This window comes from Microtetraspora niveoalba (assembly GCF_001570405.1).
Classification (GTDB): Bacteria; Actinomycetota; Actinomycetes; order Streptosporangiales; family Streptosporangiaceae; genus Microtetraspora; species Microtetraspora niveoalba.
The window spans coordinates 1-55166 of record NZ_BBYM01000024.1 but is presented as its reverse complement, the minus strand read 5'-3'; the positions used below and the strand labels follow the sequence as shown (position 1 = coordinate 55166).

59 protein-coding genes and 2 pseudogenes (1 of these 61 running past the window's edge) are annotated in these 55166 nt (G+C 70.0%); 25 read left to right on the top strand and 36 right to left on the bottom strand.

Annotated features, from left to right (window positions below; all coding sequences use genetic code 11):
- From AWQ70_RS23755 to AWQ70_RS23725, 7 genes are all read right to left on the bottom strand, one after another.
- Positions 1–119, bottom strand: the 5' portion of a protein-coding gene (locus tag AWQ70_RS23755) for a hypothetical protein (protein WP_067179815.1). It extends 340 nt beyond the left edge of the window; the window shows 119 of its 459 coding nt (coding positions 1–119); its start codon is at positions 117–119; its stop codon lies off the left edge, out of view.
- Between the two features lie 132 nt (positions 120–251).
- Positions 252–1952, bottom strand: coding sequence for a hypothetical protein (locus AWQ70_RS23750; RefSeq protein ID WP_067179813.1), 1701 nt, complete (start codon positions 1950–1952; stop codon positions 252–254).
- Positions 1949–3076: an ATP-binding cassette domain-containing protein gene (locus AWQ70_RS23745; protein WP_084517714.1), complete on the bottom strand. Its 1128-nt coding sequence runs from the start codon at positions 3074–3076 to the stop codon at positions 1949–1951. Before AWQ70_RS23745 ends, AWQ70_RS23750 begins: the two co-directional genes overlap by 4 nt.
- 194 nt (positions 3077–3270) lie before the next feature.
- The gene (locus AWQ70_RS23740) at positions 3271–3675 is read right to left on the bottom strand and encodes a hypothetical protein (RefSeq protein WP_218004631.1); all 405 of its coding nucleotides are present in this window, start codon (positions 3673–3675) and stop codon (positions 3271–3273) included.
- Between the two features lie 261 nt (positions 3676–3936).
- The gene (locus AWQ70_RS23735; RefSeq protein WP_218004630.1) at positions 3937–5304 is read right to left on the bottom strand and encodes a sensor histidine kinase; all 1368 of its coding nucleotides are present in this window, start codon (positions 5302–5304) and stop codon (positions 3937–3939) included.
- A 45-nt stretch (positions 5305–5349) separates the two neighbouring features.
- Positions 5350–6003: a response regulator gene (locus AWQ70_RS23730; RefSeq protein ID WP_067180016.1), complete on the bottom strand. Its 654-nt coding sequence runs from the start codon at positions 6001–6003 to the stop codon at positions 5350–5352.
- Positions 6004–6147: 144 nt separating this feature from the next.
- Entirely contained in the window at positions 6148–6828 is a 681-nt protein-coding gene (locus tag AWQ70_RS23725; protein WP_067180013.1) for an NAD(P)-dependent oxidoreductase, read from the bottom strand.
- Between the two features lie 104 nt (positions 6829–6932).
- Here AWQ70_RS23725 and AWQ70_RS23720 point away from each other — a divergent pair, with 104 nt between their 5' ends.
- The 3 genes from AWQ70_RS23720 to AWQ70_RS23710 all read left to right on the top strand — a co-directional run bounded on the left by AWQ70_RS23720 (position 6933) and on the right by AWQ70_RS23710 (position 9185).
- Positions 6933–7304: a winged helix-turn-helix transcriptional regulator gene (locus AWQ70_RS23720; protein WP_084517712.1), complete on the top strand. Its 372-nt coding sequence runs from the start codon at positions 6933–6935 to the stop codon at positions 7302–7304.
- Positions 7305–7500: 196 nt separating this feature from the next.
- Positions 7501–8028 (top strand): DUF6609 family protein, encoded by a 528-nt coding sequence (locus AWQ70_RS23715; RefSeq protein WP_067179806.1) that lies wholly within the window; start codon positions 7501–7503, stop codon positions 8026–8028.
- A gap of 212 nt (positions 8029–8240) precedes the next feature.
- Positions 8241–9185, top strand: coding sequence for a GNAT family N-acetyltransferase (locus AWQ70_RS23710; protein WP_067179803.1), 945 nt, complete (start codon positions 8241–8243; stop codon positions 9183–9185).
- Positions 9186–9236: 51 nt separating this feature from the next.
- Here AWQ70_RS23710 and AWQ70_RS23705 read toward each other — a convergent pair whose 3' ends face one another.
- Together AWQ70_RS23705 and AWQ70_RS23700 are read right to left on the bottom strand one after the other, a co-directional pair.
- Positions 9237–10496, bottom strand: coding sequence for a hypothetical protein (locus AWQ70_RS23705; protein WP_157530307.1), 1260 nt, complete (start codon positions 10494–10496; stop codon positions 9237–9239).
- 131 nt (positions 10497–10627) lie between these two features.
- Complete coding sequence (locus AWQ70_RS23700; protein ID WP_245647120.1) at positions 10628–11197, bottom strand: PadR family transcriptional regulator; 570 nt, start codon at positions 11195–11197, stop codon at positions 10628–10630.
- 54 nt (positions 11198–11251) lie between these two features.
- On the opposite strand from AWQ70_RS23700, the gene AWQ70_RS23695 reads away from it, so the two are divergent.
- Positions 11252–12430, top strand: a complete 1179-nt coding sequence (locus tag AWQ70_RS23695; protein WP_067179795.1) for an FAD-dependent oxidoreductase — start codon at positions 11252–11254, stop codon at positions 12428–12430.
- A gap of 128 nt (positions 12431–12558) precedes the next feature.
- Here the strand turns inward: AWQ70_RS23695 and AWQ70_RS23690 are convergent, their stop codons facing one another.
- Positions 12559–13869, bottom strand: coding sequence for an RNA polymerase sigma factor (locus tag AWQ70_RS23690; RefSeq protein ID WP_245647119.1), 1311 nt, complete (start codon positions 13867–13869; stop codon positions 12559–12561).
- 88 nt (positions 13870–13957) lie between these two features.
- Positions 13958–14938 carry an alpha/beta hydrolase family protein gene (locus AWQ70_RS23685; RefSeq protein WP_157530305.1) on the bottom strand — a complete coding sequence of 327 codons (981 nt, stop codon included), beginning with the start codon at positions 14936–14938 and terminating at the stop codon, positions 13958–13960.
- A 233-nt stretch (positions 14939–15171) separates the two neighbouring features.
- Here AWQ70_RS23685 and AWQ70_RS23680 point away from each other — a divergent pair, with 233 nt between their 5' ends.
- On the top strand, positions 15172–15429 hold the full coding sequence (locus AWQ70_RS23680; RefSeq protein ID WP_067179784.1) for a hypothetical protein: 258 nt from the start codon (positions 15172–15174) through the stop codon (positions 15427–15429).
- Positions 15430–15552: 123 nt separating this feature from the next.
- Here the strand turns inward: AWQ70_RS23680 and AWQ70_RS23675 are convergent, their stop codons facing one another.
- From AWQ70_RS23675 to AWQ70_RS23665, 3 genes are all read right to left on the bottom strand, one after another.
- Entirely contained in the window at positions 15553–15927 is a 375-nt protein-coding gene (locus AWQ70_RS23675) for a YciI family protein (protein WP_067179780.1), read from the bottom strand.
- A gap of 210 nt (positions 15928–16137) precedes the next feature.
- Entirely contained in the window at positions 16138–17349 is a 1212-nt protein-coding gene (locus AWQ70_RS23670) for an FAD-dependent monooxygenase (protein ID WP_245647118.1), read from the bottom strand.
- A gap of 100 nt (positions 17350–17449) precedes the next feature.
- Complete coding sequence (locus tag AWQ70_RS23665; RefSeq protein ID WP_067179777.1) at positions 17450–20515, bottom strand: ATP-binding protein; 3066 nt, start codon at positions 20513–20515, stop codon at positions 17450–17452.
- A 149-nt stretch (positions 20516–20664) separates the two neighbouring features.
- Between AWQ70_RS23665 and AWQ70_RS23660 the strand changes: the two genes are divergently transcribed.
- Both AWQ70_RS23660 and AWQ70_RS23655 read left to right on the top strand, forming a co-directional pair.
- Entirely contained in the window at positions 20665–21096 is a 432-nt protein-coding gene (locus tag AWQ70_RS23660) for a protein-tyrosine phosphatase family protein (protein WP_067179774.1), read from the top strand.
- Between the two features lie 83 nt (positions 21097–21179).
- Complete coding sequence (locus tag AWQ70_RS23655; RefSeq protein WP_067179770.1) at positions 21180–21728, top strand: NUDIX hydrolase; 549 nt, start codon at positions 21180–21182, stop codon at positions 21726–21728.
- A gap of 121 nt (positions 21729–21849) precedes the next feature.
- Here AWQ70_RS23655 and AWQ70_RS40200 read toward each other — a convergent pair whose 3' ends face one another.
- The 6 genes from AWQ70_RS40200 to AWQ70_RS23625 form a co-directional block, all read right to left on the bottom strand.
- Complete coding sequence (locus AWQ70_RS40200; protein WP_245647117.1) at positions 21850–22704, bottom strand: hypothetical protein; 855 nt, start codon at positions 22702–22704, stop codon at positions 21850–21852.
- 104 nt (positions 22705–22808) lie between these two features.
- Entirely contained in the window at positions 22809–23285 is a 477-nt protein-coding gene (locus AWQ70_RS23645; protein WP_067179766.1) for an iron chaperone, read from the bottom strand.
- A 222-nt stretch (positions 23286–23507) separates the two neighbouring features.
- Entirely contained in the window at positions 23508–23924 is a 417-nt protein-coding gene (locus tag AWQ70_RS23640; RefSeq protein WP_067179762.1) for a PIN domain-containing protein, read from the bottom strand.
- Complete coding sequence (locus tag AWQ70_RS23635; RefSeq protein WP_067179759.1) at positions 23900–24211, bottom strand: hypothetical protein; 312 nt, start codon at positions 24209–24211, stop codon at positions 23900–23902. The genes AWQ70_RS23640 and AWQ70_RS23635 overlap by 25 nt, the downstream gene beginning before the upstream one ends.
- Positions 24212–24470: 259 nt before the next feature.
- On the bottom strand, positions 24471–25085 hold the full coding sequence (locus AWQ70_RS23630; RefSeq protein WP_067179756.1) for a histidine phosphatase family protein: 615 nt from the start codon (positions 25083–25085) through the stop codon (positions 24471–24473).
- A 228-nt stretch (positions 25086–25313) separates the two neighbouring features.
- Entirely contained in the window at positions 25314–26561 is a 1248-nt protein-coding gene (locus AWQ70_RS23625; RefSeq protein WP_067179752.1) for a PEP/pyruvate-binding domain-containing protein, read from the bottom strand.
- Positions 26562–26619: 58 nt separating this feature from the next.
- On the opposite strand from AWQ70_RS23625, the gene AWQ70_RS23620 reads away from it, so the two are divergent.
- Both AWQ70_RS23620 and AWQ70_RS23615 read left to right on the top strand, forming a co-directional pair.
- Positions 26620–27015 (top strand): DNA-binding protein, encoded by a 396-nt coding sequence (locus tag AWQ70_RS23620; protein ID WP_067179749.1) that lies wholly within the window; start codon positions 26620–26622, stop codon positions 27013–27015.
- Positions 27012–27647, top strand: a complete 636-nt coding sequence (locus tag AWQ70_RS23615) for a transcriptional regulator (RefSeq protein WP_067179746.1) — start codon at positions 27012–27014, stop codon at positions 27645–27647. The genes AWQ70_RS23620 and AWQ70_RS23615 overlap by 4 nt, the downstream gene beginning before the upstream one ends.
- 157 nt (positions 27648–27804) lie before the next feature.
- Here the strand turns inward: AWQ70_RS23615 and AWQ70_RS23610 are convergent, their stop codons facing one another.
- Positions 27805–29016, bottom strand: a complete 1212-nt coding sequence (locus AWQ70_RS23610) for a hypothetical protein (protein WP_157530303.1) — start codon at positions 29014–29016, stop codon at positions 27805–27807.
- Between the two features lie 382 nt (positions 29017–29398).
- Positions 29399–29629: a hypothetical protein gene (locus AWQ70_RS23605; protein WP_067179739.1), complete on the bottom strand. Its 231-nt coding sequence runs from the start codon at positions 29627–29629 to the stop codon at positions 29399–29401.
- A gap of 134 nt (positions 29630–29763) precedes the next feature.
- Here AWQ70_RS23605 and AWQ70_RS23600 point away from each other — a divergent pair, with 134 nt between their 5' ends.
- The gene (locus AWQ70_RS23600) at positions 29764–31026 is read left to right on the top strand and encodes a hypothetical protein (protein ID WP_157530301.1); all 1263 of its coding nucleotides are present in this window, start codon (positions 29764–29766) and stop codon (positions 31024–31026) included.
- 13 nt (positions 31027–31039) lie between these two features.
- Positions 31040–31159 (top strand): aromatic-ring hydroxylase C-terminal domain-containing protein, encoded by a 120-nt coding sequence (locus tag AWQ70_RS42425; RefSeq protein ID WP_373282368.1) that lies wholly within the window; start codon positions 31040–31042, stop codon positions 31157–31159.
- Positions 31160–31178: 19 nt separating this feature from the next.
- Here the strand turns inward: AWQ70_RS42425 and AWQ70_RS23595 are convergent, their stop codons facing one another.
- The 3 genes from AWQ70_RS23595 to AWQ70_RS23585 all read right to left on the bottom strand — a co-directional run bounded on the left by AWQ70_RS23595 (position 31179) and on the right by AWQ70_RS23585 (position 33138).
- Positions 31179–31550 (bottom strand): hypothetical protein, encoded by a 372-nt coding sequence (locus AWQ70_RS23595; RefSeq protein ID WP_157530299.1) that lies wholly within the window; start codon positions 31548–31550, stop codon positions 31179–31181.
- A gap of 362 nt (positions 31551–31912) precedes the next feature.
- Positions 31913–32908, bottom strand: a complete 996-nt coding sequence (locus tag AWQ70_RS23590) for an SDR family NAD(P)-dependent oxidoreductase (RefSeq protein ID WP_067179730.1) — start codon at positions 32906–32908, stop codon at positions 31913–31915.
- Entirely contained in the window at positions 32905–33138 is a 234-nt protein-coding gene (locus AWQ70_RS23585) for a putative antibiotic biosynthesis monooxygenase (protein WP_157530297.1), read from the bottom strand. The genes AWQ70_RS23590 and AWQ70_RS23585 overlap by 4 nt, the downstream gene beginning before the upstream one ends.
- A gap of 158 nt (positions 33139–33296) precedes the next feature.
- On the opposite strand from AWQ70_RS23585, the gene AWQ70_RS23580 reads away from it, so the two are divergent.
- Positions 33297–34151 (top strand): helix-turn-helix domain-containing protein, encoded by an 855-nt coding sequence (locus AWQ70_RS23580; protein WP_218004629.1) that lies wholly within the window; start codon positions 33297–33299, stop codon positions 34149–34151.
- A gap of 144 nt (positions 34152–34295) precedes the next feature.
- On the opposite strand, the gene AWQ70_RS23575 is transcribed toward AWQ70_RS23580, so the two are convergent.
- A complete protein-coding gene (locus AWQ70_RS23575; RefSeq protein WP_157530295.1) occupies positions 34296–34613 on the bottom strand; it encodes a hypothetical protein in 318 nt (105 codons plus the stop codon).
- 360 nt (positions 34614–34973) lie between these two features.
- A complete protein-coding gene (locus tag AWQ70_RS23570; protein WP_067179718.1) occupies positions 34974–35444 on the bottom strand; it encodes a MarR family winged helix-turn-helix transcriptional regulator in 471 nt (156 codons plus the stop codon).
- 87 nt (positions 35445–35531) lie between these two features.
- On the opposite strand from AWQ70_RS23570, the gene AWQ70_RS23565 reads away from it, so the two are divergent.
- From AWQ70_RS23565 to AWQ70_RS23555, 3 genes are all read left to right on the top strand, one after another.
- The gene (locus tag AWQ70_RS23565; RefSeq protein ID WP_067179715.1) at positions 35532–36398 is read left to right on the top strand and encodes an alpha/beta fold hydrolase; all 867 of its coding nucleotides are present in this window, start codon (positions 35532–35534) and stop codon (positions 36396–36398) included.
- Between the two features lie 370 nt (positions 36399–36768).
- A complete protein-coding gene (locus AWQ70_RS23560; RefSeq protein WP_067180004.1) occupies positions 36769–37419 on the top strand; it encodes a maleylpyruvate isomerase N-terminal domain-containing protein in 651 nt (216 codons plus the stop codon).
- An 89-nt stretch (positions 37420–37508) separates the two neighbouring features.
- A complete protein-coding gene (locus AWQ70_RS23555; protein WP_218004628.1) occupies positions 37509–37664 on the top strand; it encodes a hypothetical protein in 156 nt (51 codons plus the stop codon).
- Between the two features lie 213 nt (positions 37665–37877).
- Here AWQ70_RS23555 and AWQ70_RS23550 read toward each other — a convergent pair whose 3' ends face one another.
- Positions 37878–38267 carry a hypothetical protein gene (locus AWQ70_RS23550; RefSeq protein WP_157530293.1) on the bottom strand — a complete coding sequence of 130 codons (390 nt, stop codon included), beginning with the start codon at positions 38265–38267 and terminating at the stop codon, positions 37878–37880.
- 233 nt (positions 38268–38500) lie between these two features.
- Here AWQ70_RS23550 and AWQ70_RS23545 point away from each other — a divergent pair, with 233 nt between their 5' ends.
- Complete coding sequence (locus tag AWQ70_RS23545; RefSeq protein ID WP_157530291.1) at positions 38501–39559, top strand: sensor histidine kinase; 1059 nt, start codon at positions 38501–38503, stop codon at positions 39557–39559.
- The gene (locus tag AWQ70_RS23540; RefSeq protein ID WP_067179708.1) at positions 39556–40227 is read left to right on the top strand and encodes a response regulator; all 672 of its coding nucleotides are present in this window, start codon (positions 39556–39558) and stop codon (positions 40225–40227) included. Before AWQ70_RS23545 ends, AWQ70_RS23540 begins: the two co-directional genes overlap by 4 nt.
- Here AWQ70_RS23540 and AWQ70_RS23535 read toward each other — a convergent pair.
- The 4 genes from AWQ70_RS23535 to AWQ70_RS23520 all read right to left on the bottom strand — a co-directional run bounded on the left by AWQ70_RS23535 (position 40190) and on the right by AWQ70_RS23520 (position 44510).
- Positions 40190–41512, bottom strand: coding sequence for a nitrilase-related carbon-nitrogen hydrolase (locus AWQ70_RS23535; protein ID WP_067179706.1), 1323 nt, complete (start codon positions 41510–41512; stop codon positions 40190–40192). The two genes, AWQ70_RS23540 and AWQ70_RS23535, sit on opposite strands and share 38 nt — an antisense overlap.
- Positions 41513–41548: 36 nt before the next feature.
- The gene (locus AWQ70_RS23530) at positions 41549–42235 is read right to left on the bottom strand and encodes a response regulator (RefSeq protein WP_067179702.1); all 687 of its coding nucleotides are present in this window, start codon (positions 42233–42235) and stop codon (positions 41549–41551) included.
- A gap of 5 nt (positions 42236–42240) precedes the next feature.
- A complete protein-coding gene (locus AWQ70_RS23525; RefSeq protein WP_067179698.1) occupies positions 42241–43356 on the bottom strand; it encodes a sensor histidine kinase in 1116 nt (371 codons plus the stop codon).
- 65 nt (positions 43357–43421) lie between these two features.
- Complete coding sequence (locus AWQ70_RS23520; RefSeq protein WP_067179695.1) at positions 43422–44510, bottom strand: hypothetical protein; 1089 nt, start codon at positions 44508–44510, stop codon at positions 43422–43424.
- Between the two features lie 309 nt (positions 44511–44819).
- On the opposite strand from AWQ70_RS23520, the gene AWQ70_RS23515 reads away from it, so the two are divergent.
- Together AWQ70_RS23515 and AWQ70_RS23510 are read left to right on the top strand one after the other, a co-directional pair.
- The gene (locus tag AWQ70_RS23515; RefSeq protein WP_169808727.1) at positions 44820–46031 is read left to right on the top strand and encodes a sensor histidine kinase; all 1212 of its coding nucleotides are present in this window, start codon (positions 44820–44822) and stop codon (positions 46029–46031) included.
- Positions 46028–46693, top strand: a complete 666-nt coding sequence (locus tag AWQ70_RS23510) for a response regulator (protein WP_067179690.1) — start codon at positions 46028–46030, stop codon at positions 46691–46693. The genes AWQ70_RS23515 and AWQ70_RS23510 overlap by 4 nt, the downstream gene beginning before the upstream one ends.
- A 224-nt stretch (positions 46694–46917) precedes the next feature.
- On the opposite strand, the pseudogene AWQ70_RS42625 reads toward AWQ70_RS23510, so the two are convergent.
- The 3 genes and pseudogenes from AWQ70_RS42625 to AWQ70_RS23500 form a co-directional block, all read right to left on the bottom strand.
- Positions 46918–47004 (bottom strand): annotated as a pseudogene (locus AWQ70_RS42625) (peptide-methionine (S)-S-oxide reductase MsrA); the annotation flags it as partial.
- A gap of 389 nt (positions 47005–47393) precedes the next feature.
- Positions 47394–47864, bottom strand: a complete 471-nt coding sequence (locus tag AWQ70_RS23505; protein ID WP_067179687.1) for a hypothetical protein — start codon at positions 47862–47864, stop codon at positions 47394–47396.
- A gap of 248 nt (positions 47865–48112) precedes the next feature.
- Complete coding sequence (locus AWQ70_RS23500; protein ID WP_067179684.1) at positions 48113–48775, bottom strand: hypothetical protein; 663 nt, start codon at positions 48773–48775, stop codon at positions 48113–48115.
- 62 nt (positions 48776–48837) lie between these two features.
- Here AWQ70_RS23500 and AWQ70_RS23495 point away from each other — a divergent pair, with 62 nt between their 5' ends.
- The 4 genes from AWQ70_RS23495 to AWQ70_RS42620 all read left to right on the top strand — a co-directional run bounded on the left by AWQ70_RS23495 (position 48838) and on the right by AWQ70_RS42620 (position 51805).
- The gene (locus AWQ70_RS23495) at positions 48838–49563 is read left to right on the top strand and encodes a MerR family transcriptional regulator (RefSeq protein WP_067179680.1); all 726 of its coding nucleotides are present in this window, start codon (positions 48838–48840) and stop codon (positions 49561–49563) included.
- Between the two features lie 602 nt (positions 49564–50165).
- The gene (locus tag AWQ70_RS37910) at positions 50166–51260 is read left to right on the top strand and encodes a helix-turn-helix domain-containing protein (protein ID WP_245647116.1); all 1095 of its coding nucleotides are present in this window, start codon (positions 50166–50168) and stop codon (positions 51258–51260) included.
- Entirely contained in the window at positions 51257–51511 is a 255-nt protein-coding gene (locus AWQ70_RS23490; RefSeq protein WP_067179676.1) for a hypothetical protein, read from the top strand. Before AWQ70_RS37910 ends, AWQ70_RS23490 begins: the two co-directional genes overlap by 4 nt.
- Before the next feature lie 6 nt (positions 51512–51517).
- Complete coding sequence (locus AWQ70_RS42620; protein WP_505795653.1) at positions 51518–51805, top strand: PIN domain-containing protein; 288 nt, start codon at positions 51518–51520, stop codon at positions 51803–51805.
- Positions 51806–51873: 68 nt separating this feature from the next.
- Here AWQ70_RS42620 and AWQ70_RS42615 read toward each other — a convergent pair.
- Positions 51874–51975, bottom strand: a pseudogene (locus AWQ70_RS42615) (peptide-methionine (S)-S-oxide reductase MsrA); the annotation flags it as partial.
- Between the two features lie 37 nt (positions 51976–52012).
- Here AWQ70_RS42615 and AWQ70_RS23485 point away from each other — a divergent pair.
- Complete coding sequence (locus AWQ70_RS23485) at positions 52013–53548, top strand: recombinase family protein (protein WP_067179673.1); 1536 nt, start codon at positions 52013–52015, stop codon at positions 53546–53548.
- Positions 53549–53635: 87 nt separating this feature from the next.
- Positions 53636–55012, top strand: a complete 1377-nt coding sequence (locus tag AWQ70_RS23480; RefSeq protein ID WP_084516523.1) for an IS1380 family transposase — start codon at positions 53636–53638, stop codon at positions 55010–55012.
- Positions 55013–55166: the final 154 nt, after the last annotated feature.

Here is a 55166-nt window from a genome sequence, read left to right as displayed (position 1 = left end):
CCGACGCCCCCGGTGCCTGCGGTGCCCCCGCCGGTCACGCCGTCCATCGCGTGTCCGGCCCCGGTCGTCCCGAACGTGGCCATCGCGGCGAGCACCGCGACGCAGATGATCTTATGCATAGCGTCCCCCCAGTGCTACATAACGTTACATTCCGGACATCTGGTGCGACCAGGTGGGAGCCAGATCACCTGGCTTCCCGGAGGGTGCCCCAGTCGTCCCTCATGAAACGCGCCCCGACTCCGGGCGGGCTCTCAGCGCGTCGCGTGCCGTGCCGTACGGACCGCGAGGGCGGCGCCGACCAGGGCCAGGGCGAGACCGGCGACGGCGAACGGCGGCGGCCCCGCGGGCAGCCCGTCCGAACGGACCACGCCCATGTAGTCGATCGTCGCCACCCCGTTGACGGCCAGGTACCACATCCCCAGGTAGACGACCTGGAAGACCCGGTGCGCACGGCAGGCCACGCCGAGCGCCAACGCCAGCGACGGCACCAGGAGCGCGCCTCCCGCCCAGGCCCCCATACCGGGCCAGTCGGCGGCGATCGCCATCCGCACCAGGGGCGCGAGCCCGGTCACGGCCGTGAGCACGACCCCGGCCGCCCACTCGGCGAGCAGACCGCGCGACGGCGTGGGACAGGCGCCCAGGAGCCCGTCCAGGCCGTGCTCGACCCGCTGCGTCCCGAGCCGGGACCAGATCAGGACCGGCCAGATCCAGGCGAGCGGCAGCAGGGTCGTGGGGTCCGGCGTCACGAATCCGGCCACGACCACGGCGGCGGCCGCGATCCACCACCAGTGCGAGACCCCCTGGACGAGAATGCGCAGCTCACCCACGAGGAGTCTCCGGAAGGGGAACACCCGCCTCCGCCGCGCACTCCCCGAACCGTCGCCCAGGACCCCGAGGACGCCCGTCCGAGCCGTCCCGGACCAGGCGCTTCCCGGGGCCGCGTCCGAGACATCCGACAGAGCCGTCCGCCCGGTGTTCCACGCTCCGGCCGGACCCTCGCCACCGGGCCCCTGAACACCCCGTCCGCCGGGCTGACGGACCGGCTCAGGGGCCGGCTCAGCGGCCGACTCAGCGGCCGGCTCTTTCAGGAGACGGCGCGCGGGGTCGAACCGGCCGAACCACAGGGCGGGCAGCAGCACGACGGCGATCGCCGCCAGGACGAGCACCAGCCGCCCGCCCATGAACGCGCTGTCGGGGACGAACCCGTCCCATCGGAAGGTGCGCAGCGGCCTGTTCACGAAGGTCAGGCCGAGGCTGAATTCGCGGTCCCGCAGGCCGATCCCCTGCGCCGCCATGGCGGCGCGCATCGACTCGGCCGCCTGCTGCACCCCGAAGCCGCCGAGAGGGGCGTTCCGGCCCTGCCCGGCCAGCAGGAGGGCCATGGAGACGCCGAACCAGACGACGTTCCCCACGCCGCCCCGCAGCAGGGGGATGGTCTCGAACAACACCGCGGCCGCCGCCGTCAACGCCAGCAGGGGCAGCGTCATCACCGCGAACGGCAGCAGCAGCGCCACCGGATCGACGGCGGCGGACTCTCCCCGCGCGAGCTGCATGAGCGGGGCCGTCACGGCGAGGACGCCCGCCATCGACGCCAGCACCAGGAAGTTGCTGAGGAACTTCCCCAGCAGGTAGGTCGGCGTGCGCAGCGCCGTGGCGGCGAGGAGCTGGCCCACGCGGGTGCGCTCGTCGCGGGCGATCGCGTCGCGTACGACGTAGAACCCGCCGGTCGTCAGCCACAGGGCGCCGGCGAGCGCGGTGGCCGTCCCGATCCAGGCGCTGGTGTAGACGCCGCGATGGCCCCCGACGTCGATGATCACCCAGCGGGAGCCGGCGCTCGGCACGGCGAGGCAGGCCAGGCCCACCGCCGCCAGCAGGGTCACCGCGTACGCGGGACGCCGTACCCGCTCGCGGAAGTCGGCGACGGCGAGCGCGACCGGAACTCGGGCGCTCATCGGACCGCTCCGTGCCCGCCGAGGTCGCCGCGACGAGCCGACGGAGCACCACGCATGAACGCACCGCCGAGGTCGCCGGGACGAGCCGGCGGAGCAGCGCCCGTGAACGCACCGCCGACGCCTCCCCCGGCCCCGTCGCGACGGCCCGCTCCGGCATCGCCCGCCCAGGAACCGCCACGGCCACCCGCGCCCGCATCGTCCCGGCCTCCGCCGAGCCGTACGGCGGATCCGTTGACGACGGCGAGATAGACGTCCTCCAGGTCGGGCGTCATCCGTACGGCGTCGCCTCCCGGCGGCGTGGCGGACAGGAGCCGGAGGCGGACGCCGCCCGCCGCGCGGACCGTCCGGCTGATCACGTACCGCTCCCGCATCGCGGCGACGTCGGAAGGGGCGACGACGGTCTCCCACACCTGGCCGTCCACCTCGCGCAGGAGCTCCTCCGGAGTGCCGCGCCGTAGCAGCCGGCCCCGCGCCACGATCGCGATGTCGGACGCGACCGACTCGATGTCGGACACGATGTGCGTCGACAGCAGCACCACCCGGTCCTCCGCCAGGTCGCTGAGCATGGTGCGGAACCGTACCCGCTCCTCGGGGTCCAGCCCGGCGGTCGGCTCGTCCACGATCAGCACCCGGGGGTCGGCGAGCAGCGCCTGGGCGATGCCGACCCGGCGCAACATGCCGCCCGAGTACTTGCCCAGCGGCCTGCGGCCCGCCTCGGTCAGGTTGACGAGTTCGAGCAGCTCGCCGATGCGACGACGGGCCGTGCGGGCCGACAACCCTTTCACCGCCGCGAGGTAGGAGAGGAACTCCCTGGCGGACAGGTGGGGATAGACGCCGAAGTCCTGCGGCAGATAGCCGAGCACCTCACGCAGCGCATCGGGTCTGGACACCACGTCCTGTCCGTCGAACAGGACGTTTCCACTGGTCGGGCGGGTGACCGTCGCCGCGATCCGCATGAGTGACGACTTCCCCGCCCCGTTCGGGCCGAGGAGGCCGAGCAGTCCCGCGCCGAGACGCAGGGACACCGCGTCCACGGCCCGTTTCCCTCCCTTGTAGACCTTGGTGACGTGCTTCAGTTCGAGGGTCGGCTTCTCCGCCGTCGCCTGAGATGGTGTTCGGTTCATGATGTTCCGGCGCCGGGCCCGGTTTCCCGTCCGGGTGCGCGCGCCTCGCTGCCTTCCGCTGATCGTTCTCGGCCGATGTCCGGCCCGTCCCATGCCGGCCGTTCTGGTGCCGGCCGCTCATGGCGGCCGTTCTGGTGCCGGCCGCTCATGGCGGCCGTCCTCACGACGGCCGTCCTCATGGCGGGCCCCTGCGCCTACGGCGTGCCGCTCGCGGCCGGGGAGGGCGTGCCGCTCTTGCCGGGCGAAGCCGTACCGACGAGCTTCGTCTTGCGTCCGTCGCGCAGCACCCTGACGTGGCGCGGCACCTCCACGCGGAACTTGGCGGCGCAGTCCGCCCATCCGTTGCACCCGGCCCGCAGGTTGAGCGTCTTCCCAGCGAGGGACCAGCTCGACGTCGGGTTGGTTCCCCTCGCGTCGAACCACAGGGTGACCTTGATGTCGTCCCTGTCCGCCGCCACCAGGTCCGTGGGGACCTCGTGCGCTCGCACGTCCAGCGTCGTGCCGCTGAACGTGAAGGTCGTGGACTGCGGCGTCGCCTTCGACGCGTCCGCGCAGCCGGCGAGGGCCGTCGCGGCCGCGAGAACGATAAGGACGGACATGGCCGTCTTCCGCGTCATCATCAGGTCCTCCGGATCCAAAGGGCGTCCGGAGCAGAATCGGTCTTCCCGGGCGGACACGGCATCTGCCGTTCGGCAGATATCGGGTGACCGGTTCGGCGTACGCGTGGCCCGAGCCGTTGCAGCGCGTCCCTCGGGTGCGCGGTACCTCCGCCATCCCCGACCCGCCCGCGACACGGCCTCTTCTCCGCCCGGACGCACTCCCCTGCGATCTCGCGCCCCGGTCTCCGCCGGTGCCGCGGCTCAGGATCTCGCGTAGATCCTGTCCTGGGCACTCCGCGGGACCGGCAGGACCGCCGTGACCTTCCATCCCCGCCCGTGGCGGCCGGTGTCGAGGACGCCCCCGATCGCCTCGACCCGCTCGGCCAGGCCGATCAGGCCGGTGCCCCCGCCCGTCCGTCCGCTCCCCGAGAGGCCGTACGGGCGGCCCTCCGCACCGTCCGGCCCGCCCCCGCCGTCGGAGGGGCCGGCGCCGGACGTCGCCTTCCTCCGCCCGAGACGGCCCCGGCCGCCGTCGTCCACGACGGACACCTCCAGTGCGGGGCCGGCGACGCGGGCGACCGAGACCACGACCCGGGTCGCCGAGGACGCGTGCCGCCGTACGTTGGTCAGCGCTTCGAGGACCACGGCGTAGGCGGTGCTCTCGATCTCGCGCGGCAGCACGTCCGCCGGGACGCCGCCGCCGCGCGCCCCGCCGTCCGCGGCGCCGGTCTCGTCGCCGGGCATGTGGATCTCGGCGGGGATCCCTCCGGTGGCGGAGAAGCGGCCGACGAGGTCCGGCAGGTCGGCCAGGCCGTACATGCGGGTCGGCGGCGGCTCCGCGCTCGCCCGCTCGTCCGGATCGCGCAGCGCACCGACCATGTGGTCCATCGACGCGAGCGCCCGCAGCCCGGCCTCCTCGACACGTGCGGCGAGGGCGCGCGCCTGCTCCGCGTCGAGGTCGCCGAACTGCGCGGCCTGGGCCTCCAGAACGATGCCGGTGACCTCGTGCGCGACGAAGTCGTGCAGGTCGCGGGCCACGTCGAGCCGCTGCGCGCGCTTGGCCCGCGCCACCGCGCGTACCCGCCGGTCGTCCTGGGATCTGAGGTACAGCGCGACGCCCGCCACGCAGGCCATGGGGAAGAACGCCAGTAGGCACGCGATGACCGACGTCTCCAGCGAGGGGTGGGGCATCCGGAGCGTCAGCCTCAGGGGCAGCTCCACCACCGACGCGAGGGCCAGCGACGTCGCGACCAGCGCCGCCGGCAGGCGCGGCGACCGCCGGATCACCCGTCCGAGGAGAAGCAGCAGCGCCCCGAACTCGACGGGCAGCCACACCCCGACGAACTGGTGCTGTCCCTGGTAGAGGAAGGCGGCGGCGAAGGAGACCGCGGCGACGACGCTCGCCGCCGTGGCCAGGCCGATCCCCCGGTACGGCCAGCGGGTCAGCGCGACGGCCGCGGCGAGGGTCGCCGGGAAGACGACGACGAGCGCGCCCGGAGGAGCGAAGACGGCCGGGAGCGGCACCATCGCCACGACCACGGCGTACAGGACGTCGCGGAACCTGATCCTTCTCGCACGTCCTCCGTTCCCCGAAGGGAGCGCGTTCCCGCCGGGCCGTCCACGCATCATGGACCGAGCGTACGCAGCGCTCGCCGCACCCCCGGCACGAGCGGGTCACCGGCCGCGGGCGTACCCCATCTCCCAGGCGCGTACGGCGATGCCGACCCGGTTCCGCACGCCGAGCTTGCGCTGGATGCTCGCGACGTGGGTCTTCACCGTTCCGGGCGAGATGAACAGCTCGCCGGCGATGTCGGCGTTGGTCTTGCCCTCGGCCACCTGGCCGGCGATCTCGATCTCGCGCTCGGTCAGCGGCTCGGGAAGCGGGCTGTGCCGCGGCCCCGACCCGGTGACGTGCTTCAACAGCCGTACGGTGATGGAGGGGCTGATCAGGCTGTCCCCCGCCATCGCCGCCCGGATCGCCTCGATGAGGAGCGTGGGCCCCGACCGCTTGAGCAGGAAACCGGACGCGCCGTGCCGCAACGCCGGATAGACGTACTCGTCGAGGTCGAACGTCGTCACGACGACCACCTTGACCGGGGACGCCGCCTCGGGACCGGCGAGCAGGCGGGTCACCTCCAGCCCGTCCATCCTGGGCATGCGGATGTCGACCAGCGCCACGTCCGGCTGGAACCGCCGGGCCATCTCCACCGCGCTCATCCCGTCGGCGGCCTCGCAGACGACGGTGATGTCCGGCTGGCTCTCCAGGATGCGCCGCAGGCCGCGCCGCACCATCTCCTGGTCGTCGGCGATCAAAACGCGTATGGCCATCCGCTCATTCTGGCCGGTCGCGCCGCGGGTCGCGACGGCCGTGCCGCACGGAAGGGAGCCGCACGGAAGGGACACGCGGGAACGGCCTGATCGTGTATCCGCCGGATCCCGCAGACCCGGGTCGCCGGGGTGGGGCGAGAGTTTTCACCCCTGTTCGACGCCCAGGTGCGTACGGCGGTGCCTCGGGCTGTCGATCTCGTCGAGCAGCGCGATCGCGAAGTCGGCGTACGAGATGCGACTGTCCATGTCCGCCGGAGCGAGGCGATAACGTCCGGTGCGCCCGCCACCGTGGTCGAAGTCGCCGGCCGGGCTGACCACCAGCCAGTCCACCGGCGTGTCGGCGGACCGCAGCGCGTCCGTCCCCGCGCGGTGCCCCAGGCAGAAGGCGCGGTACTCCTGCGGATAGCCGGGCGTGTCCATCAACGGCACGCCGGAGGCGGTCTCCAGGACGGAGGCGAGACCGACCGCCAGCAGCCGCTCCACCCCGGCCCCGGCCAGGCCGTCGAGCAGGGCGCGGGCGGCGGCGGGGAAGAAGACGTCGGGCGGCGCGGCCAGGTCGGCGGCGGCGTTGACGGCCGCGTCGTGCCCGGCGGCGAGCCGCGCGATGCCGTCCACGTCGGTGACGTCGCCCGCGACCAGCGTCACGCCGCCCGTCCGGTCGCCGGAGCTCCCCGGGCCGTACGCGGCCGGGTCGTCGTACGCGGCCGGGTCGTACTTGGCCGGATCGCGGACGACGGCGGTGACGTGGTGGCCACGTCGGCGGGCCTCCTGGACGGCGGCCCGACCGGCCCTTCCTCCTGCACCGAAAACAATGATTTTGCCCATCCGAATCACCTCGTTCACCGGAGGCCGGATCCTGTCTCCGGCCGCTTTCGCGGACGCTATCCGGAGAGGTGGTTACCTCCCGGATACCGGCTAGCGTGGCTTCCGTGAGAGAGCCCCTCGATCCCGACATGTTCGATCCGGTCTGCCCCTCGGATCTCACGCCGATCCGGTTCGGCGACAAGTGGGCGGGCATGGTCATCCGCTGCCTTGAGCACGGGCCGCGACGGTTCTCGGAGCTGCGGATACCCCTGCGCGGCGTCACCGCCAAGGTGCTCACCCAGTCGCTGCGCGCCCTCGAACGGGACGGCATGGTCGTCCGCGTCGAGCATTCCGGGCCGATCCGGCGGGTCGAGTACGAGCTCACCCCGCTCGGCCGCAGCCTCCTCGAACCGATGGCCGCCGCCTGCGCCTGGGCCGAGGAGCACTGGGAGGAGCTTCTCGACGCCCGGGAGGCCGCCGCCGCGCGGGCCCGGTGACGCCCTCCGGCCCGGACGTGCCGCCGCGCGTTCCGGCCGCGGTGACGGCGTGCGCGACCAGGTCGTGCCGCTTCTGATGCGGTCGGGGGCTCTCGCCGGACAGCCCCTCGCCCACCGGCGATCCCCGGCGGCCGGCGCGCTTGATCAACTTTTACATTAATGTGAGCCCTTTACCCTTCAGGAAGTTAGGGCTGACATGCCGACGATCGCGGTAGCCGTCGCGGACCATCCGTATCCGCTGATCAGGGGAGGCGGTCTCTTCCTCATCTTCGTCGGCCTGGGTTTCCTGGGGAGCTGGACGTTCAACAAATACTGGCTCCAGTTCATGATCGGCGGATTCATCGCGGGGTTCACGGCGAGCGGACTCAGCGCGCTGCTGCCCAGTCTCGGCAGCCCGTCGTTCGCGCAGATCGCCGGGCTGGTCGGCTCGTTCGTCATCGAGATGGGCCTGATCTATCTGGCCATCACGACGACCAAGGACGCGGACGAGCGCACGCAGATCCTCAGCATCCTGTTCGTGGTCGGCCTGCACTTCCTGCCGATGGGCCTCGCCCACGGCCCCCTGATCACGACTCTGGGCGTCCTCACGGCGATCAACGCGCTCATCGGACTGCGCCTGGCGCGCGCCACGCCCACCCCCGTCTTCGGGGTCGTCGACGCGGTGCTCAAGCTCGGCTTCGGCTGCGTGATGCTCTTCGCCTACCCGGCCCTGACGTTCGCCTGACGTCCGGTCCGGACGCACCGGTGGAAAACGGTTTGCCGGCCTCGAAACCAGTCAGATAGAACAGACGCCGGATCCGGCCGACCGCGGCCGGCACACCCACGAGAGGAGGGATAAGCCGATGCGTGCCATGACCATCGTGCCGGTTCCTTCCCTGGGCACGGCCGCGCGCTGACCCGGGAGCGACCTGGCACACCTCATCGAAGGAAAGTGCCATGCCCCAGAACGACCTGACCATCCGCCCGATCACCGGGCGTGAGGAACTCCCCCTTTTCACCCGCCTGTCGTACGCCTTCGACCACGAGCTGGCCGACGACCTCCACTCCGGTCGCCGCCGGCCCGAGTGGATGTGGATGGCCCTGCGCGGCGACCGCCTCGTCGCCAGGCTCGCCTGGTGGGCCCGGGGCGAGGGCGAGCCGCCGTACATGCTCGACGTCTTCGACCTCGACGACACCCTGCCCGAATCCGAGCGCCGCGAGCTGGGCGCCCGGCTGCTGGAGACCGCCACGGCCGCCGTCGTCCCGCCCGGTGCCCAGCCGATCGAATACAGCCGGTTCGTCCCGCCCGGCTGGCGTGACGACGCGACCGCGAGGCAGGCCGTCGAGGATCGTATGGCCGTGCTCGAAGCGACCGGCGCCCGGCTGCTCGTCGAGCGGCTGCGCCTGGAGTGGCGGCCCGGGACGCCGATCCCGGAGCCGAGCGGCAGGCTGCGGTTCCGGCCCGTACGCGGGCGCGACGAACTCGTCGAGCTGATGACCCTCGTCCTGGAGGGCACGCTCGACGCGCACAGCCACGCCGATCTCGCCACGATGACCCCGGCGCAGGCGGCGGCCGCGCAGTACGACGACGAGATGGCGCGCTACCGGAGCCCGCGGGAGTGGTGGCGGACGGCGACGACCCCCGACGGCGATCCGGTCGGGTTCGTGATCCCGGCCCGGAACGACTACAACCCGATCATCGCGTACATCGGCGTGCTTCCCGCGTATCGCGGAAGGGGCTACATCGACGACATCCTCGCCGAGGGCACCCGCGTCCTCGCGGCGCAGGACGTCCCCCGGATCCGGGCGTCGACGGACATCGGCAACGTCCCGATGGCGCGGGCGTTCGAGCGCGCCGGATACGTCAACTTCGAGCGTGAGATCAACATGACCTGGAGCTGACCCGTCCGGGCCGGGCGGACCGCCCCTCCCGGCAGGGGTGCCGTGGGGCGGTCAGCCGCCGCCCTCCGGCCTCCCGACGGACATCTCGTTCCAGGGACGCCACCCGGGAGGGTTGAGCGGGAGGTCGCGAACGCGGTGGGACTTCCCGGTGCGCACGTCTACGGAGTAGAAGCCGAAGGAATCGGACTCCTCCGGGGTCTCGGCCTTGATCACGTAGTGGCCGTCGTCGAGCCAGCCGAATCCCCGGGGGACGTTCTCCTCCGACAGCAGGTCCAGCCGGTGCTTGTCGACGACCTCTCCGGTGCGGGCGTCGTGAAGGACGAGGAAGTCCTTTCCGATCCCGTCCTCGTCCACGATCTCGGTGACCGACCGGCCGTCGGGCGAAAGGTCGCCGACGCGGCCGTCGCTCTTCCATTCGCCGAGGACCTTCCCCTGTCCGTCGATCAGGGTGACGAGATCCTCCTCCGTGTCGTCCTCCCAAGGATCGGCGCATGAGCGCCGGACGGCGATGGACGACGCGTCCCGGCTCATCCCGATGACATGGCAGAATCCCTCGATCGTGGACGTCCGGCCCGAGGACGTATCGGTGAGAAGGATCCCGGGACGCTGGCTTCCGTTCACCGCGCTGGAGGCGAGGGCGAGATGGCGTCCGTCCGGCGACATGCGCAGGCCGTTGAAATCCGCGAGTGCCTGCCCGTCCATTTTCGGAGACAGGTCGTGGATCACCGCGCCGCGCAGATCCCACGCCACGAACCGCCCGCGCGTCTTGCTGAAATACGCGATGCGGTGACCGTCCGCGCCGATCAGGAGCGGCATCGCGCGCCGGGCGGCGCCGACCGTCCGCGCCTCACTCACCGCGTCGTACAGCTCGATGTCGGCCCAGCAGGCCCCGTCGTCGTCGCACCCGCCGCCGTAGGGCAGCCCGAGTTCCTGCCGTCCCTCGCTCTCCTTGAACTCGCTCCGCAGGTGCCAGTCCGCGCACACGGCCGGTTCCGCGCCGTCCTTCTCCTCCTCCTCTTCTTCGTCGTTCGCGCTCGCGGAGATGTCACATGCCGACCCCTGCCCGACGTACGCGTACCGGATGGGCGGATCGAAGGGGCGGGGCGCCCAGTCGTCGGCCACCTTGCTTTCGGAAGGAAGGACGGTGGCCAGGAACGCCACCGCGAAGGCGCCGACGACGACGAACGGCAGCCACATGAGAAGGACCCGCCGGCGTGACCGCACGCCGGACCCGGGTGCGCCGTCGGATCCGTCCGGGGAGTTCTCCTGTTCCTGCACCGGCCCGCCCATTTCCCTTACAGGTTCGTTCACACCGCTTGACGCCAACATAAGTGAGGCCCGTCACAGGCCAATAACGGATCAGCGGGCACGCCCCCGGCCGGGTGACGGCCGGTCCCCCGAGTCCGGCGAGCCACTTCGCGGCTCGCCGTGAGTTCCGGGCCCTAAAGGCGGAAATCCCAGTCGAGCCGGCCGGCGCGCAGGTCGTCGGCGAGCCCGCGCACATAGTCCAGCTCGGCCGCGACCACGCAGCGCTGGTACTCGGACTCCACCATGAAGACCCGGATCAGGAACGTCGCGGACTCCTTCATCTCCGCGTCCAGCGCGGAGAGCCGCCCCTCAAGGGCGGCGATGCGGTCGCGCAGCGCGGCCTCGACCTCGTCCGGCGGGAGCACGGGCAGGAAGGCGAGCGCGGCGGGGAACTCGGGGAACTCGCGCGCGGGTGTGGAGAGCATGGTCCGCATCCACTCCCGCAGGGTTTCCCGGCCCGCCTCCGTGGGCTCGTAGACGGTCCGTTCCGGGCGGTTCTCCTCGCGCGACGTCTCCCGTACGGCGATGAGCCCGGCCCGGAGCAGGCGGTCGATGGTCTGGTACACGCTGTTCCGCTGCGCGACGTTGACCACGTCGTCCTTGTGCCGCTCCTTGATCAATTGCTGCATCCGGTACGCGTGCATCGGCTCTTCGCAGACCAGGGTGAGCAGCGCCATGGCCAGGGGAGACCGCCTCGTCGACATGCCGGACATCGTATCGCTCTAGCGCGCGCTAGTTATGTTATGTATAGTTAAATTATGACTAGAGCACTGATCATCGGCGGAGGCATCGCGGGCCCGGTCACGGCCATGGCGCTGCGGCAGGCGGGCATCGACAGCGACGTCTTCGAGGCGTACGACCGAAGCTCGGACGGCGTCGGCGCGTTCCTCACCCTCGCGTCCAACGGGCTCGCGGCCCTGCGCGTCCTCGGCCTGGACGACCTGGTCTGCGGCCTCGGCATGGACTCGTCGCGCATGCGGATGCTCAACGGGCGCGGCAAGGAGCTCGCCACCTTCACCCAGCCCGGCCGCACGCTGAAGCGCGCCGACCTCTACCGGTCGCTCCGCGACGAGGCCGTACGGCGCGGCGTGCGCATCCACTACGGCAAGCGGCTCGACGACGCGCTGATCGGCCGGGACGGCGTGCGCGCGGTCTTCTCCGACGGGAGCACGGCCGAGGGCGATCTGCTCATCGGCGCCGACGGGCTGCGGTCGCGCACCCGCACGATCATCGACCCCGGCGCGCCGCGCGCCCGGCACGTCGGGCTGCTGAACACGGGCGGTTTCGCGCGTGGCGTCACCGTCCCGGGCGAGCCGGGGACCAACCACTTCATCTTCGGCAAGAAGTGCTTCTTCGGCTATCTGGTCCACCCGGACGGCGAGGTGTGGTGGTTCGCCAACCCGCCGAGCCGGAAGGAGCCGACCCGGGAGGAGCTCGCGGCGATCACCCCGACGCAGTGGCGGGCCCGGCTGACGTCGCTGTTCCGCGACGACGTCGGCCCGATGCTCGACATCATCGGCGCCACCGAGCACATCATCAGCGGCTGGAACACCTACGACTTCCCGACCGTGCCGAAGTGGTTCAACGAGCGCATGGTGATCGTCGGCGACGCCGCGCACGCGACCTCGCCGTCGTCCGGTCAGGGCGCGTCGATGGCCATGGAGGACGCGGTGGTGCTGGCCAAGTGCCTGCGCGACGTCCCCGGCCTCCCCCGCGCGTTCGCCGCCTTCGAGGGGCTGCGCCGGGAGCGGGTCGAGCGCATCGTCGCCCAGGGCAAGCGCAACGGGAGCGGCAAGGCGCCAGGGATCGTCGGCGCGTTCGCCCGCGACCTCGTGCTGCCGACGATCATGCGCAAGGTGGCCGAGAAGAACGCGCTGTCCTGGATGCACGACTACCGGATCGCGTGGGACGACCGCGTCCTCGCCCCGTCCCGCTGACGTGGAGCCCTTCCGGCCCCGCGGCGCCCGGGGCTCGGCGGCACGACCGCGGCGCCCCACAGCCCGTCCCTACAGCGTTCTCACAGCCCGTCCCTACAGCGTTCCCACGGCTCCCACGCGCCGGGCGGTCACGGATCGGCGCGGTCCGGCCCGCCGGCGTGGGCTCCCCGTACGGCGGCCAGGCGAGCGGTGAAGAGAGCACGCTCCCGTTCGTTGCGGGTGATCGCCGCGGCGCGCTCGAACTCCTCACCCGCCTCGCCGAGCCGGCCGAGCCGCTCCAGCAGGTCCCCCCGTACGGCCGGGAGCTGCGGGTAGTTCGCGAGCGCGCGTTCCGTCACCAGGCGGTCCACGATCTCCAGGCCGTCGGCCGGGCCGTACGCCATGCTCACCGCGACCGCGCGGTTCAGCTCGACGACGGGCGAGGGGGCGACGTGGGCGAGCAGCAGATAGAGCGCGGAGATCCGCTCCCAGTCGGTGTCCCGGGCCGACACCGCGCGGGCGTGGCAGGCCGCGATCGCCGCCTGCAGCCCGTACGGCCCGAGCCTGCCGAGCGCCTCGGCACGGCCGAGCGCGTCCAGCCCGCGGCGGATCAGCAGCCGGTCCCACAGCCGCCGGTCCTGGTCGAGCAGCGTGACGGCCGCGCCGTCCGGGCCGGTCCGCGCGGCGGCACGGGAGGCCTGGATCTCCATCAGGGCGACGAGGCCGTGCACCTCGGCCTCGTCCGGCATGAGGCCCGCCAGGAGGCGGCCCAGGCGCAGCGCCTCCTCGCAGAGCGACGTACGCATCCAGTCGGCGCCCGCCGTCGCCGAGTAGCCCTCGTTGAAGATGAGGTAGACGACCTCCAGCACCGACGCGAGCCGCTCGGCCAGCGCGCCCGGCGCGGGCATCTCGATCCGCACCCGCCGCTCGGCGAGGGTGCGCTTGGCGCGCGAGATCCGCTGGCCGACGGTCGGCTCCGGTACGAGGAAGGCCCGTGCGATCTCCGCGGTCGTCAGGCCGCCGAGCAGCCGGAGGGTGAGCGCCAGCCGCCCCTCGGTCGAGAGGACGGGATGGCAGGCCGTGAAGAGCAGGCGCAGCAGGTCGTCGCCGATGTGGTCGTCGAGCGCGTCGTCCAGCTCGGCCTCGGCCGCCTCCTGGCGGGTCTCCATGTCCCGGCCGAGCTCCACGAGCTTCTGGTCGTACCGGGTCCTACGGCGCAGCAGGTCGATCGCGCGGTGTTTGGCGGTCTGCATGAGCCACGCGCCGGGATTGTCCGGCACGCCGGACTCCGGCCACCGCTCCAGAGCGAGGACCAGGGCGTCCTGCGCCAGCTCCTCCGCGAGCCCGACGTCGCCGACCACACGGGCCAGCCCCGCGATCACCCGGGCGGACTCGATCCGCCAGACCGCCTCGATCACCTGTCGCGGGTCGCCACCTGTCACGACGACCGATCCAAGCACGTCGCCGCACCCGGCGGCACCCTTGCCCCCGAATGAGGGGATGTCGTCCCGCCGGAGGGGCCCGGGGCGCCGCAGGCCCCGTGGACCGTCAGGGAAGCAGCAGACCCCAGTAGAGGGCCCAGGGGACGAACACCAGGCCACCGAGGAGCAGGAGGCCGAGCCGTGCCCGCTCCCCTCGCGGCACGGACCGGCGGGCCCGACGCCAGGCCCGCGCGGTGAGGACCGCGGCGACCACGGCGGCCACCGCGAGAGCCTGCAACGCCAGCCAGATCACGGGACGGCCCGCCAGCACGGGTCCGGGAACGGCCAGCTTGCCGCCGGTCATCACCAGATAGAACAGGTAGGAGAACGACCCGAGCGCCGCCGTGAGCCCGCCGGCGCTGAGCAACCGGGCCGCCCGGCTCACCGGGGCGCGCGAGCCGCCGCGCATCCGGCGTACCAGCGCGACCAGGGGATAGGCGGCGAACGCGACGACGAGCAGCACCATGGCCGCGAGCTGCGCCGCCGCCGACTCCCACCAGCCCGGCGGGTCCACCGGCACGGTCGGGCTCTCCTGTACGGGATCGGGCCCCGATGTGCGCGCGACGGGCGCCCGTCCTTCCGTGGCGTCGCGGACCCAGGAACCGACCAGGTCGGCGTATCCGGGGGCGAGTTCGGGAAGCCGGGTGACGCCGCCGTCGGGGGTCGCGTGTGCGGCGTGGTCGGCGCCGGCGAAGAAGTGGAACGCGTAACGCCGGTTGCCGCCCTTCTCCAGCGCCGCGGCGAACCCGCGCGGGCTCTCCCGGGGAGGAGTCAGCAGGTCGTGGACGCCCCAGATGCCGAGCACCGGCTGGCGGACGGCGGCTATGGTCGGCGCCGGGTCGTAGTAGGGCTCGGGGAACATGCCGCCGTCGGCGAGCGCCCGGTAGAGGTTGGGTTCGGTCCGGTCGACCAGCGGGCCCGACACCCCGGCCTTGCGCAGCCCGGCCGCCACGGCCCAGGCCTGCTGGCGCAACGGCTGCCGGCTGTTCGCGCCCACGAGCACGACGAACGCGACGTCCTCCGACCGCGAGGCCGCGATCGGAGCCACCCATCCGCCCTCGCTCAACCCCCCAGACGCCGACCTTCGCCGGGTCGACGCCCGGCTGGCCGCGCAGCGCGGCCACGGCGCCGAGCGCGTCTTCCGCGAGCTGCGAGTACGACCGCTGGAACAGCGAATAGCCCTCGGAGCGCTCGACCGGCCGGGAGCGCTGGTGGCGCAAGGCCGGGCCGCGCGACCTGCGACTGCCGACGCCCGAGCAGCTCGCCCCGGAGGACCGTCCGGTGCTCGCCGAGTTCCACCGGGTCGGCATGGAGCAGGATCGCGCGCTGTTCGAGCGCTTCCCCGAGGCGTACCGGCGCGATCCGGAGTGGGTGAAGGGCTCGCGGGGTCTCGGTCACATGACCAAGGCGGAGTTCCAGGAGTTCTTCGACGCCTACATCGCCCTGCTGATGAAGTACAGCCGCCGGGCGGAGGACGCCCCGCCGGACGCCCGCCCGCTGCACATCCGGCTCTTCGCCCTGCCCGCCGACGAGGACTGACCAGGTGCGGTCGCACCGGTCACGGTCCCGGCGGGCCCTCCCCGCCGAGGTCCCGCGTGACATGTCGTCACAGGGGGCCTCGGCGCGGACGTCGTACGGCGACGCGCCATACGCGCGGAGCGATCAGCCGCGCGGGGCGAAATCCTCCGGCCCGAAGACGCGCAGGACGTCGGCCTCGCCCTCCCAGCCCTCCCACAGGTCGCGGTGGATCTTCATGAAGCGGGAGGTCCACTCGATCGCCTCCTCCTTCGTCCGGACCTGGTAGAGGGCGTAGCTGATCAGCTCCTTCGCCTCGGCGAAGGGGCCGTCCGTGACGCTCAGCTTCCCTCCGACGAGCTCGACCCGCGCGCCCTCGGCGCTCGGCGCCAGCCCGTTCGTGTCGAGGAGGACACCGGCCCTGGTCGCCTCCTCGCCCAGCTTGGCGATGGCCGCCATCAGCTCGGCGGGCGGCGGGGTGGTGGGCTGGGCGGTGACCTTGAGGGTGATCATGTACCGCATGGCGGGCTTCCCTTCGTTCGCGACCTGTCAGTGTGCCGGGTCCTTCCGGCCCTTCGACAACGCATCGAACGGGCGAGCGCCGTTTCGACAGTGCGGGCACATTCTTTTCAAGATTTTTTCGACGCCCCGCCGCCCCGCCCCGCCGCCTCGCCGGCCCGCCGTTCCCCGGACACACGGCCCCGCCGGCGCGCCGCGTCCCACGGGACTCGGTCATCGGCGCACCAGCGGCCGATAGTCCTTGAGCGTGATGTTGGTGGCGAACCTGTCGGTCATCTTCATCATCAGCGAGAAGAGGGGGCCGAGTTTGAACATCAGGTTGCGCGCTTTGATGCCGCGCCGCGTGCGGGGAGCCAGGAAAGGACCCGCGTTGCCGTTCTTCGCGATCTTGGCATAGTCGCGGAACGCCTCCTCGTAGCGCCGGAACGCGACCCGATGGTCCCCGCCCGCCTCGGCCAGCTCCCCCGCCAGGACGTACGCGCCCACCATGGCGAGTCCGGTGCCGAACCCGCCCAGCGTGTTGCCGTACGCCGAGTCGCCCAGCAGCACCACGCGGCCCTCGCTGTAGCGGTCGATCCGGACCTGGCTGATCGAGTCGAGGTAGACGTCGTCCGCCTCCCGCACCGCCTCCATGATCTCGGACGTCCGCCACGCCATCCCGGCGAAGGCGTCCAGCAGGATCCGCTTCATCGCCTCGGCGTCGTACCGGTCGTAGTCGAGGTGCGGCGAGGCGAAGGCGAAGAAGGCGGCGGCCGCCGGACCGCCGGTGGAGACCAGCCGGCCCGGCTCGTTGTACATCGTCGGGACCTTCCCGAAACCCGGCCGGATGCCGACCAGGGCGTAGTAGTACCCGAGGAAGCGGACGAAGTCGGATTCGGGACCGAACGCGAGGCGGCGGACGTTGGAGTGGATGCCGTCCGCGCCGACCACCAGGTCGAAGGTGCGCGGCGCGCCGCGCTCGAACGTGACGTGCACGCCGTCGGCGGTCTCGGTGAGCGAGGTGACCGAGTCCCCGAAGACGTACTCGCAGCCGGCCGCGCGCGTCCTCTCGTACAGCAGCCGGGACAGGTCGCCGCGGCGGATCTCCAGCTCGCCGCCGGTGAACTCCCCGGGCATCACCGCGAGCCTGCGGCCGTTCCAGTCGACGATCTCCTGGTCGGTCCCGCCGGTCTGCAGCCGCCGTACGTCCTCCAGGATGCCCATGCGCTCCAGCACGGTGAGGTGGACCTCGCCCTTGAAGTCGACGGCCTGGCCGCCGAGGCGCAGCGCCGGGGCCTTCTCGACCACGGTCGCGGCGAAGCCGTAACGGTCGAGCCAGTAGGCCAGCGCCGGACCGGCGACGCTGGCGCCGGAGATCAGGACGCGCGTGTTGCGCATGCCGTTCGTTCCGGCCGGGAGGTTCGTGTCGCTGTTCGTGAGGTTCATGCCTGTGAGCGTCGCCGGGAGCGCTGACAACCCGTAGACAGGCCGCTGACAGCCGGAGGCGGCGCCGTCAGCGCCCTCCGGTCCGGGACGCCGGACGAGGTCAGAAGAGCGCCGCCCACACCCCCGCGCGGTCGAGCGCGGCACCGCGCGCGAACGCCGCCGCGAACGCCTCGGCGCCGATCGCGGCGGTGGCCCGCGCGGCCACCAGGGCGACGTCCGGATCGCCGGCCACCGCCGTGCCGCGCAGCGCCACCCCGGCCCCCAGCAGGAACGCGGCCCGCTCCGCCGCCCCCTCCATCAGGGCCAGCCCGGCCAGTCCCTCGACCACCTCGGCGACGTCCATCGCGGGCATCTCGGACGCGATCGCGCGCGCCTCGCCGTGCCAGCGCCCGGCCTCCGCGAGGTCGCCCCCGGCCTGGGCCAGCCGTCCCAGCGCGGTGAACGTCCGCAACCTGGTGCTCTCACCCGCGTAGGTGCCGGGGGCGACGCCGTCGAGCGCCTTCGTATAGTGGGCGCGCGCCTCGTCGTGATCGCCCCGGTGGCGGGCCAGATCCCCCCACCCGAGCGCGATCAGGGCCGGCCGGTGGGACCGGCCCGTCCTGCGTTCCAGCTCGGCGGCGCGCCGCAGGTCCGCGGCCGCCGCGTCGGCGTCGCCCTCGCGGAGCAGGCCGCCCGCCCGGCGGCACAGCACGTCCACCATCTCGTCCAGGGCGCCGAGCTCCTCGTGCAGGTCGAGGGCGCGCGCCCACATCTCCCTGGCCCGCGCCCATTCGCCCCGCCAGCCGGCGATCGTGCCCAGCCACTCGTGTGCCTGGGCCGTTCCCCAGCGCTCACCGACCGCGCGGAAACCCTCCAGGGTGACTTCCAGCCGGCGTTCGGCCTCGGCCACCCTGCCGTCGAGCACGCACATCGTCCCGCGTCCGAGCGACGCCACGGCCCTGCTCCACGGGTCGGCGCCGAACTGCCGGGTCCGGGCGGAGGCATGCTCCGGCGGCCCGGCGACCATCCCCCACATGACCGCGGCGAACGGGTGCCGCAGCTCGTGGTCCAGCCGGCCCATGATCTCCTCGGCTCGCGCCCACTGCTCGGGCGGCGCGTCGGGTACGGCCTGGAGCACGCAGAGCACGTACTCCTCCTCAAGCCCCGCCGGCGGCTCGGCTCCGAAGCGGTCGAGCAGGCCGAGCGCGGCCGAGGCGGCCGGACCGGGCCGCCCGCTCAGCCACCAGTACGCCGCCAGGGCGCCGATCAGCCGCAGCGCCGTCTCCGGATCCGTCCGCACGGCGTGGCGCAACGCGACGTCGAAGTTGCTGCGCTCGGCGGACAGCCGGGCCACCCAGTCGAGCTGCTCGGCCCTGCGCAGCCACGGCTCGGCCCGCCCCGCCAGGTCGAGGAAGTACGCGGCGTGGGCGTCGCGCAGCCGCTCCTCCTCCCCCGCCTCCGCCAGCCGTTCGGCGCAGAAGAGGCGGATCGTGTCGAACATCCGGTAGCGCCCGTCGCTCGCCTCGACGAGGGATTTGTCCACCAGGTCGGCGAGCACCTCGGCGGGCCCGCAGACCCGCTCGACCGCCTCCAGCGACGCGCCTCCGGAGAACACCGAGAAGCGCCGGGCCATCGCCCGTTCGTCGGGGTCGAGCAGGCTCCAGCTCCACTCCACGACCGCGCGCAGCGTGCGGTGGCGCGCCGCCGCGGTGCGGTCGCCGCGCGACAGCAGCGCGAACCGGCCGTGCTCGTCCAACCGGGCGGCGATCTCCTCCACGGTGAACGTCCGCACCCTCGCCGCCGCCAGTTCGACGGCCAGGGGCAGCCCCTCCAGCACGGCGCAGATCTCGACGACCTCCGGCCGCATGGCGAAGCCCGGCCGTACGGCGGCGGCCCGGTCGGCGAACAGCCGTACGGCGGGGTAGCCGAGCGCCTCGTCGAGGTCCGTGCCCGGCGGCGGCACGGCCAGCGGCGCCAGCGGGACGAGCGTCTCGCCGGTGAGCCCGAGCGGCTCGCGGCTGGTGGCCAGGACGGACAGCCGGGGGCAGGCGTCGAGCAGCCGCCGGGCGAGGCCGGCCGCCGCCCCGATCACGTGCTCGCAGTTGTCCAGGATGAGCAGCAGCTCCTCGTCTGCCAGCGCCGCCGCGAGCCGCTCCGCGGGGTCGGGCGGCGTGAGCGCCGGCGCGCGCAGCCCCGTCTCGCGCAGCCCGAGCGCGCCCAACACCGCGCGCGGGACGTCGGCGCCGTCGTCGAGCGGGGACAGGTCCACGAAGCAGGCGTCCCGCCCCCGCCGGTGGCCCGCCTCGATCGCCAGCCTGGTCTTCCCGGTGCCGCCCGGCCCGGTCAGGGTGACCAGCCGGGAGTCCCGCAGGGTGTCGATCCGCGCCAGCTCCTCGGACCGGCCGACGAAACCGCCGAGCCGGGCGGGGAGCCGGCGGCCCGGCCCGGACGCGCGGCTCTCCTCGCCGCGCAGGATCGCCAGGTGGATCTCGGCCAGCTCGGGTGAGGGATCGGTGCCCAGCTCGTCGGCGAGGAGCCGCCTGCCCTCGTCGAAGACGGCCAGCGCCGCCGCCTGCTGTCCGGACGCGTGCAGCGCGCGCATGAGCTGCCCGCGCAGCCGTTCCCGCAGCGGATGCGCGGCCACGAGCGCGCGGAGCTCCGCCGTGGACGCGCCCTCGGGCAGGGCCAGCTCGGCCTCGGCGAGGTCCTCGCGCGCCGCCAGCCGCGCCTCCTCCAGCCGGGCCGCCTGCGGCGGGGCGAACGGCGCGTCGGCCACGTCCGCCAGCGCGGGGCCGCGCCACAGCGCGAGCGCCTCCCGGAGCGTACGCGCGGCGGACCTGTGGTCGCCCTCGGCCAGGAGCCGGCGTCCCTCGCGGGCGAGCCGCGCGAAGCGGTGGGCGTCCAGGTCGTCGGGGTCGATCGCGAGCCGGTATCCGGCGCCGTTGAGCTCGATCAGTCCGGACGGCAGGGCGCGGCGGAGGCGGGAGACCTGGGCCTGCACGGCGTTGGCCGCCCCGGCCGGCGCGTCGTCGCCGTACTGACCGTCGATCAGCCGGTCCACGCCGACCGGCCGTCCGGCGGCGAGCAGGAGCATCGCGAGGAGCGCGCGGGGCCGCGGCCCGCCGACGGGGACCGGCTCCCCCTCACCCGTCCGGGCCTCCAGCGGGCCCAGAATGCCGAACTGCACGGGATCGATTCTGACCTATGGTTCTGATCTGCATCGACCCGGTTCGCGGTGGCCGACCACCTTCGCCCGGCCGAGTCGCGACGCGTACCGATATTTCAGGGCCGATATTCAGCGGCGCGGTCCGGGAGGCGCGGGCTACGCTCGCGACCATGTCTGCGACATGGGAGCCCACGTCCGCGGGTGTGCTGCGGCTGCCGTCGGGGCGGCTGGTCCGCGGCCGGGGTCTTCGCCGCCCGCTTCCGGCCGGGCCCGAGCCCGACTTCGCGTTGTACCTGCTCGGCCAGGAGCCGCCGCCCGTCCCGTGGGAGGCCCGCTGGGTCCGCTGGCCGGACTTCCGGCTGCCGTCCGACCGCGCGGACGCCGCCGACGCGCTGCGGGAAGCATGGGGGCGCGCGGAGACCGAACGCGTCGAGATCGCCTGCGGCGGCGGGCAGGGGCGCACCGGCACGGCGCTGGCCTGCCTCGCCGTACTCGACGGCGTGCCGGGCCGCGACGCGGTCGCCTACGTCCGGGAGCACTACTCACACCGCGCCGTCGAGACGCCCTGGCAACGCCGCTTCGTCTCCCGCTTCGCCCCCTGAGCCCCGGCGGCCGGGGTCCGGTGAATCATTCCGCCCGAGGCCGAGGAACCAAGGCCGCCCTCGGTCACCTGGAAGGATCGCCCATGCCCACCCTCCGACCGATCGTGCGCGACTCGGCCCGCGTCCTGCTCGTCGACGACCGCGATCGCATCCTTCTGTATCGCGCCTTGCGGTCCATCAGAGATCCCTACTACGCCTGGTACACCCCCGGCGGCGGCATCAGGCCAGGGGAGACGCCGAGTGCCGCGGCCGCACGTGAGCTCCGCGAGGAGATCGGCCACGACACCACACCCGACGCCTTGGGAGCGGTCGTGGCCACCAGCGCGGGCGACTGGATCCGCAACGACGGCACGCCGATGCACTCACGGCACGCCTTCTTCTTCCTCCGCGTCCCTCCCCTGCGGGTGGATGTCTCGGGCATGGAAAGGCACGAACGCTCCCTGCTGGACGTCTTCCGCTGGTGGACGGTGCCCGAACTGCACGCCACCGACGAATGCGTGCTTCCCGCCGGTCTGGCCGATCTGCTGGAACGCCTGCTGAACGGTGACCTCCCGTCCGAGCCGATGGCCATGTCCTGGGATCGGCAGGTCCACGACCCGACCGTTACGACGATGAGTCAGGGCGCCACGTAGGCGATGCCGGCCGTCCGGCGGCCCGGGGATTTCTGGCCAGGCCCCAGAAGGTCACGGCGTCGGCGTCGCCGGTGCTCACGCCGCCGGTGCAATTGAGAGCACCTTCTGGCGGCGGCGGCCGTCAGGACCTGCCACGGCGCAGTTCGAGGGCGAGCGAGCGCAGCCACGGTTGGGCGAACGAGGGCTCCTCAGCCATCCGGCGGGCGATCCTGGTCCGTACGGCGGACGTACGACCCCGCTCGACGAGGGCGACGGCCTCCGCGAGCGCGTCGAGGGTCCTGTCGTCGTGCCGGGGCTCGGTGACCGCCTCGTCCGCCCACCGGGTACGCCGGAACGACGGCGTGAGCTTGTGCTGGTCATCGCCCAGATAGCTCCAGACGTACGGGTGGATCGACACGTTTGTGATGTTCCTGCGGGGCAGGTCGGCCGTCCACGCCGCGTCCTGCCACCAGCGCCAGGTCTTCGGGCTGGTCTTCCGGCGTGCGGTGATGCCGAGGAAGCGCAGCTTGAGCCGGATGACGTCCCAGGACTCGCGCTCCTCGTCGGTCCACTCCCGGAGAAAGCCGTAGAGGTGGGTGAAGGTGTAACCGGCGTGGACCAGGTCGGCCAGCACGAGCGGCCTCCCGCGGCGGGCCAGCCGCCGGGGGCTGAGGCTCATGGCCTCCAGGTTGGCCCGCATCTGGCGGACCTCATGGGCGAGCAGCGGCCGTTCCAACCGGTAGGAGAACGGCAACAGGCGCACCCGTTCGGGTCGCGAGGTGGCCGACAGTGCGCCCGACAACAGGTCGAAGACGCTGTCGGCCGAGCGCCCGACGAAGTGCACGTCGCCGTCGCCGCTGCGGGCCAGCACCTTCGCGCCGCATTCGATCAGCAGGTCCAGGTACGGCAGCGCGGGCTCGGGACGGCCCTCCAGCAGGGTGCCGAGCCGGTCGCGGCGGACCAGATCCCATCGGAACGGCAGGTTCGGTGTCGACATCTTCATGATGATGGCGATTCACCCACCGCCGAGGCTTCTCCTTTTCCGCCGTCGGGCCGGCCGTCATCACCCGGTCCACTCCGGACGCGGGGGCAGCGAAGTGCTCAGCTCACCGCTTTCTGCACCAGCGCGGTGATCATCGCCTCGTCGGCGGCGGTCAACTGCGTCAAAGCGAAGGCGGTCGGCCACATGCTGCCGTCGTCGAGGTTCGCGCTGTCGTTGAAGCCGAGCGTCGCGTACCGCGCTTTGAACTTGTTCGCGCTCTGGAAGAAGCACACGACCTTGCCATCCTTGGCATAGGCCGGCATCCCGTACCAGAGCTTCGGAGAGAGGGCCGGAGCGCCGGCCTTGATGATGGCGTGAACCTTCTCGGCCAAGACGCGATCCGGTTCCGGCATCTCAGCGATCTTCGCGAGGACGTCGCTTTCCCCGTCCGCCCTGGTCGCCCGCGAGCCGCGGCGAGCGGCCGCCTTCACCTCCTGGGCACGCTCCTTCATCGCGGCCCGCTCTTCCTCGGTGAAGACCTGGGACGTCTCGCCGGCCGAGGCGGTGCTCTCGGCGGTCTTACTCGTGTCCTTCATCGCGGCTTTTCTCCCTTTACGCGTCTCACTTGGGGACGAATCCCATGCTAGGGAGCCACCGCAGCCGTGGCTTCTTGGATCCTGACCGGTCCTCACATGGTGCTGCCGACGGCGATGACGGCGTGATCCGTGCAGCCGTGAGCCTGCGGCGCAGATCTACAGGCGTACGCGCACGCATCGAGGCGGGAGGCACCCCCACCGCCTGATCCCAGACAATCGGCACTACACGCGCACCAGGCGGACCGCCTTACCGCAAAGCTTGCTCATATCGTCTTCGTCCGAAGTGAGGATGATGACGGGGCGGATGGAGCGAAGAGCCGTGGCGGCCACGACGGCATCGATCGCATACTTGTGGCCATGGAGACCACTCTCACGGAGTAGGTCCAGCGCATGGATGGAGACCTCCTCTGTCACCGGCTCAACTCTCAACCGGGACAGGTGCCAGCGCAAACGATCGTTCGCCACGCGTCCGTCGAAAGCCTCGACAGGCGTCAACGCGCTGATGACGACACGGAAGTCGTTACTCTGCGCCTCTCTCACGAGCGCAGTGACGCGCTGGTCGGCGGCACACCACTTCGATAGCCCTTCAGCGTCGAGAATGACCGTCCCCGCGCTCAGCTTGCTTCGTGCGCGTGCCATCCTCGCTCCTCCTGCAGTTCCGGCGCGGACTTGACGCTACGGAACAGTTCCTGCGCCTCTTCTCTGAAGGACTGCGGGATAGGGCCGTTCTCGTTCTCGTTCGCCTGGAGGGCCTCTTCCAGAAGATCTCGCTCAATCTGGCGTTCCACCGCGGCGTCGACATAAGCCGAGAACCCTCGCGCGCCGACACGCTCCTTGATCGCGCGGATGTTGCCGGCTCGCAAGGAGACACTGACCTTGGCCGCCGGCCCCTCCCCCGGCGGGAAGGCTGGTTCAGGAAGACTCATGCAGTCAGTTTACTACTTCAAGTAGCAAATCGAGGCTGGGGATGTCGACGCGATCGTGTGTCGGCGCATAGACGCACTGGGCAGAACGCTGAAGCGGGGAAGGTTTCCGGGGGCGTGATGCGCCCCTGCGGCTACGCCGAAGACCGCATCACGGTCATCCAGGACGAGGCTGCGGCCTCGAAACCACTCCGCCTCTGCTGGGTGAGATCGTCGGCGATGCCATGCAGCCGAGGGGCGCGTACGGGCCCCAGGAGCTACATCACGGCCTGATGCCCGCGGGGAACCCGGTCCAGCGCAGGTCGGGCGGGAGGTGGCTCATGTCGTTGAACATCACGATCGTGGGCGGCAGGCCGTTGCGGTACTCGATGACCGTCAGTGCGGTGTTGGCGCTGTTCAACCCGAGCCACCGGGATGGCGGCGCGTCCAGTGCGTGTCGCACCAGCCACGCGATCGGATAGGCGTGCGTCACCAGGACCTCGTTCGTGTCGGGCTGGGTCCCTTTCGTGGTCGCATCGGGGACCTTCGCGAACCGGGCGACCAGGGCCTCGGCGAGCCTCTGGCCCGAGGCCGCCTCGGCGCCGTCGTAGCCGTCGAAGAAGCCGGCCCAGGACGGGGGCGTTTCGGCCGCGCTGGGAACGTAGGGCACGTGGTCGACGAGTTCGGCGGCCTCGGTCACGGGCACGCCCGGTAGATGGCGGGCGAGTTCGTGCGCGCTCGCCACCGCGCGTGGCAGCGGAGAGTGCCATACGGCGTCGACCGGTACGCGGGCGAGCCGTTCGCCCAGCAGGCCTGACTGCCGGCGCCCGACGTCGGTGAGTTCCCCAAACGCGTCGGCCGCGCCGTGGCGTGCCAAGTAGAGGCGTCGAGTTGTCATGCGTAGTTAGGGGCGGGGGCCCGCACGGACCCGTTTCCCCGTCTCCTTTCGATTCGGTACGTGTGGGTTCTGCGGCGGGATGCTTCGGTGAGGTCGCCTTGGCGGTGCGGTCATCGTCAGCGAACGAGGCGGGTCCGTGCCGTCGCGGCTGCCGGCACCGTCGCCACGTCGGCGGCGTGCGATTCCCGGCAATGGCTTCCGGCATTGGCTCCCGGCGACGGCGATCAGTCACGCGTTTGCCGCCGTGACCGTGCCGGCGGTGCCGTCGACGGTGATGAGGGTGTCGTCGCGGAGCCTGCTCGTCGCGTTCGGGATGCCGAGGACGGCGGGGATGGCGTGCTCCCGAGCGACGATCGCGGCGTGGGAGAGCACGCCTCCGGTTTCGGTGACGACCCCGGCGGCGATGCGCAGCAGCGGCGTCCAAGCGGGGTCGGTGAAGGGGCAGACGAGGATGTCGCCCGGGCGCACGCGCGCGAAGTCGCCGAGACCGCGGACGATCCTCGCGGTGCCGGTCACGGTCCCGTGGCTGCCCGGCGTTCCGGTGAGTGTGGCGGCCGGGATGTCCGAGGCGCCGGACGGCGATGTCGGTGGTGGGGGTGCGGCGGTGACCGGCCGTGCTTGCAGAACCCAGATGCGGCCGTCGGCGATCGCCCACTCGATGTCCTGCGGTCCACCGAGTACGCCGGCGATCTGTTCGCCCAGCTTGGCCAGCCGCGTGGCGGTCGCGTCGTCGACCGTCGGCTGGTTCCGGGCAGCGGCGGGCACGTCGCGGATGACGAGTCGTGTGCCGCGCCGGTCAAGGCGCTTCCGTTTGTCGGCGACGGTGCGGGTGACTGCCCCGTCCTCGGCGACGCGGTAGGCGTCAGGGGTGACCCTGCCCTCGACGATGCTGGGGCCGAGGCCCCAGGACGCCTCGATCCGGGTCGCGTCGTTCGCGCCCGCGGGTGTGAACATGACCCCGGATACCTCGGCGTCCAGATGGCGTTGGACGATGACGGCCATCAAAAGATCGTCGGACGGTTGGTCGTCGCCGCCGGAAGCACCCCGGTAGGAGATGGCACGTGGGGAGAACAGCGAGGCCCAGCAGGCACGTACGGCCTCGGCGACCTCACCGACTCCGTGCACGGCGAGGAAGCTCTCGTGCTGACCGGCCGCCGATGCCTGACCGGTGTCCTCCCTCGCCGCCGACGACCTCACCGCCACGGGCGGATCGCCGAGCTCGTCGAGCGCGCGTCCCAGCGCATCGATCACGGCGGCCTGGACCGGGCGGGCCTCGATGGTCTGCCGCGCCGCATGGACATCGTCCGACTCGCCGGCGATCCGCCCGAGGTCCAGGTCGCGGACAGCGGCGACGTAGGCGGCGAACGGAACGACGAAGCCGTCAGGAACCGGCAGACCCGCACGGAGCAACGCGCCGAGTGCGCCGGCCTTGCCCCCGCAGGTATCGGCGACAGCCTCCACGAGGGGTACGATCATCCACCCACCCTTCAACAGAACATTGACAACAATTCGTTGATTGTGGATCCTGAGAGCCATGCAACGCAAGCACGACTTCGATCACGGCGGGCAGGGGGACAACGTCCAGGCCCGGCGTGAGCAGGAGGCGCGTGAACGGCTTCTGAGCCTGGGCGCGGATGAGCTCGACGCCCGGCCGTGGCGCCCTTCACCCGTCCCGCCGTCGGCGGTCGACCTCGTAAACTTCGCCGTCTGGCGCTGGGCCGACCTCGACACGGAAGACATCCTGAGCGCGCTCGCACTCCTGCCCGCCGCGCGCGCCGAGGTCGAAGGACTCGAAGCCGCCCTGCTGTTCACGGCCCGCAGCGCAGGACTGACCTGGGCGCAGATGGCGCAGGCGATGGGCTTCAACTCGCCGCAGGCGTGCCAGCAGCGGTACATGCGCCTGGCGGCGCGACAGGACGCCGACTCGTGACGCGGGACTCTCCGCTCAGCCTCCTGGTCCTGCACGCCGTGCGGATCACCGGGTTCGCGGAAACTCCGGTGATCGCTCGCCGGTACGGGCTCGATGCCGCCACGGCGAAAGAGGTGCTGTGCGACGCCGAGGCGCGTGGCTGGGTCGAGCACACCGCCTTCGCCGGCACCGGAGGCTGGTCGTTGACCGAACCGGGCCGCGCCGAGAACGAGCGCGAGCTCGCGGCCGAGCTCGCACGCGTCGGCGCCGCCGACGAGGTCCGAGACGTCTACCGCAAGTTCCTCCCGCTGAACGCCCTCCTGCTACAGGCCTGCACCGACTGGCAACTCCGGCCCACCGCCGGCGATCGGCTCGCCGTGAACGACCACTCCGATCCCGTCTGGGACGCCGGAGTGCTCCATGAGCTCGCCTGCATCGACCGGGCGCTCACACCGCTCACAGACCGGCTCGCTCGCGTCCTCACGCGGTTCCGCGGATATGACACACGGTTCACCACAGCCCTGGCCCGCGCCCGAGCCGGGGAGGGCGCCTGGGTCGACCGCACCGACGTGGACTCCTGCCATCGTGTCTGGTTCGAGCTCCACGAAGACCTGATCGCCACGCTCGGCCTCGACCGGCACACGGAACCCTGACCCGCCATCCCGGCGAAGAAGGCGAGCAACGCCGCACCGTGCCCGGAAGGGTGGTAGGTCCCCTGCCGCGGAACGGTCAGCCACTGGGCCCGATGTCGTGACGACGCGGTTCCTCGGTGATGGTGAGACCCGGAGAGCTCCCCGCCCGCGCGCAGGCTTACCGGGTCGCGGGTCCGGCACGCCAGAGGGCGGCGCGGGAGACGTCGAAGCCGTTCTTCTTCTCCGAGGTCACCGAGCCGACCGCGTAGACGTGGCTCGTGCCGGGCCGCAGCGCCAGGGACTCGACGTGTGCCTCGTATCCCGGCGGCGCGGGTACGCGGTGGCGGGTCCAGCGTCCGCCGGACAGATGCCAGAGCAGGTTGTCGTGCCCCATCGCCCACAGGCCGCCCCTGCCATCGGGCTCAGCCTGGCCGAACATGATGATTTTCCAGGCACGACTCTCCATGCTCGACCCCAGCGGGCCCCAGTGGCAGGTCCATGACCTCCCGTTCCAGTGCAGCGCCACCGGACGGCCCACTTCGAGGGGTTCGCCCTCCTCGTCGTACTTGTGCGGCATCAGCCACGAGACCCCGCCCACTACCCACACGTCATCGGGGCCGAGCACGACGACGTCCCGGAGACGGTTGCGCGGCACCATGACGTCACCGGGCGTCTCCAGGGCGGGCACCCCGATCAGGCGCCAACCGCCCTGCTCCCAGCGCATCGCCGCCGGCTGCCAGTCATACTCCCCGCTGACGGCCCAGACCTGCTCACCCTTGGAACCGAGCGCCCCCGCCCCGGCGGGCAGGGGGTAGTACCGCCATTCCCGCCCCGTCCACAACAGTCCCGCCCGGGCGTTCACTGTCCACACCTGGTCCACTCCGACGGAGCGAGCGGCCGTGTAGGCCCACCCGATCGCGTCGGCCGCCGACGCGGCCAGCATCTCCGAGCGCCACCGGCCGCCCTCGAAGGTGCCGACGAAGCCGGTCGTGTCCGCTCCGTCCTTGCCGCTGGAATTGCCGAACACCCAGGCCTGGCCGGCCGAGACGGCGGCGAGCGAGACGTTCGTCTGCCCGCCACGATGGGGAAGGCGGGGAATCTTGAACGTCTGCCACTCGGTGCCGTCCCAACGGCGCACCCCGCCGTCGCCGACCGTCAGCGCCCCTCCGCGCTCCGTCTCTTCGTAGAAGGTGGTCCAGATCGTGCCGTCGGCGGCCACGGCGAGCATGTCCATGGCTCCGCGGGCGCGGTCGACCCAGACCGTCCGCCAGTCGGTCGCCACATCGGTGGCCCGCAGGTCATCGGCGCCCTCCGGCGGCAGCGCGCAACGCGCCGGGCGGGCCGGCAACGGCGCGAGCCGCGTCACGTCAGCCGGGCGCGGGGAGAGCACGGCCGCCGCTCCCGAGGCGGCAGGGGCCGGTGACGGCGTACGCGCACCGACGGCGGCAGGCGTGGACGCGCGACCGGAAGAAGTCGCACCCGGACCGGATGCGCAACCGGCGACTGTCAGCACGGCCAGTACCCAACTCGCCGTTCTCATGCCGGAAAGTCTCGCAGCCTGAGCATTCGACCGGCTATATCTACCGCTCACCGGTATCTCCGATCCCGCGGTGAATCCGCTCGCATCCGCGGCTTACTCTGCGCCAATTCGGCCACGGAGACCTCGAAGTCGGCGAGCCGGATCGGGAATGTCGTCCGACTCGCCTTTCGGCAGCGAAATGACCCGCGTTCCTGGGCTCTGCCTGGGTCGTCGACGGGCGAGCGATCAGGCTCTACCTCAGCCACTCGGTGATGAAGCCCTGCTCCTCGCGATCCCCCTGGAGCTGAGGTCCCCGCCGGAGGCCGAAAGACCGGCGCACCAGAGCGCACACCACGACGTACAGAACGATGATGAGCGCGGCGGTAACGCCGACACTGGCGACGACCACACCAACGATCAGGAGCAGACCAGAGATGACCTCCCACGCGAGGCCGAAAAGGATGACCAAGCCGTCGAAGGGCATAGTGGCTCCTCATGATGCCGGCGACAGCCGGAGGATACGGCGATGCGATAGAAGCCGCCAGGGGTGGACTCAGCCCGGATATGGACCCCCTCGTCGACACGCTCTCGTCAGCGGCACCGGCTAGTCTGCGCGGCATGCCACTCGACGACGCATTGACGACTCGCTTGGACCAAGCCGACTTCTGGGCCGCATATCTCTTCGAAGAAGACGCGCCCGAACTCGACCTCGACGACGAGGAAGACGAGGAAGACGAGGAAGACGAGGAGTCGCTCACGGCGGAGTTCCATGTAGGCGACGGGCTCGCACTCGTGCTCGATCTCGACGTCGGCAACGGCTACTTCAACCTTGCTCTTTCGGCCCCAGAGCTGCCCGAACCCACCGACCTCGGCTGGGACGACCAGGCACACTTCCATCCCCACGTGATGCGCTGGAGCGAACTGGACCTGATCGCCCGGGCCTTGGCGCTGCAGGATCCCCAACTCCGCCACCCTGGGCCGGTGCTCGCGCTGCTGGCCCGCTTCGTCGTCCTGGACGAGCCGGACGACCCGGATGCCATCACCCCGCTGATGGACGCGGCCTTCCGCATGATGCGCCCCGGTCCGCTCGACGGCCTGCGCCCCGAGACCCGCGACTGGTTCGAACTGCGTGACCTGCGAGGCAGCGGCCTGTGCTGGAGGGCCGGAGACAACGGCCACCTGGCAGTCGAGCAACTCGATCGCGATTCGGCTCCACAGGACCTCTACTCGCTGCGCACCCCCGATTCCGAAGATTTCCCTTTCACCGCCTGGGCTGCGCTTCTGGACCGAGCAAGGCGGATCCTCGCCACCGCCACGACCGATGCGTCCATGCATGACCCTGCCGTCCGCGCCGCGCTGAGCCGCTGCACCACTGAGGAGGGCCACACTCACCTCGCCTCGCTCGTCGAGGCGTTGCGCACGGCGGACGCGGTCCACCCTGTCCTCCTGCGTGCCCTGGCCGAACCAGCGAGCAGGGCAGAGTCCTGCTGGGCCGTGGAAGTGCTGGCCGGGCTTCCGCAAGGCTCCTTGGTGAAGCGGTGGTTCGGACCGAGTCCCCTGGCCACCGCCCGCTCATGGGAACTGCGCCTGACGCTTCCCACCGAGAGCCGTCCGACAGATCACGCTCACACCCTCACCTCCGACTTGAACGACACCCTGAAACAGGCGGGGTCGGGCCGCGCAGAGATAGCCGGTGGAATGGGCCGCCAAGGAGTAGACGGAAACTATGTCAGCGTCTCGACCTCGGTCGACGTACTCATTCGCGACGATCTGTCGCACGGATTGTCGCTGATCTCCCAGGTCCTGCGACGCCACGACGCAGCGGACACGGCCGAACTCCGCCACGTGTCCCCGCCGTATGACGTGATGCCCATCCCTTGATGCACCGGACGGCATCGCAGAGGCGGGCGCCGTCCTCGTGCCGCCGGACGGGGGCATCGTGTGGCGGTCGCGGGACGCGGGCGAACCCGGCAACCTCGGACGTGCACTGCGACACGTCCTCGACCGCCCCTGATCCGGCTCCTCTCGACCGGTCAGGTCTCCAGCGTCGGGCCTGCTGAGCTTCCCGGGCCTGCGTGAGTACCGCCTCTGCTCCCCGTTGCCCGCCTGTCCAACAGGGCGCGCACGAAGATGACGACCCCGCCGGCCAGCAGCGCGGCGAGCAGGACAACGACGATCCACATCAGCGGTTTGTCCAAAGCCCGGTCTATCAGCAGCGGTAACAGCGCCAGACCCCCACTGAGCACCACGACCTCCGTCGCACGATGTACGGGCGCGGATTGCGTGAACTTGGCCACGAGACCAAGCACGAGGGCGGCCACCACGGTCACCAAGAAACAGATGAACAACCACAAGGCCCACATGACCGCCAACCTGCTTTCGATTCGCCTGCGCTGAACGCCCACGAAGCGCGCCGCCTTGCCGCAAAGCTTGCACACTTCGTTCCCGTCGGAGGTCGCGCCTGCTGACGACTTCCTCTCAGTCGGTCATGTAGGGACCTCAGCCGGTCATGTAGGGACCGTATCCGCCGGTCCCCATGGCCACCAGATGCGCAGGACGTGGCCTGTAGTGAAACTCCTGCGGTAAACGGCTCTGGCCCTCGATCGGCACCGGGCAGGCCGGGCGGTAGCCAGGATCGATCGGTTACCGCAGGTCTACGCCTCGCCGGACGCGAAGCGACCGCTCACGCGACGCCGATGCCGCGGTAGCCGTTGGGGTTCTGGTACAAGCACCGCGGGTGGTAGCCGGCACAGTCGCGTCGCTCAGCTCAGACATCGCGCCGGCGTGGCACGGAGTACGTCGAAGGGATTGGCAGGCCGCAGTCAGAGATCAGTTTTTCGGACAGTGCCCACAGGCGGTCGGCGTTGCCCGGGTTCACGGCATACGGGAGATAGCAGCCGCTGGGCAGCGCCCCAACCCCCGTCCAGGGCGCCGCGATCGCGCAGTTCTCCAAATATTTGCCGCCGACGCCCTCCAGTTCGGGAGCGACGGCCGCCCAGACCGAGGTGGCCGCGCCCTGCTCCGGCGTCTTCCAACCCCGGGGATGCTCCACATCCCAGCCCCGGGAGGCGAGGTCCTCCCGTGACATGTGGCGCTGCAGGTCGGTCTTGATCCCGCCCGGCATCACCGCGTTGGCGGTCACACCGTGTTCGCCGTAACGTGCGGTCAGGGCGACCGCCAGGAGTGAGCAGGCACTCTTGGACTGGCCGTAGGCCTCCCACGGGTCGTAGGGGCGGCGCTCGTAGTTCGGGTCCTCGAAGCGGACGTCGCTGTAGCGGTGGGCGCGCGACGACAGGGACACCACCCGCGCGCTCCCGGCCGCTCGCAACGCGGGCAGCAGTCCGACGGTGAAGGCGAAGTGGCCGAGGTAATTGACACCGAACTGCGACTCGAACCCGTCCACCGTCCTCGACAGCGGGACCGCCATCACACCGGCGTTGAGCACAAGGATGTGCAGCGGCTTTCCCGTGGCCGCGTGCCTGCTCGCCCAGGTGGTCACGGACTCCAGCGAGCCGAGGTCCAGACGCCGGTAGACGACCTTCTCGTTCCCCGTCCGGTTGCTGATCGCCTGCGCCGCCTGGGTGCCCTTGGCTTCGTCCCTGGCCGCTATCACCACGCGCGCGCCCGCGGAGGCCAGCGCTCTGGCGGTCTCATAGCCCAGCCCCGACGCGCCGCCCGTCACGATCGCCTCCTTGCCGCTCAGGTCGTGGCCCGCGATCACCTCCATCGCGGTGGAGCCGGCGCCGAACAGATGCGCGGTCATCGGATGAGCCACCCCCTGAAAAGCCTGGTGAGCGCGGGCATCACCAAGAAGATCAGTAGTGCGACGGCGGCCGGCACCATGATGAGGAAATGCGCGAACACCGGCAGGCCGGGAGTGACCGCCTGCAGGAGATAGCCGAACGCCGTGATGATCGGATAGATCGCGACGCAGGTGAGGACCCACATCTTCCAACGCGTGGGCTGCGCGACAGGAGGGGTGGAAACCGCCATGATCCGGTCCCTTCACGAGGTTGTCTTGAACGGATCCACCTTTTCGAAGCGCTGCCGTTGCCAGGAAGATCCCCGTGAAGCTGGGTCGGCCGGCATGGTAGTGACACTGCCACCTGCCCGCTCTGGCCGGTCTGGCGGGCCGTGTCACACTGAAACCCGTGGTCAGTTCTTCCGCCCAAACGGCTTTAGGGGAGTTCCTGCGAGCCCGCCGCGCCCAACTGGATCACACCGACCTCGGCCTTCCCCTCGGCACCGGCAGGCGACGCGCACCGGGGCTGCGGCGCGAGGAGATGGCGGCACTGGCGGGGATCAGCATCGACTACTACATAAGGTTGGAACAGGGCAAGGAGACCAACCCCAGCGTCAGCGTCCTGCGGGGCCTCGCCCGTGCCCTGTGCCTGGACGCCGAAGGCACCGAGCACCTGTTCGCGCTGGCCGACCGCGCCTCCGGCCGCAGTTCACGACCGGTCGCCGGCCCGAGCGTGCGTCCCGGCATACGGCAGCTCCTGGAGAAGCTGCGTCCCTGTCCCGCGTACGTGCGCAGTCGTACCAACGACATCCTGGCCAGCAATCCGGAAGGGCTCGCGCTGCTGGCCGGAATCGACCAATGGCCGGCCGAGCGGCGAAACACCACACGTTACGTCTTCCTGCATCCTGCGGCCAGGACGTTGTACCCCGTCTGGGCCGAGGCCGCCGCGGCCACCGTCGCCCAGCTGCGCGAGGCCGTCGGCGCCGACCCCGACGACCCGAACCTGACTGCGCTGGTGGAGGAGCTCGCCGAAGCCAGCCCGGAGTTCGTGGCGCTGTGGAAACGCCATGAAGTACGGCGTCGCCCCAGCGACCGGAAAACCTTCTGTCATCCCGTCGCCGGGGAGATCACTTTTCTGTACGAGAGTCTGGAAATCGAACCTGGGGGCCAACGCCTGGCCATTTACCAGACCCCTCCGGGAAATCCTGATCATGAGGCGGTGCACCTGCTGTCACTGACGCCGAAGCGCCCTCAGAGCAGATGACGCGTACGGGCATGCCTCAGGACCGCCCATCACCGTGGGGCTTCGTCCCTTGACGACAGGGCGCGGCCGGCACGCGCGCCGCCCTGTCGCCGCCCCCGTGATCCGCCTGCGCTCCGGCCGGAGCGCAGGCGGATCAGGATCGGGCTATGCGTGGAAGACGCCGCCTCCACCCACCTCTTCGGTGCTTTGGCAGCTCACGATGGACGGCTCGCGGTTGATCGCCCGCCAGGGGCCCCACCTGATCGTGTAATTGGTCGTACCGATCTTGTAGCAGCGGGCCCACACCTGATAGTTGTAGCCGCTAGGGCCCTGGCTGCACTTCGCCCACCAGCCATTGCCGTAAGGGGCGTCGCTGCAGTTCCACGACGCCGCGTGCGCGGCCGTCGCCGGAACGATCATCGCTCCGGCCATCAGCCCACCGAGCACGGCCGCCTTGAGCGCTTTTCCTACTCCCGCCTTCATTGGCCTCCTTCTTGATCGCAGGATGCGGCAATCATGTCGAGAGGTCGTATATCGGTCGTATACCGGCGGCATATCCCTTGTTCGGGCAAGCGAGACGGTCCCGAAGCCAGGCCCCGAGGAACAGCGTTGCGACGATTAAGAATCGTCCGATTCGGCGGGCCGTCCGGCCGGTCCGGGCGACGACCTCGGGCACGCTGGTCGCCATCAACCTGCCCTCGGCTCTGACCTTGATGGAGCGGCCTGTGGCGGGGGCATGGCATGTGAGTGACCCCCCTCCATCCGACGTGGGCCGCGTGGGTGAGGCCGCACCTGGAACTCAGGAACGGTGTACCGAGGTCCCGGCCGACAGGGCCCGACGCCCTACGAGCTGGTTCGCTGCCGGGCGACAGCCTCGTGAACGTCGCCGAGGAAGCGCTCGATGGTCGCCTGGTCCGCGGCGTCGAACCGTCCCATGACGGCGACGATCTCATCGATGAGCGGACCGAAGAAGCTCCATCCGAGCGCGACGGCGCTCTCATCCACTTTCAGCAGCACACGCCGACGGTCTCGGGTGTCCCGTTCCCGGCGTACATGACCGAGTCTTTCCAGACGGTCGATCACCGCCGTGGTGCCCGCGGAGTTGAGGCCGAGGTGTGCCCCCAGGATTCCCGGGGTGGCGGGCGCACCCATGCGGGCGGCATCCAGGAGGCAGATGAGCGCACGCACATCGGTCGGATGGAGGGCGTGCCGGGCGGCGAACCCCTCCCCGATCCGGTCGAGTTCCACGGTGATCGCGCGCAGCAGGTGCACCACTCGCATCCCGGCGTCCTGTTCGCGCACGTCGTCCGCCACCTTCCCCCCGTCCCGGCAACGGCCATACTGTGACAATATCTCGTTCAGCAAGAATATTGATGGGCGAGCTACTTGTCGAGGTGACGCATGCCCGATGACGGTCACGGCGCGAACGCAGCCTTCCTCGCCGCCTATGACGCGGTCCTGGATCGTTGGCCGGTCCAGGTCGAACCGATCGACCTTCCGTCGACGTACGGCACGACGCGGGTGAACGCGTGTGGGCCTGCGGACGGACCGCCGCTGATCCTTCTGCACGGCGGTGGCACCACCGCGGCGATGTGGTTCGCCAACGTCGCCGAGCTCGCACGCCGGCATCGGGTGTACGCCGTGGACCGCATCGGCGAGCCGGGACGGAGCGTCCGGGGCGAACAGCCCCCTCGCAACGTCCCCGACCTGCTCGACTGGCTGGACGGGGTGCTCGACGGGCTCGGAATCGGGAGCGCCGCCGTGTGCGGGCACTCCTATGGAGGGTGGATCGCCCTGACGTACGGCCTCCACGCGCCCCAGCGGGTCCAGCGGCTTGCTCTCCTCGATCCGACGCAGTGTTTTGGAGGATTCCGGGTCGGATATCTCGTACGCGCACTGCCGTCCCTCATCCGACCGACGGCCTCGCGCGCGCGAGCCTTCCTGGCATGGGAGACCGACGGCGCGGAAGCCGACCCCGCCTGGCTGCGGCTGTACGGCCTGGCCGCGGAGTTCCCGCAGGTGAAAGTGGTGACCGGGAAGCGGCCCGAGCCCGAGCTGCTGCGCACACTCACGACGCCGACCCTGGTGCTCCTCGCCGGACGCAGCAGGGCCCACACCCCTCGCCGCATCGCATCCGCCGTGGCACGTCTCCTGCCCCACGCGGAGACCGCGGTGCTGCCGGGCCTCTCCCACCACGCGATGCCATGGCACGAGGCCGCCGACCTCAACACCCGCATCGTCGATTTTCTCGACAGGACCGCGACGTGAGAAACGAAAGAGACCCCGGACAGCCTTGAAACCGCGCTTGACTTTGCTGCTCCCGATGCCGAAGTAGCCGTTCGGATTCCGCTCTAGATACTGCTGGTCGTAGCGATTCGCCTCAGGCGACAAAACCGGGGCCGCCCTCGCTGAGGTGATCTGCGGCGACTGCCCAGCTCATGCGCTGATCCAGGCTTTCAGCGTTCGCCGCTTTTCATCGTTTTGCGCTGCTTTTCACGCTCATGTGCCCTGGGCCTTGACGCCTCCCAACGCCTGACTTGCCCGGGGGCCGACCCTGCACCCTTCACACGAGGCCGCGGGCAGGCGGCTGAAAAGCCAGATGCTGGCGGGAAAGACCCGTGGCGATATGGTTCCTGCCATGTCCCGATCAGCCGAAACCGGGCGGTCCCCTGTAACCGCGGACGACCTCGACCAGGCTGTCCGACTCGCCGTCGACATCCTCCGAGGGGTGCCCCCGCAGGCATGGGACGGCAAGGCCGGTTCACTGGAGTGGGATTGCTGGGAGACCGTCGAGCACCTCAGCGACGACCTCTTCTCGTACGCCGCCCAACTGGGCCCCAGGACACCGCCGTTGGAAGGCGTCGTGCCCTTCGCGTGGGGGAGTCGAAGGCCCGGAGGCCCCCCGAACGCCATTCACGCGGACCGCGCGGCGGGGCCGACCGGGCTGATGCAGGTGCTGGAGGCAAGCGGCGCGTTGCTGGTCGCCATGGTGCGTACGACCCCGCCCCAGGTCCGCGCGCACCATGTCTTCGGAGCGTCGGACCCGGAAGGCTTCGCCGCGATGGGGATCGTGGAGACCTTGGTGCACACCCACGATCTGGCCGAGGGGCTTGGGCTTGCCTGGACCCCGCCCGCCGATCTGTGCTCGCGGGTACTCGCCCGGCTGTTTCCGGATGCTCCAGGAAGCACAGACCCCTGGCTCACTCTGTTGTGGGCCACCGGACGCGCAGACCTTCCCGGGCACCCGCGTCTCACCACATGGCGCTGGTACAGCGCACCCTTGTCATGAGGCCGTAGCTGCGGAGAGCGCCCAATGAAGCGCGCGAGCGGCTGGAGGAGTCGTCGCGGCTGCGCCGGGAGGTCGGGGCCCTGCCGGGTGTGGCCGCCAACATGGTCGGGCTGGCCTACATCGCCGCCGCCCAGGACCGCCGGGCGGACGCGCTCGCGACACTCGACGAGGCGCACGCCATCGCACAGGCGCATGGCGCCCATGCCACCGTGCGGCAAATCGAGCAGGCGAGAACGGAGATCTAGCCAGGTCCGCGTCATCCGGGGGCACATCACGTGGGAAAGCATCGGCAGGCGATGACAACGAACGGAAGCGTTGTCGCAGGTCGCTTGTGGTGTAGGGCGACTTCGCGCAACCGTAGAAGGCTCCCTGTCCTGGTCAGGTGCCGGATTCAGCCGACCGGCTGAGCGCCCCTGGGGGCGATCGGGAAATCTCCCAGCGCGTGTTCGGATTGTGGGCTATCGGCGCTTTCCTAGCGCGAACAGCGCCAGGAGAAGCGCATCGACGGCGAGAACGGGCAGGACCATCTCGTCGTACCAGACAATCTTGATCACGCTGAACACCATCTGCGCGATCACGAACACGAAGGCGGCGGTGCGCAGTCCGGGGTTCACTCCGATGCGGACGGCGACCCACAGGTAGCCGATGCCGACCGCGTACGACCATGCAGCGAGCATCCAGTCGTTCGCAGTCGTGACACCCCCGTCCTCCGGGGCGGCGAAGAACGTGAAATAGGACGTAGCGGCGAGGCCGAACAGCCCGAACATCAGCAGCAGGACTCGTCCGGCCCACCAGGCGATCAACGAGGCCTGACTGGAGCGAGGCGAAGCGGTGGTGTCGTGAGACATGGGAGAGCTCCTCAGGGACGTGAACAACGCCGCAGACGCTACGCGCGAGCTGGACGTTCGCCATCGCACCGTGGGCGGCTTTTTAATCAGTCCCAGGGCTGATGATCAGGTTTGCTCAATTCTCATCCTGTTAATCTTGATTTATGTCGCTATCGTTTGCGGCTGGCGCCCTAGCTGGACGCCCTCAGCGCATTGACGCCATCCTCGCGGCCCTGTTTTGTGGCGCCTCCCTCGTGCAGGTGGTCGTCGCCCCCATTGCCAGCCTTCCCGTGTCCGTGCTCGTCGCCGTCGGCTCCACGGTGCCGCTGGCATGGCGACGCCGGCATCCGGTCGTCGCCGCGCTCGCCGGCTCCCTCATATGGCTCGTCCCCACCCACGGCTTCCTGTTCCTGGGGTACGTGATCGCCGTCCTGCTCTACTACTCCGTCGGGACACAGGTCGCCGCGCTTGGAGTCACCGTCGCGACAGCCGTGACCGGCTCGGCCATGGGCGCCGTGGCGACATTGCTCGGACCGGAGCCCTTCGGTGCGGTCTTCGGCGCGGTGCTCGCGGTCGCCGCGCCCACGGCGATCGGGCGTCTGGTCGCCCACCAGCGAGCGCAGACCGCACGCATGAGGGAACTCGCCGAAGACCTGCGGCGCGAGAGGACGGAGGCCGAACGGGTCGCGGTGGCCGAGGAGCGAGCCCGCATCGCCCGGGAACTGCACGACGTCATAGGCCATGACGTCAGCGTGATCGCCCTGCAGGCGAATGCGGCGGAGGCGGCCATCGAAAAGGCGCCGCAGCTCGCGAAGGCACCGATCGCCGCCATCCGCGAATCCGCGAGCGAGGCACTGAGCGAGATGCGGCGGGTGCTCGGTGCGCTGCATCAGGACGGCGACGAGCATGGGCCGCATCCGCAGCCTGGGGTACAGGACTTGACCAGGTTGGTCGACCGGGCGCGCGCATCCGGCATGCAGGTGGACATGGTGGTACGTGGCACACCCCGCCCCACGCCGCCGAGCGTCCAGCTCGCCGCCTACCGCCTGGGTCAGGAGGCGCTGACCAACGCGCGTAAGCACGCGCCCGGCGCGTCCGTGCTGCTCGAAGTCCTCTGGGGGGCAGAAACCCTGGGGCTCCGGGTGAGCGACAACGGTCCTGGGCCGGAGCCCCAGAGACGTGCCGGATACGGCCTGATCGGGATACGCGAGCGGACGCGCCTGCTCGGAGGTCACCTGCGCACAGGGCCGGCGCCGGGCGGGGGCTTCGAAGTGATGGCTGAGCTGCCACTCGACCCGCTGTCGGTGACATGACCTCCGTCGTCATCGTCGATGACCAGGCACTGGTTCGTGATGGGCTACGACTCATTCTCGAGCTGGCGGACATCGAGATCGTGGGTGAGGCGGCCGACGGCGCCGCGGCGGTCGAGCTCGTCCGGCGGACGCGGCCGGACGTCGTTCTGATGGACCTCCGCATGCCGGGCCTCGACGGGATCGCGGCGACCCGGCGCATCGCCGCGATGGGGGTGCCGACCCGTGTCCTGGTCCTGACGACCTTCGGCCTCGACCAGTACGTCTATGAGTCGCTACGGGCCGGTGCCGCCGGCTTCCTGCTCAAGGACACGGGGCGTGAGCGGCTCGTGGAGGCGGTGCGCACGACAGCGGCGGGAGAGACCCCCTTAGCGCCGGCAGTGCTCGAACGGATCGTGAATCACTACGTGCGGCGCCCCCCGCCCGGCCTGCTCAAGCCACCGCGGCTCGAAGCGCTCAGCGCCCGCGAGATCCAGGTGCTCAGGCTCGTCGCCGCGGGCTACTCCAACCCCGAGATCGCACAAGAGCTGTTCATCTCGCTCGCGACGGTCAAAAGCCACGTGCGGCACATCCTGTCAAAGCTTGGACTGCGCGACCGTGTACAGGCCGTGATCATCGCCTACGAAGCCGGACTCACCACGGCAGGGGGCGATGACGGCTCCACGCCGTAAAGCCCGGCCTTCGTAGGGCCAGCGCACCGAGCGCGAGCAGCAGGAACCCGGCCGAGGCCCACGCGGCCCAGTCGCCCAGGGCGATGTAGAGGGTGGCCGAACCTTGCCGAGGCAGGGTGGCCGTGACCGTGGTCATGCCCGTTCTGTCGCTGTAGCGCTCGGTCACGATCCGGCCGCGGTTGTCGCTGACCGTCAGCCATCCCTGGCGTGCGGCACGGGCCACCGCCAGGCCGTTCTCCACACCGCGCACCACCGCCATGCGGCTGTGCAGCCACGCGTCCTCGTCGAAGTCCCAGGCGGGCGCGAGCAGGGCGGCGGCGCCGGCCTTGCCGTACTTTCTGACCAGGCCAGGGAAGTCGAGGTCCTTGCAGATGATGAGGCCGAGCCGGCCGCCGTCCAGGAAGGCCAAGCTGGTGCCGGGCCGGAACTTGCGCTCCACCCCGGGGATCATGTGGTGCTTGTCGTAGCGCACGCCGGAGGGGTAGCCGACCGCGCTGTTGGTCTCCATGGCGATCCCCGCGATCACCTCGACGCCCGGGCGGGCGAACGGCAGGTCGGCTGTCTTGAAGACCTTCTCGGGCAGCACCACGATCTCCGCGCCGCGGGCCACCGCGGCGTCAACGGCCTCGCCGTATCGGCGGACAAGATCCTCGGAGTTGTCGGTCGCGACCAGCGCGACCTTCCGTCCTCCGGTGTCGGCGGGCGTCGCGAGCCGTACGACACCATGGCCGAGCGTGAGCGCGACCAGCACGCCCGAGACCACCGCCGCGCGTGGCCGCAGGACCGCGATCGAGGCGGGCACGAACAGCAGGAGGAAGGTGATGCCCCAGACCCCGGTGACCGAGGCGGTCTGCAGCACGGGCAGGAAGTCGGCCTGCGTGTACGCCAGGCTCCACCAAGCGCCATGCGGTCCGGCGAGGTTCATGACCCACTCAGCGGTGACCCAGACGGCCGGTACGGCTGCCGCCGCCAGGAGCGGCCTGCCGCGCACAAGCAGGGTGCGGAAGAGCAGCACGCCCAGGCCGTAGCAGAGCGCGGGGCCGGCGATGAGGGCGGCGGCCAGCGCGGGCGGCATCTCGAGGGTCCGGGTGAAATATGGCCACATCTGCGCCTGGCCGGCGAGCCAGACGAGCGTCCCGGCGGCGAAAGCCGTACCTCTGCCCGCCCGGCGAGCCAGGAACAGGATGGGCAGCGGCGCGAGCCAGGTGAGCCACCAGAGGGGGTGAAGACCGGTGCCGAAGTGCATCAGGACGGCTGAGGCGAGGGTGAGGAGGATGCGTTCCATGCCGACGAGCGTGCTTCCCCCCACCCTGCCGGCGCGTCAGTCGCGGGTGCGATCTCTGTTGTCACTCTCACCGGCGACCACCAGCCCGGACTCGTAGGCGAGCACCACAGCCTGGACCCGGTCTCGCAGGTCCAGCTTGGTGAGCATGCGGCTGACGTGCGTCTTGACCGTGTGCTCGGTGACCACGAGCGCGGCGGCGATCTCCGCGTTCGACAGGCCGCGCGCGACCAGCTTCAGCGTCTCGCGCTCGCGTTCGGTCAGTGCGTCCAGCCTGGCCGCCAGCCGGGGGGCGACGCCGTGGGCGGGCCTGCGCACCAGGTCCTCGAGCAGTCTCCTGGTCGCCGCCGGGGCGAGCAGGGCCTCGCCTGAGGCGACGGTACGCACGGCGTGGGCGAGTTCGTCGCGCCGGATGTCTTTCAGCAGGAAACCGCTCGCCCCCGCCCGGACCGCGTCGTAGACGTACTCGTCGAGGTCGAACATGGTCAGCACGAGCACCTTGGCGGCGGTGGTGGCGCAGATCTCCCTGGTCGCCTCGATGCCGTTCTTGCCCGGCATGCGCACGTCCATCAGGACCACGTCCGGCTGGAGCCGCCTGGCCTCGGCGATCGCCTCCTCGCCGTCGGCGGCCTCGCCGACCACCTCCATGTCCGGCTGCGCGTCCAGGATCAGCCCGAACCCCGCGCGGAAGAGGTCCTGGTCGTCGGCGATGAGCACCCGTAACACGCGGGCTATTCAAGCGGAAATTCAGCTTTCACTACGAATCCCCCGTTTCGTCCCGCCCCGGCCCGAAGCGTCCCGCCACATGCCGCTGCCCGTTCCCGCATCCCGGCCAACCCGTACCCGCCGCCCTCACCCGGCCCCCGCCCGTCGTCGGCGATCTCCACCGTCAGGCTCTCCCGCCAGGTCAGAGTGAGGCGTACGGCACGCATACCGGCGTGCTTGCGCACGTTGGTCAGCGCCTCCTGAACGATGCGGTAGACGGCGGCCTCAACGCTTTCGGTGACCGGGCGCGGGGTGCCGACGGTCGTGCTCGCCACATCGAGACCGCTGCGCTCGAGCAGCGCGGGGAGGTTGGCCAGACGCGGCTGAAACAGCGACTCGCGCAGGCGCTCGCCGGCATGGCCCCACGCCGGTCCGCCACCTTCGCCCGGGGTCCGCAGCGCGGCGAGCACCTCCCTGAGCTCGGCCAGCGCACCCCTTCCCGTGTCGGCGATGGCATCGAAAGCCGCCTCGGCCTTGTCCGGGTCGCTGCGGAGCACCACCGGCCCGGCTTCGGCCTGAACCACCATCAGGCCAACGGAATGGGTGACGATGTCGTGCATGTCGCGCGCGATCCGGGTGCGCTCCTCGGCCGCCGCCGCGATGTGCTCCTGCTCCCGCCGCCGCGCCCGCTCGGCCAGCTCAGCAGTTCGCGAACGACTTGCCCTGACACTGGTGCCCAGCGCGTAGGCGGCCACGAAGGCAGTGCCCACCAGTCGGAAGGTGTCGTCGTTCTCCCCCGGCAGCACCAGCGAGAAACCCACAGCCGCCACGATCACCGGAATCGCCGCCAGCCTCTTCCAGGTGGGACTCAGATCGGCGATCGTGTAGACGGCCAGCAGCGGCCCAAAGGGCAGAAACGGCTTCTCCCACGTCACCATCACCGTCATCGCCGTCCCGACCACCACCGCTACCACCATCGGCGCCCGCCTACGCCACCACACCGGCACCGACGCCAGCAGCCCGAGCCCGATGATCCACCACGGTTTGGGATCGGGCAGTAGAAGCGGCCCAACCGTAGCCAGGACCACGCCCACGGCAAGCGCCCCGTCAACCGCCCTACCGACCCGGCCCGCTGCGAACATCCGCCCATTATCAGGATCTCTCGGCCCACTTGCCCTCACTCTCTGGAGTGATGCTGGTGGTAGAGCTACAGCTCATGCACTGAGCGGACAGGCCGGTCGTAGTCCTCGGCCACCTGGCAGTAGCGACAGGTTCCGCGTCGGCGCAGGCCGTAGGCGCAGGCGGCGGCGCCAAGGGCGGCTCCCCACACGATCCACAGCATGCTCGGCGCGTTGGTGCCCCACATGGCGAGATCGACGCCCATCCGGACGTTCATCAGCCCGGCGGGTATCAGAACGACCGCCACGATGGACGCAGGGATCACGGCGAGCGCCGACGGGACTCGTTCGCCCGCCTTGAACCAGACCCAGCGCGGGTATACCTCGCCCCACCGGTGGACGAGGCCGTGAGTGAGGATGCATCCGCAGATCGACGCGATGGCGCACCCAAGTCCCACCTCCAGCATGCCGGGCGTCTCCCGCATCATTCGCGCGAAGTCCTCGGGGATGCCGAGCGGGATTCCGAAATACCAGGCGATTCTGGTGACCTCGTACGGTATGGGGGCGGCGCACGCCACGTAGACGGCCCACCGGCCCCAACTGCGCAGCGCGTCCGGCGTGGTCCACCGCTCGGTCACACCGCCGCGCCGGCCGCAATGCGCGCACGCCTGCCTGGTACGCCTCTGGTAGGCGAGGGTCGCCAGGGCCCACAGCAGGCCACCGGCGAAGACTACGATCAGGTTCACCCGATGCCAGTACAGGATGTCCCCGATGCCGTCCTGCGGTCCGGGCACCCCGGTGAAGGCGAACACCAGCAGCAGCGGGGCGAAGGCCAGCAGCGCGAGCAGGGTGTAGTCAGGGATCACCAGGGCGAGCGTTCCGGCCAGGGCCCAGCCGAAGACGGCCAGTGCCGTACGGGTACCGTCTCGTCCCCATTCCCTGGCCATCGCCAGCGCGGCTATCGCGCCAACCAGCCCGATGACGGCCATGGCCGGCGCGACGATCCCGGCCTGACTGCCCTCCAGGATCGAACCCGATACATGCTCGTCGTCGACGGACGCGAACGGAAAACCGCCGCCGCCCAGCGCCCAGAAGAGCCCGAGCGCACCGTATGACAGCGACCACGCGGCCGCGGCGTATCCGGACCACGCCGGCCAGCACCTCCACCAGTGGAGCATCTACCCATCACATCCTGACGATCTCGTTCGGGAATCACGTCCGGACGCGCCGTCGGCTTCAGGCCTCCCAGGCTGCGGCGGGCCCGTGTCAACGGCCCTGGGAAGGTCACGTCCTGGATCCACCGTCGAGGAAACATGGGCATTCGGCCCATGTGCCGAACGGCATGGCCGAAGGCGGATTCGGCGTGTGAATGTGCCGTTCGGCACAGGCGGGTGGAACGGCCGGATATCTAGGCTCGAGGTATGCGCACACGACTCAGCGGAGCCCGGCGGTGGCGCGAGCGGGCCGGTGCGGCCGCTGCCGTCCTCGTGGCGCTGACCGGGATCGCCGCAGCGCCCGCGTGCGGCCCGTCGGCCACGCTGCCGATGTCATTGACGATGGCGGCCGCGGTCGGGACAGTCACCGCCTGGCCGTACGACGGCCGCCGGATCGCGGCGATCACCGGCGGGGCGGGCGTCGTTTCGCTGGCCGCGACCGCCGGGGTCCTGCTGCTCGGCGGGGAACACAGGCCAGCAACCTCTGCGACCGGCTGGATGGTCGGCGAATCCGCGAGCCTACTCATCCTGGTCATCCTGGTGGTACGTGCCGCGCCTGTCCGCCACGCGCTGATCGCCGCGGGACTGGCGGGGGTGGCCACGCCGGTCTTGCTGCTGCGGTTCGGACTGGGGCCTCCGACCCTCGCGGCGCTGGCCGGATTCGCCGTCTGGGGGCTATCGGCGGCACTCGCGGCCACGGTCGGGCTCTACCTGCGCTCCCTGGACGACCACCGCGCCCGCTCCGTACGCGCGGCGCGCCAGGCGCAACGCACGCAGCTCGCCCGCGACCTGCACGACTTCGTCGCCCACGACGTCAGCGGCATGCTCGCCCAAGCCCAGGCCGGCCGAATCCTCGCCGAACAGGACCCGCAGCAGGCGGTGGCCGCGTTCCAGCGCATCGAGCAGGCCGCGCTCCAGGCGCTGGCATCGATGGACCGGACCGTGCGGATGCTGCATGACGCGGACGATCTCGCGGCCGGGGAGTCGGGGGGCCGAACGCCGCTCCCGGGGCTGGTGGACCTTCGAGGTCTGGCCGATCGGTTCTCCGACTCCGGCACCGCAGTGGTTCACCTCGACATTGACGCACGACTAGAAGACCCGAATGGCGGCGTGCCCCGGGAAGTGGCCGCCACGGCGTACCGGATCGTCGTGGAGGCACTGACCAACGTGCGCCGCCACGCGGTGACGGCGAACCGGGTGGAGGTCACCGTCCGCCGCACCCGTATCGTGGGCGATCTCACCGGGGGCGCCCTGGAGGTCACCGTGACAGACGACGCTCGAACCGGACCCGCACCCGCCGGGCACGTGCTCGGCACTGCGGTCCGCGGCGGCGGTTTCGGCTTGGCCGGCCTGGCCGAACGCGTCGAAGCGCTCGGCGGCAAGCTTGCCGCCGGCCCGTGTGCTCCGCACGGATGGCGTGTCGCCGCCACTATGCCGCTGACTGCCTCGCTCCACGGCGGGGGCATCCGGCCGGTGACAGCATGACCGGCAGGCCGACCCGCGTCCTGGTGGCCGACGATCAGGAGAACATCCGCAGCGCATTCCGGATCATCCTTGACGCCCAGCCGGACATGACCGTCATCGCAGAGGCCGCCTGCGGGGCGACCGCGGTCGAACAGGCCCGCCATCTGCGCCCGGACGTGGTACTCGCCGACATCCGAATGCCCCGCATCGACGGTCTCGAGGTGACCCGCCTGCTCGCCGGGCCACAGGTGGCCGAGCCGATGCGTGTCGTGGTCGTCACCACCTTCGACCTCGATGACTACGTCCATACCGCACTGCGCAACGGTGCCTGCGGCTTCCTGCTGAAACGCTCCAGCCCCACCCTCCTCGCCGAAGCAGTCCGCGCAGCCATGTCCGGCGACACCCTCATCAGTCCGCAGATCACCGTACGGCTCCTGCGCGCTTTCACCACGCCACCGCCGCCCACGTCCGGCCGGGTCGGCTCCACGCGACTCACCGATCGCGAACTCCACATCACTCGCCTGGTCGCCCAGGGCCACACCAACGCCGAGATCGCGGCCGCCCTGTTCATCGCGCCCGGTACGGTCAAAAACCACATCGCCGGCATCCAGCGCAAGCTCGGGGCCCGGAACCGCGTGGGCATCGCCGCCTGGGCCTGGGACACCGGCAACGCCACCCCGTGATAGCGCTCGCTCGCTACCGGACGCGCCCGCCTGTACGGTCTCACCCGAAAAGTCGGACGGTGATCGGGCATAGCCGAAGCGCCTCAACTGCCGAAGGCGGTCGTCAATGACAACCGGCCTGGTGGAGTGTGGCGGAGCACCACCACCGCATCGACCGGAGCAAAGCGAGGCCCGTTTCGGCCTGACCGGGGGCCATGCCGCAGCGAAGCATAGCCCTGCGTGAATCAGGCTTCGCCGGCGGTCAGGCCGACGGGGCAGCTGACGCCGGTGCCTCCGATGCCGCAGTAGCCGTTGGGGTACTGCTGGTGGTAGCGGTTCACTTCGGGCGATAGATCGGCAAGCAACGGATCACGTATCCGTGTCTTTCGGATGGCGGGGCGAAGCGTAGATCAACCACACGGTACGCATCCCGTCGTCGATGACGTACCGGACGCGACCTCCACTTGTGACCTCGAACTCCCACTGCTCGAGATCCTTGCCGTTGTGGCGGTGAATCGCGAGGTCGCCACGGAGACGATGCTGGCGCTCGTGATCTGCGCGCGAACGTGGATCCGTGCGCAAAGCTTCAAGACAGCGCCGTGCGTTGGCCAGGGCGTGCCTGCACAGTTCCTCCCACCCCCTTGCCGCATCACTGGTGGCGAAGCGAACGTCCCACTCATCGTCAAGAGGGGACCGGTGACACGATCCCCGCGTTTGGGACTCATGCAGAGACCTCAACCGGTCCGAAGTCTCCGCTCGTAGGCTTACGCGCGTCCGCGTACTCCGCTGGGTCCGCCTTGATCCGAGCCGTCGCCCGCCAGCCCACGATCACTTCTTCGGCCCTGTTGTCCAAGTCCAGCTCTGCAGCGTCAGACAGAGCCTCGACCAGTTCGAACGTAAAGTTCCGTAGCTCGTCCGTGGTGAGGTGGCGGACCCAGGGGAAAACCTCAGGCATCGCGATAGCCAACGTCCTGGCCGTCGGATCGTGCTTGAGAAGCGCAAGGAACAAGCGAGACGCCGTCGCGAGCGTCCGATCTCGCTGCTCCTCGCGGTCCGCAGCCGTCAGATAGAAGTCCGGTGCATCCCGATGAGTGACACGTACCCGCCCCAGACGTGTCGCCCGCTCCGCGACCGCTCGCGGGTTCCTCGACAAGTCCGAGAACGTCACCGACTCTGCGTGGCTCGCGCTCATATCTCAATCATAGTCAGAACGTATTCTGATATACATCCTGATTGGCTGGAGACAGCTCTGGCCCTTGAGCGACACCGGACGGGCCGGGCGACCAAAGGCCAGGATCGATCAGTTACCGCAGGGCACGCCTCTCCAGACGTCAGACCGACCGGGCAGGAGGCGCCCGTCCCGCCGATAGCGCAGCGGCCCCCTTGGCCCTTCGCTCAGAGCCGCCCAGGCAAAAGGGCGTACAAGTTCACGGGCGCCGATCACCGGTTACGCAGGTACCGCCAGCCCAGCGCCCCGTACCAGATCATGATCGGCAGGTGGAGGGCGTACCCGAGCTGTTCCAGCGCCACCGTCGGCCCATCGGTCCCGGTCGTCCACGGAAGCGCGACCGCGGCCAAACCTGAGATCGCGGCGACCGCACCGGCGATACGGAGCCCGGTGGACATCGGGACGCCGACCGCTGCGGCGGCGGTGGCGGCGGCCCACAGCAGTCCGGCCAGGTTGACCGCCCACTTGGCGGTGAGCAGTACCGCCCAGGCCACGGTGGCGACCGCCGGGGCGGCGGGGTCAGCGGCCAACTGGGTCAGCGCCAGGTTCCCGGCGTCATGAAGCAGGCCTGCCAGCCCGGCGGCGGCCAGCAGCCCGCCGGCCAGCGTTACCAGATGCGGTCCGGGTGCCTGGGCGGAGCGAGCGGACATCACGAGCCCGGCCGCGGTCAGTGCCAGCCAGCCCAGCACGTCAAAGGCCAGCTCGGTCAGATGCAGCCCGAACCGCTCAGCCACCGCGGCCAGCGCGGCGGCAGGGTCGGCCGAATTCAGGGTCAACCCCGATGGCACCACGATGGCCGCACCGGCGACCATGGCCACTAACGAGGTCAACAGCAGGACACCGGTAAGCCGGGTCCGAGGGGTCGAATCGGTCATGGACGGTGACGGTAGAACCTTGCCGCAGGGACAAAGTCAACATGCCGCGGAGAGGAGCCAAGGTGTGGCGGATCGGGCAACTGGCGCACATGGTCGGCGTATCCGAACGGACCTTGCGCCATTACGACAAGATCGGGCTGCTGGCTCCCGCCGCAGTGGACCGAGCCACCGGCTATCGCTGGTACGGCGTGGCCGAGCTGTCACGGCTGGAACGCATCCGTGGCTTGCAACGCCTCGGCCTGCCGCTGCGCCAAATCGCCGATCTGCTGGATGCTCCCGAGGCGCAGTTGCGACAAGCCCTGTCCGAGATCGTGACGGGCATCAAGCGTGACATCGCCGCTTTGGCCACCACTGCGGCTCATGCCGAGGACCACCTCGCCACGCCGATGTCGATCCTGCCCCAGCAGACCACGATGAGATCGCGCCGTCTACGCGTACGCCGACTGCACCTCGATCATCCATCCGAGCTCGCCGCCGTGTGCCCGGCACCACCGGCGACCCTGCTGACCTGGCTGCGCGGGCAGCCGACCGGCGGGTTCACGGCGGCGGTGACCAGCGATCGCGACGGCGAGCAACTCACCCTGCCCGCTCGTGCCGTCGTGCGAGCCGTCGTTCCGCCTTCCACAGACGTGGTCCGCGCCGGACAGGAGCTGTTCGGCTGGTTGCACCGCCACCACCTGGCCATCACCGGCCCTACCGTGGAAGAACACCTCATCGACGCCGAAGGCGCTCACGCCGTCGTCCTTGAAGCATCCGTACACCCCCAACGGCATACCCCTTCGGCCTGACCGCTCTTCGAACGCCTCCCGCTTGCCGAACCGGGCCGGATAGCAGGACGGCTCACGCCCAAGAGCTGAGTGTCAACCGTACGGCGGGATCCGTGAAGCTACTCCCCGGTCGGGACCAGGCCCGCCTGGCAGGCACCCACTCGGACGGGTCACCTGGCTTGACGTTGGTGCCGCCAATGCCGCAGTGGCCGTTCGGGTTCTTGAACAGGTACCGCTGTTAGGAGTTCGCTCCCGGCAATAGATCATCCTCGGCCCAGCGGTAGTCGGCTGCCGCCACAGGAGGCCACCTATCCCAAGTCGCGGGAGGGCACGCCCGCGCATGTCATCAGCACCGTCCTCCAGTATTGGGCAGCAACCCATGGATGCACTCGGAGTTGAGATGACACCAATCAGCAGAGTGGTGAGGACGAACACTGATCCTCCGGCATGGAACCCAGTCCGCAGCACTCGGCATCGTCACATGCTCCCCGCAAACCTCGACTTCCGTACGTCTCCGAGAAGGATGCGGGGCATGGTGCGCCTGTCTCGTCGCTTCAGCAAAGTTATCCCCCGGATGCCCATGACACCTGTCCGCCCACCTTGGGGTGTGCGATTATCGCACTATGAGCACCCTCGACTGGAACGAGATCGGGGAGCGAGTCCGTGAAGCGCGACTGGCCATGCGCCTGTCGCAAGGGCAGCTTGCCGAGAAAACCGATCTTGACAGAACCATGATCAGCAAGATCGAGGCTGGTTCAAGGCGGCTCGATGCGCTGGAGCTCGCTCGACTGGCCCGTGCGCTTGACATGCCCATCGGGCATTTCCTAAATGCACCGCCAGCAGTCATGTCGCACCGCACGCCTTTGGCTGAGGACACAGTGACAGACGCCACCCAGGCCTCCTATCGCATCGATAGCGCACTGGCCGCATGGATCCGCGAAATCCGGATGCTCATGTCGCTGGACATGCTCGACCCGAAGCCGATTAAGCAGTACCCCAGTAAGGTCGACGGGCTCTCTGCCGCTGCGGAGGCCGCCAGATGGCTCCGAAGCGACCTCGGTCTGGGAACCGCTGCCATCGAATCCCTGGCTGAGCTCTGCGAACGGTGCGGTCAATACGTCCTGGTGACCGACCTCCCAGGAGACGGAGCCTCGGCTGTGGACGGCAATGTAGCGGCAGCGGTGGTGAGCCTGAATGGTGACCCTGGCCGGCGGCGCAGTACTGCGGCTCACGAACTCGGACACCTAATATTAGGTGACGAATACTCAACAGATGTTGGAGTCAGCGCTTCTCGGATGGAACGGGAAGCGATGATAGATGCCTTTGCGGCAGAGCTCCTCCTGCCAGTGGAGGCCGTTCGCCGAGCTAGTGAGGCGGAGGCATCGAGCCGATCGGCCCTTGTAAGGCTCGCGGCCGGATACCGGACCTCCTGGAGTCTCGCGCTACGACAAGCTCGGGCTGCCGAGCTGATAACTTCAACCGAAGAAAAAAGTCTTCGAGCATACCCACCGACTCTTGCAGAGTTCAGAGATTCCCTAGGTTGGATACCTCAGCCAGACCTCAACGCCATCCGCGTACCTCCGAGTTTCGCGCACGCCGTGATGACGGCCTACCGACAGGGCCGGATCACCAGTAAGCGGGCGCTGGAGCTGATGCACGGGCAGCTTGAGAGCGCGGCAGATCTGCCACCTAGGTTTGAAGAGGATGATGCTCCATGACCATGGCTAGGCCGGGTGAACCGTTGCCCCCGCTCGTAGCCGACGCCATGGTCATTCATCACTTCGCCAAAGCTGACCGCATCGATGTACTTGGGGCCAGCGTCTCCACGCTGTCCACTACGCACATTGTGGCAAGAGAGGTCGACAAATACCGCAGCGAATATCCGTCGCTGAGATCGATCGCCGACCTGGAGTGGTTAAGCATCCTGCCGCAGGATACCGATGAAGAGCTGATCTCCTTCGAACAGTAGGTCAACCTGTTAGGCGCTGGTGAACATGATCTAGGCGAAGCCAGCGTCTTCACCGCCGCCGAAATCCACGACTTGGTTGCCATTACGGACGACCGCGACGCGACCAAAGTGGGCCGAGCACAGGGTCTGAACGTGCATGGAACAGTGTGGCTCCTGACCCGACTACACAGGCTCGGCAAAATGACGCTTGTGGAGATCTGTGGCCATGTAGACGCCCTAAGATCAACAGGAATGCGTCTTCCTTGCACCGGCAGCGAACTTCCTCGGTGGGCGGCAGAGCGCGGACTTCTTTAGACAGCACCGTCGGGATTCAGTAGTCAAGGCAGGAGGCCATAGCTCCGTGACTATGGCCTCCTGCCGCGTTACGCCTCGCCGGATGTGAGACCGATCGGGCATGCGACGCCCGTTCCTGCGATGCCGCAGTAGCCGTTGGGGTTCCGCTCCAGGTACTGCTGGTGGTAGTCGTATGGCTGAGGCAATAATTCCTCTCAGGAGGTGCTCATGGCTCAGCTCGGCCCGGTCATCCCCGTCGTCTCCTACGCTCGCATCTCTGCGGACACCCGGCGCGACGAACACGGCGTACAGGCGCAGCACCGGATCAACCACGAGACCGCTGCCCGATACGGCTGGGTCGTGGTGCATGAGTTCACCGACAACGACAAGTCCGCGGCCAAAGCCGACGTCGTGCGAGACGACTTTGAGGCCATGCTGCGAGCCCTCCGGCTGGGACGATTACCGGACGGCGCGGAGGTCCAGGGCGTCGTGATCGTCGCCGAAGACCGACTGGCTCGCCGTCCCGGCGACTACGAGCGCTTCGTGGAATCGATCACCTACCGAGACGGACGCGTCTTCTCCGACGCTCGTGGACCGAAAGACCTCTACAGCGAGGACACCGAGAGCATGGGCCTGTTCGGGGCCGTGATCTCGAAGATGGAGGTACGCAAGATGCAACGGCGAATGCGACAGTCCCACCGGTCGCGGGCCGAACTCGGGAAGCCGGTGGGAGGAACGCGGCCGTTCGGGTGGCGGGATGACCGGCTGAGCCTGGACCCGAAGGAGGCCCCGCTACTACGCAAGGCCGCCGAAGACTTCATCGGCGGGCGGTCCCTGTACTCGATCGTCGCCGAGTGGCAGCGCGAGGGCGTGGTGACCACGCTCGGCAACGAGTGGACCACAACATCTCTCAAGGTCACGTTCAAGAACCCCCGGCTGTGCGGCTGGCGCGCGATCAACGGCGAGTTGGTCCGAGACTCCGCCGGTGAGCCGGTGACGGGGCAATGGACTCCGATCCTGACGCCGGAGCAGTGGCAGGCGCTCCAAGCGATCTTCGCGGCGAGGAAGGGTCGGAGCGTGACCCGGAAGGGAGTGGGCGAGATCCTCGCACCGGACCACCGGGAGTTCAGCTATCTGATGACCGGCGTGCTTCGATGCGGCAAGAAGCAGGCAGATGGAAAGACCTGCAACAGCCTCCTCCGGGTCAGTCGCCAGAAGGATTGCAAACAGCACATCTACGTATGCCCGGGAAAAACACAGGGCGGTTGCGGCGGAATCGGCAGACGCGGTGACCTGATAGACCTTTTCGTTTCGGAAGCCGTGCTCGCAAAACTCGAAGAAGCCAGCTTCGCGGCGTCTCCCGAGTCGGCCGAATGGCCGGGACAGGTCGAATACGAGGACCTCAAGGGCCGTCTGGAAGAGCTGCGCACACAGTGGGCGTCCGGACGCATCAGCAACGACCTGTTCTTCTCGCTGGCTCCTGATCTGGAGCAGCGCATAGGACGCCTGCGCGGTGAGGCGCAGAGCTTCACAGCAGCCGTCCAACGCCGTACGAAGCGAGCCACCGCCGATGCGGCCGAGATCCGGCGGCGCTGGTACCTCCCGGAGGAAGACGGCGGACTACCACTATCCACGAAGCGCAGCTATGTCCGGGAAGCACTGCACGCCGTGATCGTCCACCCCAGTGGCGGCGGGCGTAAGCCCTTCAACCCGGATCTCCTCGAACTAACCTCGGGCTTTCGCGGTGAATTTCTCCGAGGTTGATCGTTTACATGAGAAAAGCGCCTCTGAACTGGGAGGATCGGGCTTGTCGAGAGTCCTGTCCGCGCCAATTCAGAAGGCACTTTTCACGTGCAGACTATCGGTTCCCAACGCAAGATCGTGGTCTCCGCCGATGGAGCGGGACTCGTCTCCCAAGCCGGTGGGCTTCTCCTGCTGGAGACACTGCGGGTCACCGGCCTGAACAAGGCCCTATCAGCCCAGTTGGAGCGATGGCGGCCACCACGGGCCGTCCACGATCCCGGCAAGGTCATCACCGACCTGGCCATCAGCCTGGCTCTCGGCGGGGACTGCCTGGCCGACATCGCGATACTGCGCTCTCAGCCGGAACTGTTCGGCCATGTAGCCTCCGACCCGACCGTCTCCCGCCTGATCGACCGGCTCGCTGCCGACCCCGCCCGGGCGCTGAAAGCCATCCGCGCCGCACGTGCCGTCGCCCGCCGGCAAGCCTGGACCCTCGCCGGACAGCACGCGCCCGGCACAGACGGCGAGCTGATCCCCATCGACATCGACGCCACCATCGTCATCGCCCACTCCGACAAGGACCAGGCCACGCCGACCTGGAAGAAGACCTTCGGCTTCCACCCGATGACCGTCTTCGCCGACCACGGCGCCGACGGGGCCGGTGAGCCCCTCGCCATCGTGCTACGGCCAGGCAACGCCGGTTCCAACACCGCACTCGATCACATCGACGCCACCCGGCTGGCACTCGCGCAGCTCCCCAAACAGCGCCGCCGCCAGGTGCTGATCCGCACAGACTCCGGCGGCGGCACCCACGAGTTCCTCACCTGGCTCACTCGCCCAGGACGGCGGCTCGCCTACTCCATCGGGTTCACCCTCACCGACGACATCCAGCAGGCGATCCTCACCTTGCCGCCCGATGCGTGGACACCCGCCTACGACGCAGACGGCAAGGTCCGGGCTGGTGCCTGGGTCGCCGAGCTGACCGGCCTGCTCGACCTTTCCTCCTGGCCGAAGGGGATGCGGGTCGTCGTGCGCAAGGAGCGGCCCCATCCGGGCGCGCAGTTGCGCTTCACCGACATCGACGGGCACCGCTTCACGTGTTTCATCACCAACACCCGGCACGGTCAGCTCGCTGACCTGGAGTTACGCCACCGTCGCCGCGCCCGCTGCGAGGACCGCATCCGCGCCGCCAAGGACACCGGCCTACGCAACCTGCCCTTGCGTGACTTCACTCAAAACCAGATCTGGGTGGAGATTGTCGCGCTGGCCTGTGAACTCCTCGCCTGGACGCAGATGCTCGCCCTACACGGCACTTCCGCTCGCCGGTATGAGCCCAAACGCCTGAGGCTGCGCCTGTTCGCCGTTGCCGCCCGGCTGGTCCGTGGTGGTCGGCGCCTGCGCCTGCGCATCGCCGCGTCCTGGCCCTGGGCCAGCCAACTGGTCGCAGCCATTACCCGGCTCCAGGCACTCCCGGCCCCGACCTGACCAGCACAAAGCCACCCCGACGATCAGGGAAGGACACCTTGAGGGCCCGTGGAACCCCGCTCACCCGGCGCGATAGCCGGGCCGCCAGGTTGACCACGGCCCCGATTTCAAACTCCAGCCGAACCGCTCAGCCAGCCACCGGATAGACGTGAAA

Coding starts and splice junctions, on each gene's coding strand:
- AWQ70_RS23750 (WP_067179813.1), bottom strand. CDS start 1,952: ATGAGCGCCCGAGTTCCGGTCGCGCTCGCCGTCGCCGACTTCCGCGAG.
- AWQ70_RS23745 (WP_084517714.1), bottom strand. CDS start 3,076: ATGAACCGAACACCATCTCAGGCGACGGCGGAGAAGCCGACCCTCGAA.
- AWQ70_RS23740 (WP_218004631.1), bottom strand. CDS start 3,675: ATGTCCGTCCTTATCGTTCTCGCGGCCGCGACGGCCCTCGCCGGCTGC.
- AWQ70_RS23735 (WP_218004630.1), bottom strand. CDS start 5,304: ATGATGCGTGGACGGCCCGGCGGGAACGCGCTCCCTTCGGGGAACGGA.
- AWQ70_RS23730 (WP_067180016.1), bottom strand. CDS start 6,003: ATGGCCATACGCGTTTTGATCGCCGACGACCAGGAGATGGTGCGGCGC.
- AWQ70_RS23725 (WP_067180013.1), bottom strand. CDS start 6,828: ATGGGCAAAATCATTGTTTTCGGTGCAGGAGGAAGGGCCGGTCGGGCC.
- AWQ70_RS23715 (WP_067179806.1), top strand. CDS start 7,501: ATGCCGACGATCGCGGTAGCCGTCGCGGACCATCCGTATCCGCTGATC.
- AWQ70_RS23710 (WP_067179803.1), top strand. CDS start 8,241: ATGCCCCAGAACGACCTGACCATCCGCCCGATCACCGGGCGTGAGGAA.
- AWQ70_RS23700 (WP_245647120.1), bottom strand. CDS start 11,197: ATGTCGACGAGGCGGTCTCCCCTGGCCATGGCGCTGCTCACCCTGGTC.
- AWQ70_RS23695 (WP_067179795.1), top strand. CDS start 11,252: ATGACTAGAGCACTGATCATCGGCGGAGGCATCGCGGGCCCGGTCACG.
- AWQ70_RS23675 (WP_067179780.1), bottom strand. CDS start 15,927: ATGCGGTACATGATCACCCTCAAGGTCACCGCCCAGCCCACCACCCCG.
- AWQ70_RS23670 (WP_245647118.1), bottom strand. CDS start 17,349: ATGAACCTCACGAACAGCGACACGAACCTCCCGGCCGGAACGAACGGC.
- AWQ70_RS23660 (WP_067179774.1), top strand. CDS start 20,665: ATGTCTGCGACATGGGAGCCCACGTCCGCGGGTGTGCTGCGGCTGCCG.
- AWQ70_RS23655 (WP_067179770.1), top strand. CDS start 21,180: ATGCCCACCCTCCGACCGATCGTGCGCGACTCGGCCCGCGTCCTGCTC.
- AWQ70_RS40200 (WP_245647117.1), bottom strand. CDS start 22,704: ATGTCGACACCGAACCTGCCGTTCCGATGGGATCTGGTCCGCCGCGAC.
- AWQ70_RS23645 (WP_067179766.1), bottom strand. CDS start 23,285: ATGAAGGACACGAGTAAGACCGCCGAGAGCACCGCCTCGGCCGGCGAG.
- AWQ70_RS23640 (WP_067179762.1), bottom strand. CDS start 23,924: ATGGCACGCGCACGAAGCAAGCTGAGCGCGGGGACGGTCATTCTCGAC.
- AWQ70_RS23635 (WP_067179759.1), bottom strand. CDS start 24,211: ATGAGTCTTCCTGAACCAGCCTTCCCGCCGGGGGAGGGGCCGGCGGCC.
- AWQ70_RS23630 (WP_067179756.1), bottom strand. CDS start 25,085: ATGACAACTCGACGCCTCTACTTGGCACGCCACGGCGCGGCCGACGCG.
- AWQ70_RS23625 (WP_067179752.1), bottom strand. CDS start 26,561: ATGATCGTACCCCTCGTGGAGGCTGTCGCCGATACCTGCGGGGGCAAG.
- AWQ70_RS23620 (WP_067179749.1), top strand. CDS start 26,620: ATGCAACGCAAGCACGACTTCGATCACGGCGGGCAGGGGGACAACGTC.
- AWQ70_RS23605 (WP_067179739.1), bottom strand. CDS start 29,629: ATGCCCTTCGACGGCTTGGTCATCCTTTTCGGCCTCGCGTGGGAGGTC.
- AWQ70_RS23600 (WP_157530301.1), top strand. CDS start 29,764: ATGCCACTCGACGACGCATTGACGACTCGCTTGGACCAAGCCGACTTC.
- AWQ70_RS23590 (WP_067179730.1), bottom strand. CDS start 32,908: ATGACCGCGCATCTGTTCGGCGCCGGCTCCACCGCGATGGAGGTGATC.
- AWQ70_RS23585 (WP_157530297.1), bottom strand. CDS start 33,138: ATGGCGGTTTCCACCCCTCCTGTCGCGCAGCCCACGCGTTGGAAGATG.
- AWQ70_RS23575 (WP_157530295.1), bottom strand. CDS start 34,613: ATGAAGGCGGGAGTAGGAAAAGCGCTCAAGGCGGCCGTGCTCGGTGGG.
- AWQ70_RS23565 (WP_067179715.1), top strand. CDS start 35,532: ATGCCCGATGACGGTCACGGCGCGAACGCAGCCTTCCTCGCCGCCTAT.
- AWQ70_RS23560 (WP_067180004.1), top strand. CDS start 36,769: ATGTCCCGATCAGCCGAAACCGGGCGGTCCCCTGTAACCGCGGACGAC.
- AWQ70_RS23550 (WP_157530293.1), bottom strand. CDS start 38,267: ATGTCTCACGACACCACCGCTTCGCCTCGCTCCAGTCAGGCCTCGTTG.
- AWQ70_RS23540 (WP_067179708.1), top strand. CDS start 39,556: ATGACCTCCGTCGTCATCGTCGATGACCAGGCACTGGTTCGTGATGGG.
- AWQ70_RS23535 (WP_067179706.1), bottom strand. CDS start 41,512: ATGGAACGCATCCTCCTCACCCTCGCCTCAGCCGTCCTGATGCACTTC.
- AWQ70_RS23525 (WP_067179698.1), bottom strand. CDS start 43,356: ATGTTCGCAGCGGGCCGGGTCGGTAGGGCGGTTGACGGGGCGCTTGCC.
- AWQ70_RS23520 (WP_067179695.1), bottom strand. CDS start 44,510: ATGCTCCACTGGTGGAGGTGCTGGCCGGCGTGGTCCGGATACGCCGCG.
- AWQ70_RS23510 (WP_067179690.1), top strand. CDS start 46,028: ATGACCGGCAGGCCGACCCGCGTCCTGGTGGCCGACGATCAGGAGAAC.
- AWQ70_RS23505 (WP_067179687.1), bottom strand. CDS start 47,864: ATGAGCGCGAGCCACGCAGAGTCGGTGACGTTCTCGGACTTGTCGAGG.
- AWQ70_RS23500 (WP_067179684.1), bottom strand. CDS start 48,775: ATGACCGATTCGACCCCTCGGACCCGGCTTACCGGTGTCCTGCTGTTG.
- AWQ70_RS37910 (WP_245647116.1), top strand. CDS start 50,166: ATGAGCACCCTCGACTGGAACGAGATCGGGGAGCGAGTCCGTGAAGCG.
- AWQ70_RS23490 (WP_067179676.1), top strand. CDS start 51,257: ATGACCATGGCTAGGCCGGGTGAACCGTTGCCCCCGCTCGTAGCCGAC.
- AWQ70_RS23485 (WP_067179673.1), top strand. CDS start 52,013: ATGGCTCAGCTCGGCCCGGTCATCCCCGTCGTCTCCTACGCTCGCATC.